Origin of the sequence: Streptomyces cyaneus, from assembly GCF_004028635.1 — a bacterium.
GTDB classification, from domain to species: Bacteria; Actinomycetota; Actinomycetes; order Streptomycetales; family Streptomycetaceae; genus Streptomyces; species Streptomyces cyaneus.
Genome location: NZ_RQJW01000025.1, coordinates 1 through 56,640 on the forward strand (window position 1 = coordinate 1; position 56,640 = coordinate 56,640).

Annotated in this window: 52 protein-coding genes and 4 pseudogenes (1 of these 56 only partly in view); 35 read left to right on the forward strand and 21 right to left on the reverse strand. The window is 70.3% G+C overall.

Annotation, left to right across the window (positions count from 1 at the left end; genetic code table 11):
* The 10 genes from EHO50_RS42500 to EHO50_RS42545 form a co-directional block, all read left to right on the forward strand.
* The coding region (locus EHO50_RS42500; RefSeq protein WP_164905115.1) for an ABC transporter permease at positions 1-488 on the forward strand (488 nt) is incomplete at its 5' end.
* 8 nt (positions 489-496) lie between these two features.
* Positions 497-1,411, forward strand: coding sequence for an ATP-binding cassette domain-containing protein (locus EHO50_RS42505; RefSeq protein ID WP_128437243.1), 915 nt, complete (start codon positions 497-499; stop codon positions 1,409-1,411).
* Positions 1,412-1,508: 97 nt separating this feature from the next.
* On the forward strand, positions 1,509-2,360 hold the full coding sequence (locus tag EHO50_RS42510; protein WP_128437244.1) for a sugar phosphate isomerase/epimerase family protein: 852 nt from the start codon (positions 1,509-1,511) through the stop codon (positions 2,358-2,360).
* A gap of 98 nt (positions 2,361-2,458) precedes the next feature.
* Entirely contained in the window at positions 2,459-3,463 is a 1,005-nt protein-coding gene (gene iolC, locus EHO50_RS42515; RefSeq protein WP_128437245.1) for a 5-dehydro-2-deoxygluconokinase, read from the forward strand.
* A gap of 4 nt (positions 3,464-3,467) precedes the next feature.
* On the forward strand, positions 3,468-4,340 hold the full coding sequence (locus EHO50_RS42520; RefSeq protein ID WP_128437246.1) for a Cgl0159 family (beta/alpha)8-fold protein: 873 nt from the start codon (positions 3,468-3,470) through the stop codon (positions 4,338-4,340).
* A complete protein-coding gene (gene iolB / locus EHO50_RS42525; protein WP_128437247.1) occupies positions 4,337-5,218 on the forward strand; it encodes a 5-deoxy-glucuronate isomerase in 882 nt (293 codons plus the stop codon). Before EHO50_RS42520 ends, iolB begins: the two co-directional genes overlap by 4 nt.
* The gene (gene iolD, locus EHO50_RS42530) at positions 5,215-7,098 is read left to right on the forward strand and encodes a 3D-(3,5/4)-trihydroxycyclohexane-1,2-dione acylhydrolase (decyclizing) (RefSeq protein ID WP_128437248.1); all 1,884 of its coding nucleotides are present in this window, start codon (positions 5,215-5,217) and stop codon (positions 7,096-7,098) included. The genes iolB and iolD overlap by 4 nt, the downstream gene beginning before the upstream one ends.
* A gap of 29 nt (positions 7,099-7,127) precedes the next feature.
* Complete coding sequence (locus EHO50_RS42535; RefSeq protein WP_128437249.1) at positions 7,128-8,624, forward strand: CoA-acylating methylmalonate-semialdehyde dehydrogenase; 1,497 nt, start codon at positions 7,128-7,130, stop codon at positions 8,622-8,624.
* Positions 8,625-8,672: 48 nt separating this feature from the next.
* On the forward strand, positions 8,673-9,869 hold the full coding sequence (locus EHO50_RS42540) for a Gfo/Idh/MocA family protein (protein WP_128437250.1): 1,197 nt from the start codon (positions 8,673-8,675) through the stop codon (positions 9,867-9,869).
* A 27-nt stretch (positions 9,870-9,896) separates the two neighbouring features.
* Positions 9,897-10,895: a sugar phosphate isomerase/epimerase family protein gene (locus EHO50_RS42545; protein WP_128437251.1), complete on the forward strand. Its 999-nt coding sequence runs from the start codon at positions 9,897-9,899 to the stop codon at positions 10,893-10,895.
* 87 nt (positions 10,896-10,982) lie between these two features.
* Here EHO50_RS42545 and EHO50_RS42550 read toward each other — a convergent pair whose 3' ends face one another.
* Positions 10,983-11,453, reverse strand: coding sequence for a hypothetical protein (locus EHO50_RS42550; protein WP_128437252.1), 471 nt, complete (start codon positions 11,451-11,453; stop codon positions 10,983-10,985).
* 221 nt (positions 11,454-11,674) lie between these two features.
* Here EHO50_RS42550 and EHO50_RS42555 point away from each other — a divergent pair, with 221 nt between their 5' ends.
* Together EHO50_RS42555 and EHO50_RS42560 are read left to right on the forward strand one after the other, a co-directional pair.
* Positions 11,675-12,169: a hypothetical protein gene (locus tag EHO50_RS42555; protein ID WP_128437253.1), complete on the forward strand. Its 495-nt coding sequence runs from the start codon at positions 11,675-11,677 to the stop codon at positions 12,167-12,169.
* 128 nt (positions 12,170-12,297) lie between these two features.
* Positions 12,298-13,458 (forward strand): hypothetical protein, encoded by a 1,161-nt coding sequence (locus EHO50_RS42560; RefSeq protein ID WP_164905116.1) that lies wholly within the window; start codon positions 12,298-12,300, stop codon positions 13,456-13,458.
* Between the two features lie 27 nt (positions 13,459-13,485).
* On the opposite strand, the gene EHO50_RS42565 is transcribed toward EHO50_RS42560, so the two are convergent.
* Entirely contained in the window at positions 13,486-15,042 is a 1,557-nt protein-coding gene (locus EHO50_RS42565; RefSeq protein ID WP_128437254.1) for a serine/threonine-protein kinase, read from the reverse strand.
* Positions 15,039-15,833, reverse strand: coding sequence for a serine/threonine protein kinase (locus EHO50_RS42570; RefSeq protein WP_128437255.1), 795 nt, complete (start codon positions 15,831-15,833; stop codon positions 15,039-15,041). The genes EHO50_RS42565 and EHO50_RS42570 overlap by 4 nt, the downstream gene beginning before the upstream one ends.
* A gap of 678 nt (positions 15,834-16,511) precedes the next feature.
* On the opposite strand from EHO50_RS42570, the gene EHO50_RS42575 reads away from it, so the two are divergent.
* From EHO50_RS42575 to EHO50_RS42585, 3 genes are all read left to right on the forward strand, one after another.
* Entirely contained in the window at positions 16,512-16,934 is a 423-nt protein-coding gene (locus EHO50_RS42575) for a hypothetical protein (RefSeq protein WP_128437256.1), read from the forward strand.
* A 152-nt stretch (positions 16,935-17,086) separates the two neighbouring features.
* Complete coding sequence (locus EHO50_RS42580; RefSeq protein WP_246101832.1) at positions 17,087-17,362, forward strand: hypothetical protein; 276 nt, start codon at positions 17,087-17,089, stop codon at positions 17,360-17,362.
* Between the two features lie 122 nt (positions 17,363-17,484).
* On the forward strand, positions 17,485-18,546 hold the full coding sequence (locus EHO50_RS42585; protein WP_128437258.1) for an AraC family transcriptional regulator: 1,062 nt from the start codon (positions 17,485-17,487) through the stop codon (positions 18,544-18,546).
* Positions 18,547-18,607: 61 nt separating this feature from the next.
* Here the strand turns inward: EHO50_RS42585 and EHO50_RS42590 are convergent, their stop codons facing one another.
* Genes EHO50_RS42590 through EHO50_RS42600 form a run of 3 tightly spaced genes read right to left on the reverse strand, consistent with a single transcriptional unit; the run spans position 18,608 to position 22,256 of the window.
* Positions 18,608-20,038, reverse strand: coding sequence for an aldehyde dehydrogenase family protein (locus EHO50_RS42590; protein WP_128437259.1), 1,431 nt, complete (start codon positions 20,036-20,038; stop codon positions 18,608-18,610).
* Entirely contained in the window at positions 20,035-20,913 is an 879-nt protein-coding gene (locus EHO50_RS42595; protein WP_128437260.1) for an SDR family NAD(P)-dependent oxidoreductase, read from the reverse strand. Before EHO50_RS42595 ends, EHO50_RS42590 begins: the two co-directional genes overlap by 4 nt.
* The gene (locus EHO50_RS42600) at positions 20,910-22,256 is read right to left on the reverse strand and encodes a flavin-containing monooxygenase (RefSeq protein ID WP_181449801.1); all 1,347 of its coding nucleotides are present in this window, start codon (positions 22,254-22,256) and stop codon (positions 20,910-20,912) included. Before EHO50_RS42600 ends, EHO50_RS42595 begins: the two co-directional genes overlap by 4 nt.
* Before the next feature lie 381 nt (positions 22,257-22,637).
* Between EHO50_RS42600 and EHO50_RS42605 the strand changes: the two genes are divergently transcribed.
* From EHO50_RS42605 to EHO50_RS42640, 9 genes and pseudogenes are all read left to right on the forward strand, one after another.
* Positions 22,638-23,549: an NAD-dependent protein deacetylase gene (locus tag EHO50_RS42605; protein WP_128437261.1), complete on the forward strand. Its 912-nt coding sequence runs from the start codon at positions 22,638-22,640 to the stop codon at positions 23,547-23,549.
* A gap of 167 nt (positions 23,550-23,716) precedes the next feature.
* Positions 23,717-23,943, forward strand: a pseudogene (locus EHO50_RS45510) (helix-turn-helix domain-containing protein); the annotation flags it as partial.
* Positions 23,944-23,964: 21 nt separating this feature from the next.
* Positions 23,965-24,708 (forward strand): annotated as a pseudogene (locus EHO50_RS45515) (aldo/keto reductase); the annotation flags it as partial.
* 223 nt (positions 24,709-24,931) lie between these two features.
* Complete coding sequence (locus EHO50_RS42615) at positions 24,932-25,558, forward strand: flavodoxin (RefSeq protein ID WP_128437263.1); 627 nt, start codon at positions 24,932-24,934, stop codon at positions 25,556-25,558.
* 309 nt (positions 25,559-25,867) lie between these two features.
* Positions 25,868-26,269 (forward strand): annotated as a pseudogene (locus EHO50_RS45520) ((2Fe-2S)-binding protein); the annotation flags it as partial.
* Positions 26,220-26,807 (forward strand): annotated as a pseudogene (locus tag EHO50_RS42625) (aminoglycoside phosphotransferase family protein); the annotation flags it as partial. The pseudogenes EHO50_RS45520 and EHO50_RS42625, both read left to right, overlap by 50 nt.
* 273 nt (positions 26,808-27,080) lie before the next feature.
* Entirely contained in the window at positions 27,081-28,151 is a 1,071-nt protein-coding gene (locus tag EHO50_RS42630) for an aromatic ring-hydroxylating dioxygenase subunit alpha (RefSeq protein ID WP_128437265.1), read from the forward strand.
* Positions 28,148-28,351, forward strand: a complete 204-nt coding sequence (locus EHO50_RS42635; protein ID WP_128437266.1) for a hypothetical protein — start codon at positions 28,148-28,150, stop codon at positions 28,349-28,351. The genes EHO50_RS42630 and EHO50_RS42635 overlap by 4 nt, the downstream gene beginning before the upstream one ends.
* A complete protein-coding gene (locus tag EHO50_RS42640; RefSeq protein ID WP_128437267.1) occupies positions 28,348-29,286 on the forward strand; it encodes a PDR/VanB family oxidoreductase in 939 nt (312 codons plus the stop codon). The genes EHO50_RS42635 and EHO50_RS42640 overlap by 4 nt, the downstream gene beginning before the upstream one ends.
* Here EHO50_RS42640 and EHO50_RS42645 read toward each other — a convergent pair.
* Positions 29,201-30,052, reverse strand: a complete 852-nt coding sequence (locus EHO50_RS42645; RefSeq protein WP_128437268.1) for an IclR family transcriptional regulator domain-containing protein — start codon at positions 30,050-30,052, stop codon at positions 29,201-29,203. The genes EHO50_RS42640 and EHO50_RS42645 overlap by 86 nt on opposite strands.
* Before the next feature lie 180 nt (positions 30,053-30,232).
* Between EHO50_RS42645 and EHO50_RS42650 the strand changes: the two genes are divergently transcribed.
* From EHO50_RS42650 to EHO50_RS42665, 4 genes are read left to right on the forward strand one after another with little or no spacing between them, the layout of a single operon-like run.
* On the forward strand, positions 30,233-31,201 hold the full coding sequence (locus EHO50_RS42650; RefSeq protein ID WP_128437269.1) for an ABC transporter substrate-binding protein: 969 nt from the start codon (positions 30,233-30,235) through the stop codon (positions 31,199-31,201).
* A gap of 28 nt (positions 31,202-31,229) precedes the next feature.
* Positions 31,230-32,003: an ABC transporter permease gene (locus EHO50_RS42655; protein WP_128437270.1), complete on the forward strand. Its 774-nt coding sequence runs from the start codon at positions 31,230-31,232 to the stop codon at positions 32,001-32,003.
* Complete coding sequence (locus EHO50_RS42660) at positions 32,003-32,779, forward strand: ABC transporter permease (protein ID WP_128437293.1); 777 nt, start codon at positions 32,003-32,005, stop codon at positions 32,777-32,779. The genes EHO50_RS42655 and EHO50_RS42660 overlap by 1 nt, the downstream gene beginning before the upstream one ends.
* 24 nt (positions 32,780-32,803) lie before the next feature.
* A complete protein-coding gene (locus tag EHO50_RS42665; RefSeq protein WP_128437271.1) occupies positions 32,804-33,604 on the forward strand; it encodes an ABC transporter ATP-binding protein in 801 nt (266 codons plus the stop codon).
* Positions 33,605-33,712: 108 nt separating this feature from the next.
* Here EHO50_RS42665 and EHO50_RS42670 read toward each other — a convergent pair whose 3' ends face one another.
* The 7 genes from EHO50_RS42670 to EHO50_RS42700 form a co-directional block, all read right to left on the reverse strand.
* On the reverse strand, positions 33,713-34,408 hold the full coding sequence (locus EHO50_RS42670; protein ID WP_128437272.1) for a GntR family transcriptional regulator: 696 nt from the start codon (positions 34,406-34,408) through the stop codon (positions 33,713-33,715).
* Positions 34,409-34,462: 54 nt separating this feature from the next.
* Complete coding sequence (locus EHO50_RS42675; protein ID WP_128437273.1) at positions 34,463-35,464, reverse strand: proline racemase family protein; 1,002 nt, start codon at positions 35,462-35,464, stop codon at positions 34,463-34,465.
* 46 nt (positions 35,465-35,510) lie between these two features.
* Positions 35,511-36,413, reverse strand: coding sequence for a dihydrodipicolinate synthase family protein (locus EHO50_RS42680; protein ID WP_128437274.1), 903 nt, complete (start codon positions 36,411-36,413; stop codon positions 35,511-35,513).
* The gene (locus EHO50_RS42685) at positions 36,410-37,801 is read right to left on the reverse strand and encodes an FAD-dependent oxidoreductase (protein WP_128437275.1); all 1,392 of its coding nucleotides are present in this window, start codon (positions 37,799-37,801) and stop codon (positions 36,410-36,412) included. The genes EHO50_RS42680 and EHO50_RS42685 overlap by 4 nt, the downstream gene beginning before the upstream one ends.
* Complete coding sequence (locus EHO50_RS42690; RefSeq protein WP_128437276.1) at positions 37,794-38,096, reverse strand: (2Fe-2S)-binding protein; 303 nt, start codon at positions 38,094-38,096, stop codon at positions 37,794-37,796. Before EHO50_RS42690 ends, EHO50_RS42685 begins: the two co-directional genes overlap by 8 nt.
* Complete coding sequence (locus tag EHO50_RS42695) at positions 38,093-39,244, reverse strand: NAD(P)/FAD-dependent oxidoreductase (RefSeq protein WP_128437277.1); 1,152 nt, start codon at positions 39,242-39,244, stop codon at positions 38,093-38,095. Before EHO50_RS42695 ends, EHO50_RS42690 begins: the two co-directional genes overlap by 4 nt.
* 121 nt (positions 39,245-39,365) lie before the next feature.
* Positions 39,366-40,028 carry an MmyB family transcriptional regulator gene (locus EHO50_RS42700; RefSeq protein ID WP_164905117.1) on the reverse strand — a complete coding sequence of 221 codons (663 nt, stop codon included), beginning with the start codon at positions 40,026-40,028 and terminating at the stop codon, positions 39,366-39,368.
* 223 nt (positions 40,029-40,251) lie between these two features.
* Between EHO50_RS42700 and EHO50_RS42705 the strand changes: the two genes are divergently transcribed.
* Both EHO50_RS42705 and EHO50_RS42710 read left to right on the forward strand, forming a co-directional pair.
* A complete protein-coding gene (locus tag EHO50_RS42705) occupies positions 40,252-40,902 on the forward strand; it encodes a helix-turn-helix domain-containing protein (RefSeq protein WP_128437279.1) in 651 nt (216 codons plus the stop codon).
* A gap of 52 nt (positions 40,903-40,954) precedes the next feature.
* Positions 40,955-41,479 (forward strand): toxin-antitoxin system, toxin component, encoded by a 525-nt coding sequence (locus tag EHO50_RS42710; protein WP_128437294.1) that lies wholly within the window; start codon positions 40,955-40,957, stop codon positions 41,477-41,479.
* A gap of 57 nt (positions 41,480-41,536) precedes the next feature.
* Here the strand turns inward: EHO50_RS42710 and EHO50_RS42715 are convergent, their stop codons facing one another.
* Positions 41,537-42,580, reverse strand: a complete 1,044-nt coding sequence (locus EHO50_RS42715; protein ID WP_128437280.1) for an alpha/beta fold hydrolase — start codon at positions 42,578-42,580, stop codon at positions 41,537-41,539.
* A 232-nt stretch (positions 42,581-42,812) separates the two neighbouring features.
* On the opposite strand from EHO50_RS42715, the gene EHO50_RS42720 reads away from it, so the two are divergent.
* A complete protein-coding gene (locus EHO50_RS42720; protein WP_128437281.1) occupies positions 42,813-43,043 on the forward strand; it encodes a hypothetical protein in 231 nt (76 codons plus the stop codon).
* Between the two features lie 49 nt (positions 43,044-43,092).
* Here the strand turns inward: EHO50_RS42720 and EHO50_RS42725 are convergent, their stop codons facing one another.
* A complete protein-coding gene (locus EHO50_RS42725) occupies positions 43,093-43,773 on the reverse strand; it encodes a 4'-phosphopantetheinyl transferase family protein (RefSeq protein WP_128437282.1) in 681 nt (226 codons plus the stop codon).
* Entirely contained in the window at positions 43,770-44,630 is an 861-nt protein-coding gene (locus tag EHO50_RS42730) for a metallophosphoesterase family protein (protein WP_128437283.1), read from the reverse strand. The genes EHO50_RS42725 and EHO50_RS42730 overlap by 4 nt, the downstream gene beginning before the upstream one ends.
* Before the next feature lie 342 nt (positions 44,631-44,972).
* On the opposite strand from EHO50_RS42730, the gene EHO50_RS42735 reads away from it, so the two are divergent.
* Both EHO50_RS42735 and EHO50_RS42740 read left to right on the forward strand, forming a co-directional pair.
* Positions 44,973-46,106 (forward strand): ATP-grasp domain-containing protein, encoded by a 1,134-nt coding sequence (locus EHO50_RS42735; RefSeq protein ID WP_128437284.1) that lies wholly within the window; start codon positions 44,973-44,975, stop codon positions 46,104-46,106.
* Between the two features lie 138 nt (positions 46,107-46,244).
* Positions 46,245-47,930 (forward strand): carbohydrate binding domain-containing protein, encoded by a 1,686-nt coding sequence (locus tag EHO50_RS42740; protein WP_128437285.1) that lies wholly within the window; start codon positions 46,245-46,247, stop codon positions 47,928-47,930.
* Between the two features lie 202 nt (positions 47,931-48,132).
* On the opposite strand, the gene EHO50_RS42745 is transcribed toward EHO50_RS42740, so the two are convergent.
* The 4 genes from EHO50_RS42745 to EHO50_RS42760 form a co-directional block, all read right to left on the reverse strand.
* Entirely contained in the window at positions 48,133-49,383 is a 1,251-nt protein-coding gene (locus tag EHO50_RS42745; RefSeq protein WP_181449802.1) for an alpha-L-fucosidase, read from the reverse strand.
* 4 nt (positions 49,384-49,387) lie between these two features.
* Positions 49,388-52,444: an alpha-mannosidase gene (locus tag EHO50_RS42750; protein WP_128437286.1), complete on the reverse strand. Its 3,057-nt coding sequence runs from the start codon at positions 52,442-52,444 to the stop codon at positions 49,388-49,390.
* A 70-nt stretch (positions 52,445-52,514) separates the two neighbouring features.
* The gene (locus EHO50_RS42755) at positions 52,515-53,855 is read right to left on the reverse strand and encodes a 6-phospho-beta-glucosidase (RefSeq protein WP_128437287.1); all 1,341 of its coding nucleotides are present in this window, start codon (positions 53,853-53,855) and stop codon (positions 52,515-52,517) included.
* Positions 53,856-54,045: 190 nt separating this feature from the next.
* Positions 54,046-54,810 carry a DeoR/GlpR family DNA-binding transcription regulator gene (locus tag EHO50_RS42760; RefSeq protein ID WP_128437288.1) on the reverse strand — a complete coding sequence of 255 codons (765 nt, stop codon included), beginning with the start codon at positions 54,808-54,810 and terminating at the stop codon, positions 54,046-54,048.
* Positions 54,811-54,961: 151 nt separating this feature from the next.
* Here EHO50_RS42760 and EHO50_RS42765 point away from each other — a divergent pair, with 151 nt between their 5' ends.
* Both EHO50_RS42765 and EHO50_RS42770 read left to right on the forward strand, forming a co-directional pair.
* Positions 54,962-56,014 (forward strand): carbohydrate kinase family protein, encoded by a 1,053-nt coding sequence (locus EHO50_RS42765; protein ID WP_128437289.1) that lies wholly within the window; start codon positions 54,962-54,964, stop codon positions 56,012-56,014.
* A gap of 47 nt (positions 56,015-56,061) precedes the next feature.
* Positions 56,062-56,640 carry the 5' portion of an ABC transporter substrate-binding protein gene (locus tag EHO50_RS42770; RefSeq protein WP_128437290.1) on the forward strand. It continues 702 nt past the right edge of the window, so 579 of the gene's 1,281 nt are visible here — the first part of the coding sequence; the start codon lies at positions 56,062-56,064; the stop codon falls past the right edge of the window.

The following is a 56,640-nucleotide window of genomic DNA, read 5'->3' on the forward strand; positions in this document are numbered from 1 at the left end:
ACGTCGGCGGTGTGCAGGTGAAGGTCACCGTGGTGTGGTGGCTGGTCTTCGCGGCGCTGGCGACCTGGGTGCTGCTGCGCACGAAGTACGGCAACTGGATCTTCGCGGTCGGCGGCAACAAGGAGTCCTCCCGGGCCGTAGGCGTCCCGGTGACCTTCACCAAGATCTCGCTGTTCATGCTGGTCGGGTTCGGTGCCTGGTTCGTCGGCATGCACCAGCTGTTCGCCTTCAACACCGTGCAGTCCGGTGAGGGCGTCGGCCAGGAACTCATCTACATCGCCGCGGCCGTCATCGGCGGCTGTCTGCTGACCGGTGGTGCCGGTTCGGCGATCGGGCCGGTCTTCGGTGCCTTCATGTTCGGCATGGTGCAGCAGGGCATCGTCTACGCCGGCTGGAACCCGGACTGGTTCAAGGCCTTCCTCGGCGTGATGCTCCTCGGCGCCACCCTCATCAATCTGTGGGTCAGCCGCACGGCGACCCGGAGGTGACCGACCCCATGACAACCACTCACGAAACCGGCTCGCACGGCACTGTCCTCCAGGACGAGGCGCCCAAGGACGGCGCCCCCGTCGTCGCACTTCGCAACGCCGGCAAGTCCTACGGCAACATCCGCGCCCTGCACGGCGTCGACCTGAAGGTGTTCCCCAGCCAGGTCACCTGTGTCCTCGGCGACAACGGCGCGGGCAAGTCCACCCTCATCAAAATCATCTCGGGACTGCACCAGCACACCGAGGGCGAGTTCCTCGTCGACGGCGAACCGGTGCGGTTCTCCACCCCGCGTGAAGCCCTCGACAAGGGCATCGCCACCGTCTACCAGGACCTCGCCGTGGTCCCCCTCATGCCGGTCTGGCGCAACTTCTTCCTCGGCTCCGAGATGACCAAGGGCCCCTGGCCGCTGCGCCGTCTCGACATCGAGAAGATGAAGAAGACCGCCGACGAAGAACTGCGCAACATGGGCATCGTCCTCGACGACCTCGAACAGCCCATCGGCACCCTCTCCGGCGGCCAGCGCCAGTGCGTGGCCATCGCCCGCGCCGTCTACTTCGGCGCCCGCGTCCTGATCCTGGACGAGCCCACCGCCGCCCTCGGCGTCAAACAGTCCGGCGTGGTGCTGAAGTACATCGCCGCCGCCCGCGAGAAGGGCCTCGGCGTCATCTTCATCACCCACAACCCCCACCACGCCTACATGGTCGGCGACCACTTCAGCGTCCTGCGCCTGGGCACCATGGAGCTCAACGCCTCCCGTGACGAGGTCAGCCTCGAAGAGCTCACCAACCACATGGCCGGCGGCACCGAACTGGCCGCACTCAAGCACGAGTTGAGCCAGGTACGCGGCGTCGACGTCGAGGAACTCCCCGAAGAGAAAGACCTCACCGCACCCGTGGTGACGGCCCCCGAGGGCTCCGGCTGACAACGCCGCACGCTCCAGCCACCATCACCCACCACCACCCGCCACCACCCGCCACCACCCGCTCGACCCTCTCCTACTGACCCGAAGGCATTCCCTCATGAAGATCGCCCTCGACCCGTACATGATCCGCAACGTGCCATTGCTCGAACTCCCGGCCACCGTGGCCGAGTTGGGCTACGAGTGGATCGAGCTCTCCCCCCGAGAGGACTTCATCCCCTTCTTCCGGCACCCGCGTGTCGACGACGCCATCGTACGGAAGTTCCGCAAGGCACTGGACTCGGCGGGTGTCGGCATCTCCTCCCTGCTGCCGCTGTTCCGCTGGTCCGGCCCGGACGAGGACGCCCGCCAAGCCGCCGTACGCTACTGGAAGCGCTCCATCCAGATCTGCGCGGACCTCGGCGTGGACAGCATGATCTCCGAGTTCAACGGCCGCCCCGAGGAATCGGACCGCAGCGAGGCCCAGTTCTGGCGCTCGATGGACGAACTGCTTCCCCTCTTCGAACGCGAGGGCATCACGCTCACGCTGGAGCCTCACCCGGACGACTTCATCGAGAACGGCTACGACGCGATCAACCTGATCCGGGGCATCAACCACCCGAACGTCAGCTTCCTCTACTGCGCGCCGCACACCTTCCACATCGGCAACGACGCCCCCGGCATCATCGAGTACGCCGGCGACCTGCTCACGCACGTCCACCTGGCGGACGCCTTCGACCACACCGCGTCGTCCGGCAACCGGTACATCCTCAATCCGCCCGGCACACCGGCTCGGATCCACCAGCACCTCGACATGGGCCAGGGCGAGGTCGACTTCGACGAGCTCTTCCGCGAACTGCGCGCGAACGGCTTCGACGGGACCCTGACCGCCTGTGTCTTTGCATGGGAGGAACGGGCCAAGGAGTCGTCCCTGTTCATGCGCAAGAGGATCGCCGAATATCTGGCGATCTGAGCCAGACAATCTATTGACATGACATTTAAGCGCAAGGCATCGTGCTAGCGAGCTTTTAAAGCGCTTTAAGCCATGAAGTCACGAAGGGAACCAGCCTGATGCCGTTCGAAGTGCTGACCATCGGCCGCGTGGGAGTGGATGTGTATCCGCTCCAGACGGGCGTGGGACTGACGGAGGTCACCTCGTTCGGCAAGTACCTGGGCGGCAGCCCGACGAACGTCGCCGTCGCCGCCGCCCGGTACGGGCACTCCGCCGCCGTGATCACCAAGACGGGCCGCGACCCGTTCGGGGGGTTCGTCCGTTCCGCCCTGGAGGGGTACGGCGTCGACTCCCGTTTCGTCGGTACGTCGGACATCGCGCCGACCCCGGTGACGTTCTGCGAGATCTTCCCGCCGGATGACTTCCCGCTGTATTTCTACCGGCTGCCGAAGGCTCCGGATCTGGACATTCAGGCGGACGAGGTGGATCTGGACGCGGTGCGGGACGCGGCGATCTTCTGGTTCACGGGCACGGGCCTGAGCGAGGATCCGAGCCGTTCGGCCACCCTGGCCGCGCTCGCCCACCGGGCCGAGGCGGGCGCGACGGTCTTCGACCTGGACTGGCGGCCGATGTTCTGGAGCGACCCGGCCGAGGCCCGCGCGTACTACGCCGAGGCGCTGCGGCACACGACGGTCGCGGTCGGCAACCTCGACGAGTGCGAGGTCGCGACCGGTGAGCGCGAGCCGTATGCCGCGGCGAAGGCGCTGCTCGCGGCCGGGGTCGAGCTGGCCGTGGTGAAGCAGGGCCCCAAGGGCGTGCTGGCCATGGACCGGGACGGTACGGCCGCCGAGATCCCGCCGGTCCCGGTGGACGTGGTCAACGGACTCGGTGCCGGTGACGCCTTCGGCGGCGCGCTCTGCCACGGGCTGCTGGCCGGCTGGGACACCCACCGCACGGTGTCCTTCGCCAACGCCGCCGGCGCCATCGTCGCGGGCCGCCTGTCCTGCTCCGACGCGATGCCGACCGAGACCGAGGTCGACGCCAAGCTCCGCGAGGCGAGCCGCTCCCCCATCGAAGCTCCCGCCGAAGCCGCCACCGAATCCTCCACTGAACGAAAGGCGTGACGCCGTGCTGTCCGACAACGTGAGCCGGATCGTGGACGCCCGGGTCAACGACCCCGGCGCCATCGCGGCAGCGGCCGCACGCCGCATCAAGGCCACCTCGCTCACCGGCGAGCACGGCAAGGCGATGATCATCGCCGCCGACCATCCGGCGCGCGGCGCCAACGGCGTCGGCGGCGACCCGAACGCCATGGCCGACCGCGCCCGGCTACTGGACCGCCTGTGCATCGCCCTGGAGCGGCCGGGCGTGACCGGCGTACTGGCCACCGCCGACATCCTCGAGGACCTGCTGCTGCTCGGCGTCCTGGACGGCAAGAGCGTCTTCGGCTCGATGAATCGGGCGGGTCTTGCGGGTTCGGTGTTCGAGATCGACGACCGGTTCACCGGCTGCGACGCCGAGACCCTCGCCGCGATGGGCTTCGACGGCGGCAAGATGCTCACGCGTATCGCCCTGGGCGACCCCGCGACCCCGTCCGCCCTGGCGAACACCGCCCGCGCCGTGGACGAGCTCAACGACCGTCGACTCATCGCGATGGTCGAGCCGTTCATCTCCGTGTGGCAGGACGGGAAGATCCACAACGACCTGTCCACCGACGCCGTCGTCAAGTCCATCACCATCGCCTCGGGGCTCGGCCGCCGTACCGCCTACACCTGGCTGAAGCTGCCGGTCGTCGACGACATGGAGCGCGTCCTCGCCTCCTCCACGCTGCCGGCGCTGCTGCTGGGCGGCGAGGTCAAGGACGCCGACGCCGCCTTCGCCTCCTGGGGCAGGGCCCTCAAGCAGCCCACCGCACGCGGCCTGGTCGTCGGCCGCTCCCTGCTCTACCCCTCGGACGGCGACGTCGCCGGTGCCGTGGACCGGGCGGTGAGCCTGCTGTGAGCGAGACGGGCAAGTTCTACCTGCCGAAGGGCAGTTCGGCCGAGGGCCCCTACGACGTCCTGGTCACGCCCGAGTCGGCGGGCTGGGGATACTCCGGGCTCAGGATCCTGACCCTGCAGCCCGGTGAGGCACACGCCCTGTCCACCGGGAACTGCGAGTTCCTGGTCCTGCCGCTGACGGGCTCGTGCACCGTCACCACGGACGGCAAGGCCTTCGAACTCACCGGGCGGACAGGCGTGTTCGCCTCAGTCACCGACTTCGCCTACCTCCCCCGCGAGTCGGATGCCCTGATCAGCAGCGCGGCCGGCGGCCGGTTCGCGCTGCCCTCCGCCCGTACCGAGCGGGGAGGTCAACCGGCTCGGTACGGGCGCAAGGAGGACGTCCCCGTCGAGCTGCGCGGGGCGGGGGTCTGTTCCCGGCAGGTGAACAACTACTGCCTGCCGGGGGCGTTCGAGGCCGAGCAGCTGCTGGTGTGCGAAGTGCTCACGCCGGGTGGCAACTGGTCGTCGTATCCCCCGCACAAGCACGACGAGGCCCGGCCCGGCGAGGAGTCGGAGCTGGAGGAGATCTACTACTTCGAGGTCTCGGGCAGTGAGAACGGCTTCGGCTACCAGCGCGTGTACGGCACCGAGGACCGGCCCATCGACGTGCTCGCCGAGATCCGCTCCGGCGACGCCGTCCTGATCCCGCACGGCTGGCACGGCCCGTCCATCGCCGCGCCCGGTTACGACCTCTACTACCTGAACGTCATGGCGGGCCCCGGCCAGGACCGTGCCTGGCTGATCTGTGACGACCCCGCCTACGGCTGGGTGCGGGCCACCTGGAACGCACAGGACGTCGACGACCGGCTGCCCTTCGAAGGAATCGACGAGCGATGAACACTGTCCGACTGACCACCGCCCAGGCCCTGGTGCGCTTCCTGGCGAACCAGTACAGCGAGCGTGACGGCCAGGAGCAGCGGCTGATCCCCGGCGTGTGGGGCATCTTCGGGCACGGCAACGTGGCCGGGATCGGGCAGGCCCTGCTGCAGGCGGCGGTGACCGAAGAGGCCGATCTGCCTTACTACTTGGCCCGCAACGAGCAGGGCATGGTGCATGCCTCGGTGGCGTACGCCAAGATGCGGGACCGGCTGGCGACCTTCGCCTGCACCGCGTCCACGGGGCCCGGCTCGACGAACATGATCACGGGTGCGGCGCTGGCGACGACCAACCGGCTGCCGGTGCTGCTGCTGCCCAGCGACATGTTCGCCACCCGGGCCGCCGACCCGGTGCTGCAGCAGCTGGAGGACACCCGGGGCGGGGACGTCACCGTCAACGACACCTTCCGCGCCGTATCGAAGTACTTCGACCGGATCTCACGTCCCGAGCAGTTGATTCCGGCGGCGCCGGCCGCGATGCGGGTGCTGACCGATCCGGTGGAGACCGGTGCTGTCACGCTCGCGTTGCCGCAGGACGTGCAGGCGGAGGCGTACGACTGGCCCGTCTCCTTCTTCCGGCGCCGGGTGTGGCACGTGGGCCGGCCCGTGCCGGAACAGGCCGCTGTCGAGCGGGCCGCCGCGCTGCTCCGTAACGCGAGGAAGCCGCTGATCGTGGCCGGTGGCGGTGTCGTCTACTCCGGTGCCGAGACCGCGCTGCGCGCTTTCGCCGAGGCCACCGGCATCCCCGTCGCCGACACCCACGCCGGCAAGGGCGCGGTCCCGTGGGACCACCCGTACGCGGTCGGTGGCATCGGCTCCACCGGTGCGTATGCCGCCAACGAGCTGGCGAAGGACGCCGACGTGGTGCTCGGGATCGGCACGCGGTACTCCGACTTCACCACCGCCAGCCACACCGTCTTCGGCAATCCCGACGTCACCTTCGTCAATCTCAACGTGGCCCGCCTGGATGCCGTCAAGCACTCCGCCGAGCCCCTGGTCGCGGATGCCCGGCTCGGCATCCAGGCCCTCGCGGGGGCACTGACGGACTGGGAGGTCGAGCCCGAGTACCGCTCGCGCAGCCGTCAACTGATCGCTCGTACCCGGAAGATCGAGGAGGAGTGCTTCGCGCCGGACCGCAACACCGGTGACCTCCCGGCCCAGACCCAGATCCTCGGCGCGCTCAACGACGTCCTCGACGACCGCGCCGTGGTCATCAACGCTGCCGGGTCGATGCCCGGTGACCTGCAGCAGCTGTGGCGGGCGCGGGATCCGAAGGCCTACCACGTCGAGTACGCCTACTCCTGCATGGGCTACGAGGTCGCCGCCGGCGTCGGCGCGAAGATGGCTGATCCTTCGCGGGAGGTCGTCGTCCTGGTCGGTGACGGCTCGTATCTGATGATGGCTCAGGAGATCGTGACCATGGTCTCCGAAGGCCTGAAGGTCGTCATCGTCCTGGTCCAGAACCACGGCTTCGCCTCCATCGGCGCGCTGTCGGAGTCACTCGGCTCACAGCGCTTCGGCACCAAGTACCGCTACCGGAACGGCGATTCGGGCCGACTCGACGGCGACGTCCTGCCCGTCGACCTGGCCGCCAACGCCTCCTCCCTCGGCGCGGACGTCCTGCATGCCGCCACGGTGGAGGAGTTCCGCAGCGCGATGGAGAAGGCCAAGGCCGCGACCCGCACCACCGTCGTGCACGTCGAGACGGACCTCTACGGGCCGAACCCGCCCGGCCACGGCTGGTGGGACGTCCCGGTCAGCCAGACCTCCGACCTCGACTCCACCCGCACCGCCTACGAGACGTACGCAGCCCACAAGCGGGCCCAGCGCCACTACCTGTAAGTCCCGTCCCCGCAAAGGAAACCCGCACCGTGAAGACCATCCAGCACTGGATCAACGGCAGCCCCGCCCCGGGCTCCGCCGCCGACACCCAGCCGGTGTTCAACCCGGCCACTGGTGCCGAGCAGGCCCAGGTGGTCCTGGGCGGCGCCACCGACGTGGACACCGCCGTCGCCGCCGCCACGCAGGCCTTCGACACCTGGTCGGAGTCGTCCCTCACCCAGCGGACCCAGGTGATGTTCGCCTTCCGCCAGCTCCTCGTCGAGCACGAGGAGGAGCTGGGCCGGATCATCTCCGCGGAGCACGGCAAGACCATCGACGACGCGCGCGGCGAGATCGTGCGCGGCCGGGAGGTCGTGGAGTTCGCCTGCGGCCTCGGCGACGTGCTGAAGGGGTCCTTCTCCGACCAGGTCTCGCGTGGTGTGGACGTGCACAACTTCCGCCGGCCGTTGGGCGTCGTCGCCGGCATCACGCCGTTCAACTTCCCGGCGATGGTGCCCCTGTGGATGCACCCGATCGCCATCGCGACCGGCAACACCTTCCTCCTCAAGCCGAGCGAACGCGACCCGTCGGCGGCGAACTTCGTGGCCGAGCTGTACAAGAAGGCCGGCCTTCCCGACGGCGTCTTCAACGTCGTCCACGGCGGCAAGGACGCGGTCGACGCCATCCTCACCCACCCGGGTGTCCGGGCCGTCTCCTTCGTCGGCTCCACGCCGATCGCCAAGTACGTCCACGAGACGGCCACCGCGCACGGCAAGCGCGTCCAGGCCCTCGGCGGCGCCAAGAACCACGCCGTCGTCCTGCCCGACGCCGATCTGGAGTTCGCCGCGGATCACATCACGGCGGGTGCGTACGGCTCCGCCGGTGAGCGCTGCATGGCCGTGTCGGTGGCCGTGGCCGTCGGTGACGCCGCCGACGCCCTGGTCGAGGTGCTTCAGCGCAAGGCCCGCGAGGTGAAGGTCGGCCCCGGCGACGCCCCCGGCACCGAGATGGGGCCCCTGGTCACCAAGGCCGCGCAGGAACGCGTCGAGAACGCCGTCGGCGGCGCGGCAGCGCAGGGCGCCACCGTCGTCGTCGACGGCCGCGGACTCAAGGTCGCCGGCCACGAGGAAGGCTTCTTCACCGGCCCCTCCCTCCTCGACCACGTCACCACCGAGATGGACGCCTACAAGGAGGAGCTGTTCGGCCCGGTCCTCGCGATCGTCCGTGCCGCCTCCCTCGACCAGGCCATCGACCTCATCAACGCCAACCCCTACGGCAACGGCACCGCCCTGTTCACCGCCTCCGGTGAAGCCGCCCGCCGCTTTCAGCGCAAGGTCGACGTCGGCATGATCGGGGTCAATGTCCCGGTGCCTGTACCGATGTCGTACTACTCCTTCGGCGGCTGGAAGGACTCCCTCATCGGCGACTCCCCGATCCACGGCCCCGAGGGCATCCGCTTCTACACCCGGCCGAAGGTCGTCACGTCGCGCTGGCCGCAGCCCAAGCAGCAGGTCGACGCCGGGTTCAACTTCCCCACCTCCAGCTGAGGTTCGGCAGTTCGCCGCGTAGTCACTCTTCTTTCGAAAGGCACCGCCATGACAACTTCCGCCAAACCACTCTCCGTCGCGGTGATCGGAGCCGGCATGGCCGGCCGCAGCCACGCCGCCGGTTATCGCAACGTCAACACGGTCTTCGGCGCCGGGCTGCCGCCGGTCCGCCTGGCCGCGATCGCCGACGCCAATGTCGAGCTGGGCGAGGACGCCGCCCGTCGCTACGGCTTCGAGGAGGCGCTCCCGAGCTGGGAGGCCGTCGTCGAGGACCCGACGATCGACGCCGTCAGCATCGTCGTGGGCAACGCCCTGCACCGGCCGATCGCGGAGGCGCTGGTCGCCGCGGGCAAGCACGTGCTGTGCGAGAAGCCCCTGGCCGGCTCGATGGATGACGCCCGTGCGATGGCCGAGTTGGAGCGCACGGCCGAGGTCGTGACCGCCGTCGGGTACACCTTTCGCCGCTCCCCCGGCATCGCCGCGATCCGTCAGCACGTCCAGCGCGGCGAGCTGGGTGATTTGACCCTGTTCAGCGGCCGGTACTGGTGCGACTACGCGACCGACCCGAACGGCCCGCTGAGCTGGCGGTTCAAGGGCGGTCCCGGTTCCGGCGCGCTCGGCGACGTCGGCTCGCACGTCATCGACGCCGCCGAGTACGTGGCCGGCCCGATCACCTCGGTCTCCGGTGCCTCGCTGTCGACGCAGATCCCCAAGCGGCCGCTGCCGCTGGGCGCGGTCGTCGGGCACAACGCGGCTCCCGTCTCCGACGAGTTCGGTGAGGTCGAGAACGAGGACACCGCGTCCTTCACCGCCCGCTTCGAGTCCGGTCTCGTCGGCACCTTCTCCGTGACGCGCACCGGCTTCGGCCTGCCCAACGGGCTCTCCTTCGACGTCCTGGGCGTCGGCGGCCGGGCCGCGTTCGACCAGCACCGGCCCGCCGAGTACCTCTTCGACGACGCCCAGCCCGAGGCCTGTACTCGCGGCGCCCGCCAGATCATCGTCGGCCCGCATGCGCCGTACTTCGCCGGCGGTGTCCCGATGGAGGCGCCGGGAGTGGGCGCCGCCAACGGAGACAACTTCACCTACCAGGCCCGTGCCTTCCTCGACCAGGTCGCCGGTGTCGCCGAGCCGCTGCCGGCCTGCGCCACGTTCGCCGACGCACTGCGGACCATGGAGATCATCCAGGCCGTCGTCGAGTCCTCCCTGGGCGGCGGCGCCGCCGTCGCGGTCCCGCCCGTCGCCTGACCCCCCGCACAGAAAGACTGAAGACCCATGGCCCTCAAGCTCGGCGCCTACACCGCCTGTCTGCACGACCGCACCCTCACCGAGGCCCTCGACATCCTTCAGGCGAACGGCCTGATCTCGGTCGAGGTCAACACCGGCGGCTTCATCCCCTCCCCGCACTGCCCCGTCGACCTGCTGCTCTCCTCGGCCACCGCCCGCGAGGAGTACCTGGCGACCTTCGCCGACCGCGGCATGGAGCTGACCGGCCTCAACTGCAACGGCAACCCCCTCAACCCGCTCCCCGGCGTGGGCCCCAAGCACGCCGACGACCTGCGCCGCACCATCCGCCTTGCCGGCCTGCTCGGCATCAAGCACGTCGTCACCATGTCCGGCACCCCGGGCTCCGACCCCGACGCCAAGTACCCCTCCTGGGTCGTCAACCCCTGGGACGGCGTCTACATGGACGTCCTGGACTACCAGTGGGGCGTGGCCGTCGAGTTCTGGAAGGAGATCGACGCCCTGGCACGGGAGAACGACGTCCGGGTCGCCGTCGAGATGCACCCGCACAACGTCGTCTTCTCGCCGGTGACCTTGAAGCGGCTGGTCGACGAGGGCGGCCTGACCAATGTGGGCGCCGAGATGGACCCGTCCCACCTGATGTGGCAGGGCATGGACGTCATCGCGTCCATCAAGTGGCTGGGCCCGCTGGTGTTCCACGCCGCCGCGAAGGACGCCACCCTCTGCCCCGGCGCCGACATCCGCGGCGTCCTGGACACGTCCTTCGCCCGCGTGCCGGCCGACGCGGCCGGCAAGGTGCCCACCGGCTACGGCTTCTGGTGCAACGCCTGGCCCGAGAACCCGGCCTGGAAGTTCGTCGCCGTCGGCCTCGGCAACGACGTCCCCTTCTGGACCGAGTTCCTGCGCGCCCTCGCCGACATCGACCCCGACATGGCGGTCAACATCGAGCACGAGGACGCCGCCTACTCCCAGACCGAGGGCCTCGCCCTGGCCGCCAAGAACCTCCACAGCGCGGCGACGGCGCTCTGACCCGTCCCCCTCAGTGGCCCCGTTCCCGCCGGTCGGGAACGGGGCTCGTCCGCGTGCGGGAAGCCTTGACCGCGTCTGCGGTTCTCGTCACCAGATTCCGCTCTGGACGTACGGGTTGACGGCCCTGAAATTGCTGTCGTAGCTGGCCCTGAACACGTAGTTCGCGTCGGACTGGGTGAGCCACCCGGACGTGTGCGCGTAGCCGGTGCCGTCCGAGAGGTAGGTGCCGTCGGCGAAGGACCAGGTCCTGCCGCCGTCCGTGCTGATGTCCAGCCAGATCCAGCCACGCGGGTCCCAGCCGGAGCCGACGAGCCGCCCCCAGCCGTACTGGTAGCCGTTGTAGTAGCCCGAGCGGAGCTCGATGCCGATGGTTCCGCGCTGGTTCGGGGCGTGGGTCACGCGATTGGTGGTGGCCATCACCTGGTCGGTGTTGATCGTTCCGGGTGCCGCGTGCGCGGGTGTGGCGAACGCCGCGACACCCAACGCGCCCAGCGATCCCGCCACCGCCGCCGACCCGGCCGACCTCAGCAGCATCCTGCGGTCCATGGAGCGACTCATAAGTCCCCCTCGTCTCAGAATTAAAGGCGTTGATCTACAAACAGCGACGTGGCCAGACCCTAGCCGGGGAGCGGGCGTTGAACTCCTGACACATGTCAGGGCAACCCCTGTACGGAATGCATGGCTCGGGCTCCCCCTGACATCCGTCAGGACTGTGCCTGCCCGCGCTCTCCTAGCCTTTCGTGGACGATGCCCCCGTCATCCCAGCCGCGAGGAGCACCATGCATCTGCGCAACCGAACGGTCGGCACGCTCGCTGTGGCCGCCTCGCTGATCGGTCTCGTCGGACTCGCACCGCCGGCATCTGCCTCGGAGACATCGCAGGGCAAATACTGCACCGTGGTGGTGGAACGCGTGAAGCCCGGCGAAAAGGCCTCCCGGGTGAAGAGCCGGACCTGTTCCGACGGCAAGTCCACCGCGACGAGAAGAAGCGCCGGGACTCTGCTCATGACCTGGTACCAGCACGCCCGGTTCGGCGGCGACATGACCCATGTGTACGGGGACTACGGCCCATGCGACGGGTCGGGCTACCTTCTCGACACCGGCCTGTCGCGCTACATGATCTCGTCATTCGAGACGTACAACAACTGCGACGGGCAGCAGGCCGTCCTCAACGACGGCCGGACCACCTTCTACTACTACGGCTCCGCCACGCCGTATGTGGGCGACCGGGCGAACGACGACATCGCCTACTTCAAGGTCTGGGACGCCCTTTAGGGCCAATGCCGTCTCTATCTGGGTCGTCAACAACCATTCCCCCCCCCGCAGGAAGGCCCGTACACCGGCCTCACACCGATCGACTCGATCGACTCGGTCAACTCGACCAATCTCAGGGAGCACTACCTGTGAAGCTCCGTCTTCTCGCTGCCGCCGCCGCGCTGCTGCTGATCGGCGGCGCGGCCGGCTCCGCCGCCGCCGACACCTCGGCCGGGCAGCCCGTGCAGCCCGGTGCCGCGTCCGTCGAGGTGCCCGCCGGCGTCAGCGCCGGGGTCGCCGTCTTCGACCGGCAGACCGGTACCTTCACCGAGCAGCTCAACTCGAGCACACGCTTCCGCTCCGCCTCGGTCGTCAAGCTGCTGCTGGCGCTGGACTATCTGTGGAACCGGGGCCCCGACTACACCGTGCCCGCAACCGACCGGGCATGGCTGGAGCCGATGCTGCGCAGCAGCAACGACGACGCGGCCAACAACTACTGGTCGGACAACGGCGGTACGGCGATCATCACCCGCATGGTGAGCCGTCTCGGCCTCAAGGACACGGCACCACCGCCCACCGGGTACGAGGGCTACTGGGGCTACACCGCGCTCTCCGCCCGCGACACGGTGACGATCTACCGCTACCTCCTGGACTCGGCGCCCGCCCCCCTGCGCGACTTCGTGATGGGGAACCTGCGCCAGTCCACCCGCTGCGCCTCGGACAAATTCGACCAGCACTTCGGCGTCGCCGGGGCGTTCGAGAAACCGTGGGCGGTGAAGCAGGGCTGGGCGGGATCCTCGTACGAGAAGGGCACCTGCGGCCCGCCGCGCACCGCTACCGCGACGGACATGGCGAGCCCGGCGGGCCCGGCTCCGGCCGCCGCCGCGGACGTGGACCTGACCCGGCCGGCGCTGCACAGCACGGGCACCGTCGGCGCCGGTGACCGCTCCATCGTGGCCGTGTTCACGCTGCATCCCGTCGGCACGTCGTACGGGAAGGCGTACACGAACATCGGCCGGCTGACCCGCTCCCTGAACGTCCCCGGAGCCGTGCGGCCCACGGGATGGTGGTACGGCACGTGGAGCGACCATGTGAACGTCCGCCCCAACCCCAGCACGGGCAACTCACCCATCACCCAACTCCCCGCAGGCGTCGAGGTGTTGGTGGGCTGCCAGGCCAGGGGCGAGGAGGTCGACGTACCGCCCTACACCAACGAATGGTGGGCCTACCTCCCCCAGTACAACGGCTGGATCTCCAACATCTACATCAACTCGCCCGACAACAAGATGCCGGACGTCAAGGACTGCTGAACAGCCTTGAGCGACAGCTCCGCCACCTCACCGCTCGTAGGCGGCGAGGTAGCGGAGCACTTTGTCGACGTGGGGCCGCACCCGTTCGGGGACGCCGCCCTCCGTGATGACCGTGCGGTCGCTCGTGCGGTAGCCGGCCGCCATCAGCGCGGGAAGATCCTCCGCGGGCATGTCGGCCTTCTTGAACTGCTGGTCGAGCCAGCACACGTACAGCGACATCGTGGAGATCGCGTCCGGTGGCGACCGGTAGTCCTTGTCCCCGTCGCCGTCGCCGTCGACCGCCCAGGCCCGGAACACCGACGGCGTCCACATGGCGATGCCGTACTCCTCGCTCGCCGGGCGGGCCGCGTTCACGTCGAACCCGCTCTCCGCCTTGAGCATGGCGGCGAGAAACGCGGGCGTGACCTCCGCGTCGGTGCAGCGGTGGGCGGCCTTCACGATGACCGGCCGCAGTGCTTCGGGTACGTCGGAGTCCTCCGGGATCTCCCCGGCGGCCGGGCTGTGCGCGCCGGTGACGACGGCTGGTGTGCCGCGCCTCTGGTCGTCCTCGTCGTCCGCTCCGCCTCCGCCGCCCCCGCCTCCCCCGAGCAGCGCGACCCCGGCGATGGCGGCGGCCGACACCGCGGCGAGCGCCACGGCGGCGACCGGCAGCAGCCGGCGTCGGCCACGCGGGCTTGCCAGTTGCTCGATCCGGGCGGAGAGGCTCGCGGCGGTGTGGCGCAGGCGGCCCGCGTGGTCGGGTGCCAGACAGTCGCCGATGAGTCGGCGCCAGTTCTCGTCGAGTCCGGCGTCCAGACGCAGGGGCGCGGTGCCGCGGGCGTAGGCCTGCGCGGCGAGCGAGCGGGCGCGCGCGGTGGCGCCGGGGAACGGGTGCAGGCCGCCGGTGAGCACCTGGTGGGCCAGGACGCCGAAGGCCCAGATGTCGGCGGTCGGCCGCACCAATGTCCCGTCCGCCCCGGTGCGCTGGGACCACCACTCGGGCGGTACGTGGTCGAGCGTGCCGAGCGGCGGCACGTAGGCGTGGGTGCCCTCGAGTTCGGTGGCCAGGCCGAAGTCGGCGAGCCAGACCGCTCCGTCCGGGCCCAGCAGCACGTTGGCGGGTTTGAGGTCGCCGTGCACCCAACCGGCGCCGTGCATATGGGCGAGCCCGGCGGCGACGCCGCGCAGGACCTGCACGGCGTCCGGGATCGGGCCGCCCGTCCCGGCGGCGTCCAGCACCTGACGCAGACTGGCCTCGGCACGGTCCATGACGAGCGCGATCGCCCCGTCCAGCGCGGGCAGATCCGGCGCGTCCACGGTGCATACGGCATGCGTCCGTACGAGGTGCGGGTGGTCCGCTTCGGCACTGAACCGCACCTCGCGCGCGACCAGTTCACCGAGTGCGGCACGCTGACCGGGCGCCAGGGCACCGGTAGGCAGCACCTTCACCGCCGCGATCGTGCCGTCCGCGACCGCGCGGGCCTCGTACACGGTCCCCCAGCCGCCCGACCCGATGACGGAGTCCAACTCCCAGCCGTCGATCCGGAAGCCCGCCGGCAGCCGCGGCATCTCGAGGGCGCCCTCCTCGGCGCCTGACGTGCTCACGCGCCGCTCGTCTGCGGGACGGTCCCTCTGCGGGACGGCAGCAGGGCGAGATGCTCCTCGCGCACCAGGCCGAAGCGCAGGGCGAGGGACGCCAGTCGGGCGCGTTTGGCACCCGTGCGAGCGTTGCCGTCCGCTCCGGGCTCGTCGCCGACGTCCAGACGCAGCTTGGCGAAGGCCAGATAGTCGATGTGGTAGTTCACCGCGGAGCGGGTCAGACCGCGACAGCTCTCCAGCGGGCGGAGCCTCTCCGCGATGTCCCCGGCGCCCGGCAGCGTGCCGTCCGAGGGGTCGCGCAGCCGCGGTTCGCACAGGGCCACCAGCACCAGGAAGTACTTCGCCGTCGCATCGAGCGCGTAGGGATGCACGGTCAACTCCCCTGCGCCGGGCGAGGACCGCTCGTCCAGATAGGCGTGCTGCGGGGCGAACACCTTGAAGTCGACGGTCCCGGACAGCGCGGGCAGGACGACTCGGGAGAACTCGAAGGGCACCGGCGCTCCGAGCCGACCGGGCGCGACGGTGATGTACTCGCCGGCACCCTCCAGGTTCTCGACCGCGTACGCGGTGTCACGGCTGAAGTTCGACAGCCGCCAGTAGTCCTCGGCCGCCTCCAGCCGCCCCGCCCGCCGGGAGATCCCTGGATCGGGCAGAACGATGGAGACGTCCCGGCCGCCGGGCACTCCGCGTCCGAAGTCGGCCACGTCGCCCGGTCCCATATGCAGCAACTCGGGCCCGCCTGCGTCGACTTCGCCCGGCCGTGACGGGCCGGGCGGCTGCACAATGATCGTTTCCATACCGACTTTCCCCCGATGTGGTCACCTGGATCGCAGAGGCGATTCCGGTTGCCGCCGGCCCGGCGTCTCCGCACGGGTGAGGCGTGTCTCCTGGTCACAGTCGCCGCTCCGCAACCTCGCCCGTCCCAGCCGTGAAGGCGTCGATGGATCGTTCGCCACGAGGTGCCGGCTTGTGGTCAAAAGCCGCACAGGTGACATCGTTATCCTTGCCCGGCACCGCATGCGGGCCGATTCCAGGGGTGAGAGCGCGAAGCACGTCCACTAGGACGATCGGCCGATCATCGCGGTTCCCGGCGCGTGAGCCACTCTCGCACCATCATCGCGGATGACGGCTGAGACCAACACGGCCGCGTCTGCGCGGCGTTGGTGTCGCCGCGAGCCGCGTAGAGCAAGTTCCACCTGAGCGCCGAAGAGCGCTACAGCAAGCGCATACCGTCGAGCGGGCGATCGACAGGCTCAAGCGGTGGCTCTGTCGTTTTGGACTCGGCGCGGGTCCCTGACATCTGTCAGGGACCGTTGGGTCCGGCGGCCCTCTAAGTTGCGGTGCGCACCACCTCTCCGAGTCCGCAACAGCCCGACTCGCAGAGGGTCTCTCCTCACGCAGCCCCGTCGGCGCCACGACCGGCATCCGCCCGTCCTCACTCCCACCGCTCGACACCCGCAGGAGTAACCGAACCCATGCGCACCAAGCGATCCCTTCTCGGCGTGATCGGCACCATGACCCTGGTGCTGGGCCTCGTCTGCGCCTCCGGCTCGGCCCAGGCGGCGTCCTCCACCACGTCCGCCGTCTCTCCGACGATCTCACCAGCCGCCCCCTCGCAACTGGTGCCCTCCGGCGACCACATCACCTGTGACACGGGGAACTTCTGCGCCGGCGTCTGGGACCCCACGGTCAACCAGTGGCGGGTCTTCTTCCTGTACCACTGCAACCGCTACTACCTGTCGAACTGGCACGGCACGGGCGAAGTCATGAACAGCCAGACCGACAACGCCCAGGCGACGCTCTACGGTCAGAACGGCAACGTGATCCAGACCTTCCCGGTCAGCACCGACGCACCCGACGTGGACTGGGAGCCGGTCTGGTCGATCCGCAACTGCTGACCCGCTCGCGTCACTACAAGGAGGTACTTGCGATTTTCGGCAAATGGGCGAGGATGGCTGTCTCGGCCGTCGCGGTAGCGGGGTCACTCATAGCCGTTACCGCCGGGCCCGCGTCTGCGACTCGCAACGATTACGGGTGCCCGTACGGAGCCGTGTGCATCTACAACACCGCCAACCCGAACTCGGGTATCCAAAACGGCGGCATCTACTGGGCCTATGGCCCGCACAACCTCAGCAACCAGTTCGGCGACCACTACGTGATGAACAACCAGTACGACGACGCCTGGGTGGAGCTCTGCACCGGCTACAACGGCACCGGCAGAGGCACGTCCATCATCTCTGCGGGGTGGGGGTTCGTCGAAAATCTGAGCCCGATCAATTCCATTGTGTTGGGCACCGGCAACAACTACCCCTGCTCCCCTCCGTGATCCGCAAGTAGCCTGCGCAGGTCGAGCAGGTGTGTTCGGGTGCGGGCCGGGTCTGGATCACGGCCCGCACCAGGGATCCTTCTACTGTGTGCGCAGCGAGCAAAGCCCGGTCACGAGGAACCATGTCCGACAGCCCCGCCCCGGCGCGGTCGCCGGGGACCAGCCGCAGCACTTCGGCGACCATCCCGCCGAACATCCTGCGCTGCCTCACCCCGGTCACCGACGGGTACGGAGTCGATCTCCGGCCCGAGCTGGCCCGGGTCGGGCTGGACGAGGCGATGATGCGCTCGGCGGCGCTGCGAGTTTCCTACCGCCAGGGCAGTGCCGTCATCCGCCGTGCGCTGGAGCTCACCGGTGACGCTCACCTGGGCCTGCGGGTGGGTGCCGCACAGCATCTGACCTCCTGGGGTCTCCTGGGGTTCGCCCAGATGGCCGCCGAGACGCTGCGGGAGGCCATCGAGACGGGCGTGCGCTTCCAGAACCTGTCCGGGGCGATGGTGGTCTGGTCGGCGGGGCAGGAGGAAGCCGGCTATGTACTGCGGGCCGAACTGCCCGATCCCGCCCTCGATCCGGCGGTCGCTGTCTTCCTGGCCGAGGAGGCGTTCGCCAGCGTCGTCACCCTCACGCGGCTGAGTTCCGGGGCGGAATTCGCCCCGCAGAGCGTCGAGTTCGCCTTCCCCGCCCCACGCGACATCGGGCCGTTCACCGACCTGTTCCGCTGCCCGGTCCGGTTCGGCGCCACGGGGAACCGCTTGGTGTTCCCCACGGTATGGGCCGGGCGGCCGATGCCCGGCCGAGACCGGGTCACCTACACCGCCGTCGTGGAGCTCCTGGAGGAGCAGGTGGCGTCGAGGCGCGATCAGCAGGATCTGCTGGAGGTGTTGGAGATTTCGATCGCGCAGAGCCTGCCCGACGTGCCGTCCTTCGTCGAGCAGGCCCGACGGCACGCTTCCAGCGAGCGCACGCTGCGCCGTCGGCTGGCCGAGTGCGGCACGACGTACGAGGCGGTCGTCGACGGGGTGCGCCGCGAGCGGGTCGAGCAGCTGATGCGCCGACCCGAGCCGACCCTGCGGGACATCGCCCGGCAGGCGGGTTTCTCCGACGTGCGAGCACTGCGGCGAGCGGTGCACCGCTGGCACGGGGTGACCCCGGCCCAGCTGCGCGGGGAGGCCGGGGAGCAGTAGCGGGAGTGCCCACGCGTCACCGGGCCGTAGGGCCACCGAGACCGGCCACCGGGCCGCCGCGTCAGCGCGTACGGATCCAGACGGTCTTCTCTCTGGTCCACTGCGCGAAGGCGTCGGTGGACTTCTCCGCGCCGCCGAACCCCGACTGCTTCCACCCGCCGAAGGGGGTGGTGATGTCGCCTTCGCTGTACGCGTTGACGGAGACCACCCCGGCTTCGATGCCCCGCGCGAGCCGGAGCGCTGCGTCGAGGTCGCGGGTCCACACCGAGGCGGCGAGCCCGTACTCGGTGGCGTTCGCCAACCGCACCGCCTCGTCCTGAGAGGCGAAAGTCTGGACGGTGACGACAGGGCCGAACAGCTCCTTCGTGAGCACGTCGCTGCCCGCCGGGGCCCGGCTGATCACGGTGGGCGGGTAGTAGGCACCGCGCGGCGGAAGACCGTGCGGCAGCCCGCCGGTGTGGATCTGGGCTCCGGCGGAGCGGGCGGCGTCCACCGCCGACGCGACCCGGTCGAAGGCGGCACGGCTGATGAGCGGCCCCATCTGGGTGCGTGAGTCGGCGGGATCGCCGATGGTGAGGCTTTTCGCGGCGGCCGTGAACCGGTCCAGCACCTCCTCGGCGATGCTGTGGTGGACCAGGACGCGGGAGCCGGCGGTGCAGTTCTGCCCCATGGTCAGGAACGCGGCCTCGATCATGTTGTCGAGCAGTTCGTCGCCGTAGTCGAGCGCGTCCGCCATCAGGACCTGGGGGCTCTTGCCGCCCATCTCCAAGGAGACCCGCTTGAAGTTGGTCTCCGCCGCGTCGGCCAGGACGCGGCGTCCGGTGGCGGTGGATCCGGTGAACGACAGTGCGCGCACGAGCGGGTTGCGGGCGAGCGCCGTACCGGTGACGGTGCCGTGGCCGGGAAGCACGGTGAGCACGCCGTCCGGCAGACCTGCCTCGGCCGCCAGTCCGGCCAGGTGCAGGGTGGAGCGCGGGGTGGCCTCGGCGGGCTTGAGCAGCAGGGAGTTGCCCGCGGCGAGCGCAGGGCCGACCTTCCAGGCGGCCATGGCCAGCGGGTAGTTCCAGGGCAGGATCGCGGCGGCCACCCCGACCGGTTCCCGGCTCACCAGGCCCAGGCTCTCGTGACCGGTGGGGGCGATGCGGCCGAAGACCTTGTCGGCCGCCTCCGCGAACCAGCGGATCGACTCGATCGCCCCGGGCACATCGCCGGTACGGCACTCGGTGATCGGTTTGCCCGCGTCCTCGCAGTCCAGCCGGGCGAGGAGCTCGGCGTCGCGCTCCATGAGGTCGGCCAGGCGTAGCAGGACAGCGGCTCGCTCACGCGGGGACCGGCCGGGCCAGACGCCGCTGACGAAGACCTTGTGCGCCCGCTCCGCGGCGAGCGCGACGTCCTGCTCGCTCGCCGCCGGTACGGTCGTGATCAGCTCACCTGTCGCGGGATTGACGACGTCGAGCGTCCCGTGGGCATCCGTGACGTCCGTCCCGCTCATGCTTCCTCCACCAGTTCCCACCGGCCGCCGCCGCCCCGGCGGGCCAGTCCCCTGCGGCGCAGGTCCTCCAGATAGCGGGCCATGCCCCGCTCACCCCGCTTGCGGAACAGCGGGAAGAGCCTGGGCAGCAGGTTCGGCGCCAGCATCGCGCACCGCACCAGCCGGGACTCGCCGGGCCTGACGTAGGCCTCCAGGCGGGGCTTGTCCAGCAGGCTCACGACCGCCCTGACGACATCGGACGGCTGCTGCGGCGTGTCCTGGAACTGCAGGGAGTTCCCGCCCTCGACGGCCTCCTGACGGAGCATCCGCGTGTCGGTCGCCGACGGCAGTACTGAGCCGGCCTGGATGCCCTTGTCCCGCAGGTCAAGGCCGATGGCGAGCATCGCGCCCCGCAGCCCGAACTTCGAGGCGGTGTAGACGGGGGTCTCGCCCAGCGGGAAGATCCCGCCGAGGGACACGGTCGTGATCACTCGGGGATCACCGGAGCTCCGCAGCAGCGGGACGGCGAGCCGGGTCGTGACCAGCGGGGCGACCAGGTTGACGTCGATCTCCCGCTCGATGCTCTCGACGCTGCGCACGTCGAAGCGCTCCGCGCTGGTCATGCCCACGTTGTTCACCAGGACGTCGATACGGCCGTGGGTGGCGGCGATGCCGTCGAGCATCTGCTCCACCGCGGCGCGGTCCAGCAGGTCGCAGCCCAGCCCGGCATGCCCGCTCCCGGGCAGATCGGCAGCGGTCCGATTGGCCCGCAGCTCGTCGATGTCGACCACGAGGAGGCGGGCACCGCCCGCGGCGAAGCGGTGGCACAGGGCGCTGCCGATGCCTCCGGCGCCGCCGGTCACCAGGATGACCTTGTCACGGAAGTCGTACGTCATGACGCGACCGCCTCCTGTCGCACGGACGTCGCCCGAGGCGGCAGGCCCGCGGTACGCCAGCCCATCCCCTGGGCGACCTTGCCGAGGTACTTCACGATGGCGTCGCTGTGGACGTAGCCGGTGTGGCGGGGCGAGTCGACGAACCGCAGTCCGCCGGACAGGTCCGGCCGGTCGCTGCGGATCATGCGGGCGAACCGCTCGGCGGTCGGCAGCCCGGCCCTCGCGTCCCGGATGAAGGAGGCGATCAACTGGGCCTGGCTGTCGAAGAGTTGGTAGGCCCCGGAGTTGGTCTCCACGAAGCCGACGCCGAACAGGCCGTCGTGCTCGCGGGAGAAGGAGGACAGGTAGAGGTCGGGGTGCTGCTCGTCGCCGAAGTACTTCTGCGCGACGGGGACTTTGTGGACGTATCCCGTGGCCAGCAGGATCAGGTCGAAGTCGTCGCTGGTGCCGTCGGTGAAGTGCACCGTCCGGCCCTCGGCGCGTGCGATGCCGGGCCTGGCCGTGATGTCGCCGTGCTGGAGGTGGTGGATCAGCAGCGAGTTGATGGCCGGGTGGGTCTCGAACAGCTTGTGGTCGGGCTTTTGCAGACCGAGCCTGCGAGGGTCACCGTTGAGCAGCCGCAGCAGGCCGCCGAACAGCTTCTGCTGCAGCCACATCGGCAGGTGGGGTCCGCCCGCGGCGATGGTGTCCACGGGCCGGCCGAACAGGTGCTTGGGTATGAACCAGTATCCGCGGCGCATGCTGATCGCCGCGTGGTCGGCGGACCGCGCCGCATCGCAGGCGATGTCCAGCCCGGAGTTCCCCGCACCCACCACCAGCACCCGCCTGCCCCGCAGTTCAGCGCTGTTGCGGTAGGTGACCGTGTGGCGGACCTCGCCGGTGAAGTCTCCGGGGAGGTCGGGGACGTTGGGGTGCCACTGCGCGCCCGTACACACGACGACCTGCCGGTGTGTGCCGGCCCGCCCGTCGGCCCGCGTGACCGTCCAGGTGCCGTCCGGGTTCTTCTCCACGCTGCGGACCTCTGTGCCGAACTCGATCCGGTCCCTGAGTCCGTACGCCTCGGCGAACGACGTCAGATAGGACAGGATCTGCCGGTGCGGCGGGTAGTCGGCGAAGTGATCCGGCATCGGACAGCCGCCGAAGCCGGAGAGGGTCCTGCTGGAGATGAAGTGGGCCGACTCGTACATCGGGCTGCCCGGGTTGTCGATGTCCCACAGTCCGCCCGGTCCGGTGTGCCGCTCGATGTGCGTGTACGGCAGGTCCCGCTCGGCCAGCGCCCTCGCGACGGCCAGCCCTGCGGGGCCCGCACCGATCACACAGGTGTCGTAGTGGTTCTCACTCACCAGTCCGCCTCCATTCCCGATGTCTCACGTGTTGTGGGGAACCTATGCACCGGGCGGGCGGCGGGAACTGACCCATGCGGCCACAGAGGGGACCGCAGCGGCCAGAGGCAGGCCGCTGCCGCCGGGCCGCCGCGATCAGGACTTGTCCGTCGTACAACCCGGACTGAAGTGCTCACTCGGCCTCGGCGGCGGAGGAGGGCGCGAGCCCGCGCTCGGCCCTGCTCCGGCGCCTTCGCCAGGAACCAGTGGTACGTGCGCTAGCCGTTCTGTCCACGCGGATGTGCCTCCGACCGACCCCGGCCGGAGACACATCCGCATCCGAGCCACCGGCGCCATCGACAGCGGAAACGGGGGTGGCAGCCGGTTCCGTACCCTGGCGGCATGCGCATGCGCCCCACTGTGAGCTGGACCCCGACCGCGGATCTGCCGCCGGGCACCACGGATCTGGAGCCGGTCGCCGGTCTGTTGAGCACTGGTGGTGTGCTGGTTCTCAGCGGGGCGGGCATCTCCACGGAGTCGGGCATCCCCGACTACCGCGGCGAGGGCGGGAGCCTGAGCCGGCACACTCCGATGACCTACCAGGACTTCACCGCCAGTGGCCAGGCCCGGCGCCGGTACTGGGCGCGCAGCCACCTCGGCTGGCGCACCTTCGGCCGCGCCCGCCCCAACGCCGGACACCGGGCCGTGGCCGCGTTCGCGCGGCACGGCCTGCTCTCGGGCGTGATCACCCAGAACGTCGACGGCCTGCACCAGGCCGCCGGCACCGAGGGCGTCGTGGAACTGCACGGCAGCCTGGCTCGGGTCGTCTGTCTTTCCTGCGGCGCCTTCAGCCCGCGCCGCGAACTCGCCCGGCGGCTGGAGGAGGCCAATGCGGGCTTCGAGCCGGTGGCCGCCGGAATCAACCCGGACGGCGACGCCGACCTCACCGACGCACAGGTCGGGGACTTCCGCGTGCTGCCCTGCACGGTCTGCGGCGGCATCCTCAAACCGGACGTGGTGTTCTTCGGCGAAACCGTTCCGCCGCCGCGGGTCGAGCACTGCCGCGAACTGGTCCGCGAGGCTGCCTCGCTGCTGGTCCTGGGTTCCTCGCTGACGGTGATGTCCGGGCTCCGGTTCGTCCGCCAGGCAGCCCAGGCCGGGAAGCCGGTGCTGATCGTCAATCGGGACCAGACCCGCGGCGACCGGCACGCCCTCACCCGGGTCGCGCTCCCGCTGGGAACGGCTCTCACCACCGTGGCCGGCCGACTGGGCATCCCCGTCGACGATGAGGCGACGGCCCGGGCGAACGAGTGACGGTCGCTGGGCGTCACCGACCGGCAGTTGTGTCCCGACACCGGCAATGGCCTCTCTTACACGCATCGCCTGCCAGATCGCGCCGTGCCAGGGAACGGTGTTCAGGGGCATGACACGGCCCCCTACACGCCTACAGGCCAGTCACCTCCATCCGCACACTCGAAGGCATGACACGTGAGCAGCCCGCCAGCGGGGGCACCGAGCTGGGCAGCTTCCTGCGCGCCCACCGGGTCCGGACCACCCCGGCCGAGGCCGGCCTCACGGTCGGCCCGGGACTGCGCCGCACGCCCGGTCTGCGCCGTGAGGAACTGGCCACCCTCGCCGGCATCAGCATCGACTACTACGCCCGCCTGGAACGCGGCAAGGAACCCGGCCCGGCCCGGCCGTCGTCGACGACAAGGACGGCATCGCCCTCATCCGCGCCGCCGTCGACCAGGGCGTCACCTTCTTCGACACCGCCCAGGTCTACGGCCCGTTCACCAACGAGGAACTGGTCGGGCAGGCCCTGGCACCCGTACGCGACGACGTCGTCATCGCCACCAAGTTCGGCTTCTCCTACGACGGCTCCCGGTCCACCGGCCTGGACAGCCGCCCCGAGCACATCCGGGCCACGGTGGAGGACTCCCTGCGCCGGCTGGGCGTGGACAGCATCGACCTGCTCTACCAGCACCGTGTCGACCCCGACGTGCCGATCGAGGAGGTCGCCGGTGCGGTGAAGGGACTCATCGAGGCGGGCAAGGTCAAGCACTTCGGCCTGTCCGAGGCCGGGGTGGACGTCATCCGCCGCGCCCACGCCGTACAGCCGGTCACGGCCCTGCAGAGCGAGTACTCCCTGTGGTGGCGCGAGCCCGAGGAGCGGATCCTGCCCACGCTGCTCGAACTCGGCATCGGCTTCGTCCCCTTCAGCCCGCTGGGCAAGGGTTTCCTGACCGGCGCGATCTCCAGCACCACGTCCTTCGGCGACTCCGACCTGCGAGGCAGCCTGCCGCGGTTCACCGAGGAGGCCCGCGCGGCCAACCAGGCCCTCGTCGACCTGTTGTCGGCCGTCGCCGCCCGCAACGGCACCACCAACGCCCAGATCGCGCTGGCCTGGCTGCTCGCCCAGCACCCCTGGATCGTGCCGATCCCCGGCACCACGAAGATCCACCGTCTGCGGGAGAACACGGGCGCGGTGGACATCGAGCTCGCCCCCGAGGACCTGGCGGAGATCACCGAGGCGGCCGCCGGATCGACGTCAGCGGCGACCGCTACCCGGAGCACATGCAGCGATGGATCAACCGCTGAACCCGCCCGCGGGGCAACGCGGCACCCGGCAAGGCAAACCCGCCGCGCCGGGACGCCGCGCGCTCCTTCGCGGCGTACTCCTGGGAGGAGCGACCGTCATGACCGGTGTCCAGATCACCGGCTGTTCCCCGTCGCGGTCGAGCGACACGGCGCCGGGGGACGACGAGCGCCCCGCCACCACGGCCTCGCCCGGGAGTCGGAGTCGGGTCCTGCTGGCCTACTTCTCCCGGCCGGGCGAGAACTACTCCCACGGCGGGCGTACGAACCTCAAGACCGGCAACACCGAAGTCCTCGCCCGCATGATCGGCGGGCACATCGAGTGCGACGTGCACCGTATCGAAGCCGTCGACCCCTACTCCGACGACTACGACGCGACGGTCGCCCGCAACGTCCGCGAACAGGACGCCGACGCACGGCCCGCCATCGCCAACCCCCTGGCCTCGATCGACGGTTACGACGTGGTGCTGCCGGCCAGTCCCATCTGGAACGTCCGGGCGCCCATGATCATGTCGACCTTCGCCGACAGGTACGACTTCCGCGGCAAGACGGTCCATCCGGTCACGACGCATGCGATGAGCGGGCTGGGTAGCACCGAGCGCGACTACGCGGCCTCCTGCCCGGGCGCGACCATCGGTGAAGGGCTCGCGGTGCGCGGCGAGGAAGTCCGGAAAGCCGATGCCGAAGTCCGGTCGTGGCTGCGGCGCATCGGCGTCCTCCAGAACTGACCCCGCTTCTCGAACGGGACAGTCTGACAGTCCCGTGCCATGTGCGACAGGTGGGAGAGGGGCCCTGTCACACCCTGGCTGGTCAATACCTGGCAAAACCCGCCCTGCCACACGTCCGGTCGGCCCACCAGGCTGAGGGCGGAAGCCGAAATGCCGTGCGGGGCAACGGTGAACTCCGTCGTGGGCTCACGCCGATCAGCAAGTCCCCCAACTCCCCTGAGTCGAGAGAGTGAGCATGTCTACCGAAACCCCCGAGTAGCCACGTCTCCCCCCACCCGGGCCGCGTCCGCACCGTGGCGCCGTGCCTTCATCGCAACGACCTCCGCGGCGGGCGGTCTGATCGCGGGTCCCTCGCTTGTCGGCGCCGAGGAGGTCGCTGCCGCCGAGGCGGCGCCGGGCAGCCGCGTCTCGTTGACCGTCAACGGCGAGCGGCACACCGTCACGGTCGACAACCGCACCTCGCTGCTGGATCTGCTGCGCGAGCACCTCGGTCTGACCGGTTCCAAGAAGGGCTGTAACGCGGGGGCCTGCGGGGCGTGCACGGTTCTGGTCGACGGTCGGCGGGTCAACTCCTGTCTGACGCCGGCGGTGCGGCTGGAGGGCGCCGAGGTCACCACCATCGAGGGTTTGGCCAAGGGTGATCAACTGCATCCCCTGCAACAGGCGTTCATCGACCAGGACGCCTTCCAGTGCGGCTACTGCACGCCCGGCCATGACCGCCTTGGCCGGACTTATGGCCCGGCTGCACTCCGTCCCGGCGCCCGAGGGCCTGCGCAGCCTCGGTGACGTCGCGCGCGACATGCTGGCGTCCGTGCCGGCGGCCGTCGCCGCCCTGCCGGCCCCCGAGGACCAGCGGCGGCTGCACGGCTGGGCGTCGGCACTCACCGAGCTGGCCGACGAGCCCGGCGACCGGATGCTGCACTGGGACCTGCACTACGACAACGTGCTCGCCGCCGAGCGCGAGCCGTGGCTGGCCATCGACCCCGAACCCCTCGTCGGCGATCCGGGCTTCGACCTGTGGCCGGCGCTCGACACCGGCTGGGAGAAACTCCACCCCACCGGGGACGCTCCCCGGGCGGTGCGGCGCCGCTTCGACCTGCTGACCGAGGCGCTCGGCCTGGACCGCCGGCGCGCGGCCGGCTGGACCCTGGCCCGGCTGCTGCAGAACACGCTGTGGGACATCGAGGACGGGCGGACCACCATCGAGCCCTCCCAGACCGCCGTGGCCGAGGCACTGCCCCGCCATTGAACACGTCACCGCCGAGCGGAGAGGTGACCTGAGTCATGAGCACTCCCACTCCCGTGACCGGCGAGCTCACCCCGGTCTCCTGACTCTTCGCAATTCATCAAAGCTGCAGCGACATAAGTCGTAGGCGCCCACTCGGGTCGAACTCGGCTGATCCAGATCAACCCTCTGAACAGGCCTCTTACATCGGCCCTTCCGTGAGGCGGAAGCAGTATTGCGCCCCCGTGACGCCCTTCCGGACGATGTCGCCATCACAGAGAGACGGGAGCCGCAACGATGCCGCACACGACCGCCTTCGCCAGGAACCAGTGGTACGTCGCCGCCTACAGCCATGAGGTCGGGCGCGAGTTGCTCGGTCGGACGATCCTTGGGGAGACCCTCGTCCTCTATCGCACGGAAGAGGACGGGACTCCGGTGGTCCTGCACGACCGCTGTGTGCACCGCCGCTACCCGCTGTCCGAGGCCCCGACCCGGCTCGACGGCGACCGGATCGTGTGTGGGTACCACGGGTTCACGTACGACACGACCGGTGCGTGTGTGTACGTGCCGGGGCAGAAACGCATCCCGCGTACGGCGCGCGTGGCTTCCTACCCCGTGGTCGAGCAGGACTCGCTGATCTGGGTGTGGATAGGTGACCCGGCGCTCGCCGACCCGCAGAGCATCCCGCGGGCCAAGCACCTCGACTCCCCCGGCTGGGTCACCGTGCGCGGCATGGAGCCCATCGACTGCGACTACGGCCTCCTCGTCGACAACCTGCTCGACCTGTCCCACGAGACCTACCTCCACGGCGGCTACATCGGCACCCCCGAGGTCGCCGAGACGCCGATCACCACCGAGGTCGACGAGGGCGCCGGCATCGTACGGGTCAGCCGGCACATGGACGACGCCGAGTGCCCGCCGTTCTACGCCAAGTCGACCGGCATCGAGGGCCGGATCACCCGGTGGCAGGACATCGAGTACCACGCCCCGTGCCTGTATCTGCTGCACAGCCGTATCGCCCCGGTCGGCGTGCTGCCCGAGGCGGACGGCAGCGACCCGAACGGCTTCCACACCGAGATCACGTACGCCATCACACCGTCCGGCGACGGCAAGGTGTACGACTTCTGGATGGTCTCGCGGGACTGGGCGACCGACGACGAGGAGGTCACCGAGTTCCTGCGCGGCAACAACCACACCGTCGTCATGCAGGACGTCACCGCCCTCAACCTGCTGCAGCAGACCCTCGGCACCGAGCGCACCGGCTACCAGGAGCTGAGCATCAACATCGACACCGGTGGCCTGGCCGCCCGCCGTATCCTCGCCCGGCTGGTCGAGGAGGGCGACAAGCCCGTGGAGAAGGTCCTGTGAGCGGCAGCCCCACCGGGGAGATCTACCGCATCGACTGGCTGCCGGGCACCGACGTCCTGCACGGCACCTGTCACTGCGGACGCGAGCACACCTCGCAGGACCCGATCGAGATGTGGGAGTGGATGCTCGCCCATCCACAGGGACACCAGCCGGAGGGTCACCACCCCCAGGGACACGAGCCGCAAGGAAACAGCTCATGACCGTGTACGAAGCCGAACTCGTCGTCGACCGAAGGGAGTTCGCGGCCGACGGCGTGCTCGCCCTCACCCTGCGCCACCCACTGGGCGACGAGCTCCCGGCGTGGGAGCCGGGCGCGCACCTCGATGTCGTGCTCGGTCCGGAGCTGGAGCGGCAGTACTCGCTGTGCGGCGATCCGGCGGACCGGAACGCCTGGCGGATCGCGGTGCTGCGGGAGCCGGACGGGCGGGGTGGATCCGCCCATGTGCACGAGCAGTTGGGGCAGGGCGACAAGGTTCGGGTGCGCGGGCCGCGCAACCACTTCGCCCTGCGGCCCGCGCCCCGCTACCGCTTCATCGCGGGCGGCATCGGCATCACCCCGATCCTGCCCATGCTGGCGGCGGCCGAGGCGGCGGGTGCCGAGTGGACGCTGCTGTACGGCGGGCGGACCCGTCGATCCATGGCGTTCACCGAGGAGTTGAGCCGTTACGGCGGCGGCCGCGTCACCGTCGCGCCCCAGGACGAGACCGGCCTTCTGGACCTCGCCTCGGTGCTCGACGACGTCCCCGAGGGCACGCTCGTCTACTGCTGCGGGCCCGGGCCCCTGCTGGACGCGGTGGAGGCGCGGTGCCCGGCCGGGCTGCTGCACACGGAGCGGTTCGCGCCGAAGGAGCAGGAGGACGGCGAGAACACGGAGTTCGAGGTCGAGCTGGCGCAGAGCGGCAAGACGGTCACCGTGTCCCCGGACGTCTCCGTGCTCGACGCCGTGCGTGCCGCCGGTGTCGAGGTGCTGTTCTCCTGCACCGAGGGCACCTGCGGGACCTGTGAGACCGACGTCCTCGACGGCACCCCGGAACATCGGGACTCGGTGCTCACGGCGGAGGAGCAGGAGAGCGGCGAGACGATGATGATCTGTGTGTCCCGGTGCCGTGGGAAGCGGCTCGTGCTGGACCTGTGATCCTCAGGTCGGCCTCGATCCGGGCCACCGCCGCGAGCAGATGCGGCAGCAGGTCCGCACGGATGGAGTCCACCGAGGTGCGGCCGGCGTGCACCGCGATGTTCACGCCGGCCACCACCTCGCCGTCCCGCTCCCGTACCGGTGCGGCGACCGACCGGAGCCCCTCCTCCAACTCCTGGTCGACGATGGCGTATCCCTGTCGGCGGACGCGCCGCAGTTCGGCCCGCAGGTCGTCCGGCGAGGTGATCGTGCGAGCGGTCAGGGGCTTCAACTCCGCTCGGGCGAGCCGGAGTTCGACGCCGTCCTCCGGCAGATGCGCGAGGATCACCCGGCCCACCGACGTCACATACGCCGGGAAGCGGGTACCGACCGTGATGGACGCGGTCATGATGCGTCGGGTCGGGACCCGGGCGACGTACACGATGTCGTCGCCGTCCAGGACGCACAGCGACGACGACTCCCGTACCTGCGCCACGAGTTGCTCGAGATGCGGCTCGGCGATCTGCGGCAGGGTGACGCTGGAGAGGTACGAGTAGCCCAGCTCCAGCACCCGCGGCGTGAGGCGGAAGAGGCGCCCGTCCTGGTGGACGTAGCCGAGGTCGGCGAGGGTCAGCAGCAGTCGGCGGGCGGCGGCGCGGGTCAGGTCGCAGGTGTGGGCGACCTCGCTGAGTGTGCGGGCGGGGTGCTCGGCGTCGAAGGAGCGGATCACGGCGAGGCCGCGCTCGAAGGACCTCACGAAGTGTGGTGCGCGGTCTCCCGGAAGCATCGCCACCTCCAATCGTGTCAACAATGGTGTCGGCGAAGCCATTTGACCCGGCTTTGACCCGGCTTCGACCCGGCTCCGTTGAGACTTCTACCTTCCCGCAGGGCATTCCCGCGCACTACTGTGCGCCTTGCGCACAACCTGTCGGAACACCGCTGCACCGTTGTCTGTACAGGAGGAGCCATGCGTCGTCTGTCGGCCGGTCTCACCGCCGGCGTCCTGCTGCTCGCCGCGACGGCCTGTGGCTCGTCCGACGGCGGTCCGTCGGACGCGGGCACGTCGTCCGGCGGTGTCACCACCGTCAAGCTCGGAATCATCCCGATCGTGGATGTCGCGCCGCTGTATCTCGGCCAGAAGAAGGGCTTCTTCGAGAAGCACGGCCTGAAACTGGAGTTCACCGCCGCTCAGGGCGGTGCGGCGATCGTGCCCGGCGTGGTCAGCGGGCAGTTCCAGTTCGGCTTCAGCAATGTGACGTCCCTGATGGTCGCCCAGACCAACAGCGTCCCCGTGAAAGCCGTCGCCAACGGCATCGCCTCGACCGGCGTGCGGGGCAAGGACTTCAACGGCCTGATGGTCAAGAAGGACAGCACCGTCAAGTCGCCGAAGCAGCTGGAGGGCAAGAAGGTCGCCATCAACACCCTGAAGAACATCAACGAGACCGCGGTCCGCCAGGCGGTGCGCAAGGCCGGCGGCGACCCCGACAAGGTGACGCTCGTCGAGATGCCCTTCGACCAGATGCCGGCCGCCCTCGACAACGGCCAGATCGACGCCGCGTGCGTGGTCGAGCCGGCGACCGCCACCATCCGCAGCCAGGGCGGCCGGGAGATCGCCTCGCCCTTGGTCGACGTCGCGCCGGAAGTCACCGTCGCCATGTACTTCACCTCGGCGCAGTACGCGCAGCAACACCCGGACGTGGTCAAGAAGTTCCAGGACGCCACCGCCGAGTCCCTCGCGTACGCCGAGGCCCACCCGGACGAGGCCCGGCAGATCGTCACGACGTACACCAAGATCCCGGCGTCGGTGCTGGAGCAGGTGATCCTGCCGAAGTGGCCGAGCGAGCCGAACCGCGCCTCCATCGAGGCCCTCATGAAGCTCGGCGAGGAGGACGGCCTGTTCAAGAAGACGCCCGACCTGGACGCGCTGCTGCCGTGAGAGACGGACGCATGAGGGACATGAACGCATGAGGGGCGAGAACGTCGCACTCGGTGCGGCCGGGCTCGCGGCCTTCCTCGCCCTGGGCGAGGCGGTGCCGCGGCTCGGCCTGGTCAAGGAGGCGTACTTCCCGCCGACGAGCCGTATCGCCGAAGCGCTCGCGGACGAGGTCACCGACCCCGCCTTCTGGAGCGCACTCGGCGACACCCTCACCGGCTGGGCACTGGGCCTGGCCATCGCGGTCTGCGCCGGTGTCGTCGCGGGCGTGGTCGTCTCCGTCGTGCCGTACCTGCGCGAGGCGACGGCCTCGACGATCGAGTTCCTGCGCCCCATCCCGTCGGTGGCGCTGATCCCGCTGGCCGTGCTGCTCTACGGCACCGAACTGAAGTCGGTGCTCCTGCTGGTGGTGTACGCCTCCTTCTGGCAGGTACTGATCCAGACCCTGTACGGCGTCCAGGACGTCGACCCGATCGCCGAGGAGACGGCACGCAGTTACGGCCTCGGCACCTGGGCGCGCGTGCGCCACGTGCTGTGGCCGACGGCCCTGCCGTACGTCATGACCGGTGTGCGGCTCGCCGCCGCGGTGGCGCTGATCCTCGCGATCACCGCCGAACTCGTCATCGGAGCACCGGGCTTGGGCCGGCAGATCGCGGTGGCGCAGACCTCGCAGGCGGTGCCGGAGATGTACGCGCTCATCGTCGTCGCGGGCCTGCTGGGACTGCTCATCAACGTCGGGGCGCGAACGGTGGAGCGGCGGGCGCTGGCCTGGCACCAGTCGGTGCGCGGAGAGGTGGCGGTGTGATCGGGCGCTTGCTGACGCGACTGTTCTTCGTCGTCGCGCTGCCCGTGGTGCTGGTCGCCGTGTGGTGGGCGGCGTCGGACGGCAGCACGGATCCCTTCTGGCCGCCGCTGCGGACGATCCTCGACACTTTCCCGGACGTCTGGACGGCCGACCGGCTGCGCACGGACGTCGTACCGAGCATCCTGCGCCTCCTGGGCGGCTATGCGTCGGCTGCCGTGGTGGGCGTCGCGCTCGGCACGGTCATCGGCTCCTACCGCAGGGTGCGCGCGGTGTGCGAACCGGTCCTGGAGTTCCTGCGGGCCGTGCCGCCGCCCGTGCTGGTCCCGGTCATCATGCTGTTCGCGGGCATCGGCGACACCATGAAGATCGTCGTGATCGCGAGCGGCTGCGTCTGGCCGATCCTGCTCAACACCGTGGAGGGCGTGCGCGCCGTCGACTCGGTGATGCTGGAGACGGCCCGCTCCTACGGCGTCACGGGAATCGCCCGCCTGCGCCATCTGGTGCTGCGCTCGGCGAGCCCGCAGATCGTCGCCGGGCTGCGCCAGGCACTCTCGATCGGCATCATCCTCATGGTCATCAGCGAGATGTTCACCGCCAACAACGGCATCGGCTACACCGTCGTCCAGTTCCAACGCAGCTTCGCGGTCCCCGACATGTGGACCGGCATCCTCGTCCTCGGCCTGCTCGGCTTCCTGCTCTCCGTCGTCTTCCGACTGGTCGAGCGCCGGGTGCTCGGCTGGTACCACGGTCTGCGCGCGACCACCCGGCGGCCTTGAGTGAACATCGTGAAGGGGCGGTCCATGCTCGACGTACGCGGCCTGAAGAAGGTCTACGAGGGGTCCGGGCGCCGCGTGGAGGCGGTACGCGACCTCACCTTCACCGTCGACGCGGGTGAACTGGTCTGTCTCGTCGGCCCGTCGGGCTGCGGCAAGACGACGCTGCTGAGATGCATGGGCGGTCTGCTCACGCCGACGAGCGGCGAAGTCCTGCTGGAGGGGCGGAAGGTGAGCGGCCCGCCGCCCGGGATGGCGTTCGTCTTCCAGGAGTACGGGCGCAGTCTGTTCCCGTGGATGCGGGTCGGCGAGAACGTCGAACTCCCTTTGAAACAAAAGGACCTGAGCAAGGCGCGACGCCGGGAGCTGGTGCGGGACGCGCTGGAGTCGGTGGGGCTGGCGGACGCTGTCACGGCGTACCCCTGGCAGTTGTCCGGCGGTATGCAGCAGCGGGTCGCCATCGCCCGGGCGCTGGCGTACGAGCCCCGTGTGCTGCTGATGGACGAGCCGTTCGCGGCGGTGGACGCGCAGACCCGGGCCGATCTGGAGGACCTGGTGCGGGGGCTGTGGCGGGAGCGCGGCATCACGATCCTGTTCGTCACCCATGACATCGACGAGGCGGTCTATCTCGGCGAGCGGGTCATCGTGCTGTCCGCCTCACCCACCGTCGTACAGGAACAGCTGAAGGTCGATCTGCCCGCCGGGCGCGACCAGTTGCACACCCGCGTGGATCCGCGCTTCGCCGAGCTGCGTACCCATGTGTACGAGCAGATCCAGGCGGCGAAGCGGGGGGTTGGGCAGCCGGGTCCTAAGAGCTCGGTCGAATAGGCCGTCTGGAGGCTGCAGGTCGTGGGGGCTTGTCGCGCCCACGCGGCGGAGCCGCATATCGATACAGCCCCGCGCCCCTTTGGGGCGCTGCCCTTAGGGGCGTGGACATCAACCGGCAGCCCACAAACCGCGGACGTGGCCCAGGTGCCGGGTCATGACCTCTCGTACCGCCCTCTCATCGCGTGCGATCAAGGCGTCGAGGAGTTCCAGGTGCTCCTCGGCGGAGGCCAGCAGACGGCCGGCCTGGACGAGCGCGGTCAGCCCGTAGAGGCGGGAGCGTTTGCGGAGGTCGCCGACGACCTCGACGAGGTGGGCGTTGCCGGCGAGGGCGAGCAGCCCGAGGTGGAAGCGGGTGTCGGCCTCGACGTACGCGATGAGGTCGCCTGAGACGGCGGCCTGGACGATCTCCCGGGCGGCGGGGCGCAGCGCCTCCAGGGAGACCTTGTCGGCGGTCCCGGCCAGCTCCACCACCGTCGGGATCTCGATGAGCGCACGAATGTGCTTGTACTCGTCGAGCTGTTTCTCGGAGACCGCGGTGACCCGGAAGCCCTTGTTGGGGACGGTGTCGACCAGGCCCTCCTTGACCAGGTCCAGCATGGCCTCGCGCACCGGGGTCGCCGAGACTCCGAAGCGGCCGGCGAGCGCCGGCGCGGAGTACACCTCGCCGGGGAGCAGTTCCCCGGCGATCAGCGCGGCCCGCAGGGCGTCGGCGACCCGCTCCCGGTAGCTGCTCTTCTTGCCGCCCAGGCTGGGCAGCGCGGGGGCGGCTGCGGCGGACGGGGCGCCGGTGCGCTGGGCGGCCATGGGTCTCCTAGCTGTGCAATGTCACGCGTTACGGTGCCTCATTATCCTCAATGCTCAGAGCACGAACCCGGCCGGGAACGGATCCGACGGATCGAGCAGGTACTGCGCGGTGCCGGTGATCCACGCGCGGCCGGTGAAGCTGGGCAGGACGGCGGGGCGCCCCGCGACCTCGGTGGTGCCCAGCAGGCGGCCGGTGAACTGTGTCCCGATGAAGGACTCGTTCACGAACTCGGTGTGCAGCGGCAGTTCACCGCGGGCGTGCAGCTGCGCCATCCGCGCACTGGTGCCCGTGCCGCAGGGCGAGCGGTCGAACCAGCCGGGGTGGATCGCCATGGCGTGCCGGGAACGGCGGGCCGTGGCGCCGGGTGCGACCAGGTGGACGTGGTGGCAGCCGCGGATGGACGGGTCCTCGGGGTGCACGGGCTCGTCCTCGGCGTTGATCGCCGCCATGAGGGAGAGCCCCGCCGTGAGGATGTCGTCCTTGTGGGAGCGGTCGAAGGGCAGCCCGAACTGGTCCAGCGGCAGGATGGCGTAGAAGTTGCCGCCGTATGCCATGTCGTATGTCACCGTGCGCCCGTCGGCGAGTGTGATCTTGCGGTCGAGGGCGACGCAGAAGGACGGCACGTTCTGCAGGGTGACCGCCTTCGCGGCGCCGTCCTCCACCGCGACCTCGGCGACGACGAGGCCCGCCGGGGTGTCGAGCCTGATCGTGGTGACCGGCTCGACGACCTCGACCATGCCGGTCTCGACAAGCACGGTCGCCACGCCGATCGTGCCGTGTCCGCACATCGGCAGATAGCCGGAGACCTCGATGTAGATCACGCCCCAGTCGCAGTCGGGGCGGGTGGGCGGCTGGAGGACGGCGCCGCTCATCGCCGAGTGGCCGCGCGGCTCGTTCATCAGGAGCTGCTTGATGTCGTCGCGGTGCTCACGGAAGTACAGGCGCCGCTCGTTCATCGTCGCGCCGGGGATCGTGCCGATGCCGCCGGTGATGACGCGGGTGGGCATGCCCTCGGTGTGCGAGTCGACGGCGTGCAGGACGAGTTTGCTGCGCACGGTCCAGCCTCCTTTGCGATCAGCTTTGCGATCAGCGCGAATGCGGTTACGCGAGCCCTGCGGCGACGGCCTGCTCGGTGGCGGCGCGGATCGTGGCCTCCTGCTCCGGCAGCAGCGGCACCCGCGGTGGACGACAGCGTCCCCCGTGGCGGCCGACGATGTCCATGGACAGCTTGATCGCCTGCACGAACTCGACCTTGGAGTCCCAGCGCAGCAGCGGGTGCAACTGCTCGTAGAGCTTCTTGGCGGTGCCCAGGTCGCCGCCGACGGCCGCGTGGTACAGCTCGACGGTGGACCGCGGCAGCGCGTTCGGGTAACCGGCGACCCAGCCCTTCGCGCCGGCGATCGCGAGCTCCAGCAGTACGTCGTCGGCACCGATCAACAGGTCGAGTTCCGGGGCGAGTTCGGCTAGCTGGTAGGCGCGGCGGACATCGCCGGAGAACTCCTTGACCGCGTGGATGTACCCCTCGCCGTGCAGCTTCGCGAGCAGTTCGGGGACGAGGTCGACCTTGGTGTCGATGGGGTTGTTGTACGCCACGATCGGGATGCCCGCCTCGGCGACCTCCGCATAGTGCAACAGCACCGAGCGTTCGTCGGCACGGTAGGCGTTGGGCGGCAGCAGCATCACGGACTCACAGCCGGCGTCGCGCGCCTGCTCGGCCCAGCGGCGGGACTCGGCCGAGCCGTAGGCGGCCACTCCGGGCATCACCCGCGAGCCGCCGATCGCGGCCACGGCGGTCTCCACGACCTTCGCCCGCTCCTCGGGGGTGAGTACCTGGTACTCACCGAGGGAGCCGTTCGGCACGACACCGTCACAGCCGTTGTCGACGAGCCAGGCGCAGTGCTCGGCGTACTTGTCGTGGTCGACGCGGAGATCGTCGTCGAGGGGGAGCGCGGTGGCGACGAGGACGCCGCGCCAGGGGCGGTGGTCGGTCGTTCGGTCGGTCATGAGGTTCCTTTCTCCGTGGCCATGTCGTGCTGCCGAGCGAGCACACCGAGCGGTACAGGTCGCGCGAACGGCCGCCGGGACGGGGTGAGTTCACATCCGGCGAGCCCGGCGACCGCAGGCCCGCACACACGTCCCTGGCACCAGCCCATTCCGGCCCGGGTCAGCAGCTTCACGGTGCGGACGTCGCCCGCCCCGAGCTCGTCCACGGCCTCGCGGACGGCCCCGGCGGTGACCTCCTCGCAACGGCAGACGAGGGTGTCGTCGGTGACCTGGTCGCTCCAGTGCGCGGGCGGCGGATACGCCGCGTCGAGGGCGGCGGCGGACTTCCGAAGTCTCGTACGGGCCTTGGCAGCCGACGCCCACTGTGCCGGATCGGGTTCGCTGCCCCTGAGGCGTGCGGCGATCGAGCGTCCGGCGATGTGCCCTTCGGCCAGGGCGAGGGCCGCGCCACCGATGCCGGTGGACTCGCCCGCCGCCCAGACGCCGGGCACATCCGTGCGCTGCTCGTCGTCGACGGCCACCGTCAGCCCGTCCAGGCGGCAGCCGAGGGTCTCGGCGAGGTCGGTGTGCGGGAGCATCCCGTGTCCGACGGCGAGGGTGTCGCACGGAAGGTACCGCTCGGTGCCGGGGCGGACGCGGCCGCGAGTGTCGAGCGCGGCGACGGTGACGCCGGTGAGCCGGTCGTCGCCGTGGGCGCGGACGACCGTGTGCCGGGAGAGGAGGCGGACGCGGTGCCGCAGGAGGCGGGCCGCGTATCCCGCGCCCTCGGGAAGCTTGCCGACCAGGGCCCGACCGTGCCGTACAAGGTCCTTGGGGCCTGCCGCCTCGACGAGTGCCGCGACCTCGACGCCGGCTGCCGCGAGCCCGGTCGCCACGGGCAGCAGCAACGGCCCGGTCCCGGCGACGACCGCCGTGCGCCCCGGCACCACGAGCCCGCCCTTCAGCATCGCCTGCGCACCACCGGCGGTGACGACACCGGGAAGGGTCCAGCCGGGGAAAGGGAGCACCCGCTCGTAGCCGCCGGTGGCGAGGAGTACGGCGTCGGCACGCACGGCAACCGACTCGCGCTGCTCGGGGCCGAGCAGGGCGTGCACGGTAAAACCGTCGGAGTCCCGTTCCACGGACCAGACATGATGCTCCGTCAGGAATTGAACGGCGAACCGGGCACCGCTCCCGGCCAGGCCGTCCCTCAGCCGTTCCCAGGTTCGCCACTGGTGGTGCAGGGCCTGCGGGCGGCGTGAGCGCAGGCCGGAAGCGGGCTGACGGTAGAACTGCCCGCCCGCTTCCGTCGCCGAGTCGACGATCGCGACCCGCACGCCCCGTGCGGCGGCCGCCAGCGCCGCGGCGAGTCCCGCCGGACCCGCGCCGATCACCGCGAGGTCAGTCATCGTGGCCCGTCCCCTCCTGTGTGCGGATGGCGTCGCCCGGGTGCAATGGCACCAGGCAAGCCCGCTGGTTCGGACGGTCGTTGACGGTGACCAGGCAGTCGAAGCAGACGCCGATGCCGCAGAAGACGCCGCGTGGCCGGCCCTCGCCCCGGGTGGTGCGCCAGGAGGTGACCCCGGCCGCCCAGAGCGCGGCGGCCACCGTCTGGCCGGGCAGTGCCTCGATCTCGCGGCCGTCCAGGGTGACCGGGAAGGCTGGGCCCGGGTGGGCGTCGGCAAGCTTCAGAGGGGTTCTCATACGGCCTCCTCGGCGAAGCGGTCGGGGCGGAACGGTGTCGGGTCCAGGTCCGGGGTCTTCGCGGTCAGCGCCCGGGCGATCAAGTGGCCGGTTCCGGTGGCGAGTCCGATGCCGGCGCCCTCGTGACCGCAGGCGTGGTACAGGCCGGGTACGCGGGGGTCGGGGCCGATGGCGGGCAGGTGGTCGGGCAGGTACGGGCGGAAGCCCAGGTAGGCACGCATCGCGTGCACGTCCGCCAGGAACGGGAACAGCCGTGTCGCGCCCGCCGCGAGCGCCCGTACGACGGGCAGGGAGAAGGTCCGGTCGAAGCCGACGCGTTCGCGGCTCGCGCCGATCAGGATCGGGCCCGCCGCCGTGCCCTCGACGACCGGCGAGGTCTGCAGCGCCGCCGAGTCGCTGGCCACGTCGGCCACATAGTCGGCGGCGTACACCTTGTGGCGGACCAGGCGCGGCAGCGGCTCGGTGACGAGGACGAAGCCGCGCCGCGGGAGGACGGGGAGACGGACGCCCGCGAGTGCGGCGAGCTCTCCGCCCCAGGTGCCGGCCGCGTTGACGATGGCCGGGGTGTGGATGTCGCCCTTGTCCGTGCGGACGCCGCGCACCGCGCCGTCCGGCGTGCGCAGGACGTCGGTCACCGTCCGGCCGGTGAACAGGCGGGTGCCCGAGGCGCGGGCGAGGTGGGCGGCGGCCAGGGCGGGCATGACCTGGCAGTCCTGGGGGTAGTGGACGCCGCCCGGCAGGCCCGGCGCCAGGTGGGCTTCGAGGTCGTACAGGGCGTCATCCGCGACCGGCTCCGCGACGACCCCCGCGGCGCGCTGCTCTTCGGCGAACCGCTCCAGCGCCGCGAGCCCATCCGGGGACGAGGCCACGACGACACCGCCCTTCGCCTCGTACTCGACGGCCGCCCCGAACTCCCGGGCCAGTTCGCCCCACAGGCGGCCGGAGAGCAGCGCGAGGTCGAGCTCGGGGCCCGGCTCCTTGTCGGAGACGAGGATGTTGCCCTCGCCGGCGCCGGTCGTGCCGCCGGCCACCGGGCCACGGTCTACGAGGATGACGTCGAGGCCCGCCCGGGCCGTGTACAGGGCGCAGGCCGCGCCCACCATCCCGGCTCCGACGACCACGACGTCGCAGGTCAGTCGCTCGGTCACGGCAGTACTATGTCACACACCACAGTCGGAGGGAACAGTCCCACGCCACCTCCTCCTCACAGGAACCGGCGTCCACCCTGACGGGGCGCCGTCGGCGACCTGAACGCCGACGGTGCCCCGTTCAGTCCTCGGGGGTGGGCACCACGCGTAGATGGGCCGCGGTACGGCGGGCCCCGCGCACCCTGGATCGGTCGCGGCGCACCTCGCGCAACACCAGCGTCAGCCGGGTGTAGCCCAACTCCTGAAGGGTCCTGGGCGTCTCGTCGACGACCCGGCATTCGGTCGCGCCCCAGCGCGGGTCGGGATGCAGCAACGGGCGTACGGCGCCGTCATGGGCGACGGCCCGCTCGCCGACCGCGCGGATCCAGTGCGGCAGGCCCTGCCGGTAGGCGGCCTCCATGATCGGGTCCTGGGCGATCTCCCGGCGGATGGCCTGCAGGCCGTGGTCGTGGCCGTGTCGCTCCACGGCGGCCGCGAAGTGGGCCAGCATCGGCAGGCACCAGTTGGACTCGTGCTCGCCGAGTACCGTGCTCGCATCCGGGTGGAAGAGCACGAACCTGAGGAAGTTCTCGTCGGGCATGGCGGTGGGATGCGGGCCCACACCGCGGAAAAGTGACGCGAAAGCGGTGTTCGCCAGAACGACGTCCCAGCGGTGGTCGAGGATGACGGACGGGAAGGGCACGGCCTCCAGGAGGGTGGCGTAGTCCTGTAGATACGCCTGGGCCTCGGGACTCTCGGGGGCGGGCCGCGGTACGGACCGCTGCCCACCTGCCTGATATGCCATCGGGAGGTCACCCCTCTTGCCTATGCGGCCTTCACGCGGCGCCTTGATCCTGCTGCCCCGGTCAGAGGCGTGTCAACTATCGTGGCATTCCATGCCTGTTGACGGCTGAAATTGGCCACAGTTGTGGCGAGACCTGGATGTGAGTTCGAACCAACCGGTAATGTCCGTCGAGTTCACGGCAACCGTTTGTGAGAAGCCTGTGAGAGACGTAGGAGTTCTGTCGGTGACGGATGCCTTCGAGGGTTCGGGCGCCACGCCGACGGCCGCACTGCCGGCCGTCGTCGCTCGTGTCACCGCGCTCGCCGACCGGCTCGGCGTGCCGCACGCGGAGGTCTTCGCCACCGGCCGCCTGTCCGTCGCCTCCGGCGTCCCGGAGCCCGTGGTCAAGGCCCTGCTGAGCGGCCGCCCGGCGGGCGAGCCGGACGTACAGGCCCGGTTCCTGCAGCGGCTCGACCTCCTGCGCCGCACCCGGCTCAAGCCTAACGGCCGCAAGTACACCCAGCAGGAGATCGCCGACGGCGCGGGCATGTCACGCCAGCAGGCGGGCGCTCTCATCAACGGCGACCGGCGCCCCACCATGGAACACTGCGACGCCATCCAGCGCTTCTTCCGTGTGCACGCCGGATTCCTCACGGCCGAGGACCCCGAGGCACTCGCGGGCGCCCTCCAGCGCACCGAGCAGGATCTGCTGCAAAAGCTCGCGGAGCGCGAGGCGGCCCAGGCCGCCGAGGATCCGCTGGAGAGACTCCTGCAGGACCACGGCGTGCGCGGCATCGCCTGGCGGGCCGCCCAACTGCCCACCGACCAGCACCGCGACAAGGTCGCGGAGTGGCTGGACATGCTCTTGGAAAGCGTCAAGCGGCCCGAGTCGTGATCCGGAGGGGAAAACGGGGAAGAACGGGAGAACTGTGGGCATCGGTAGGGAAATGCGCCGCCTGTGCGGCGAGTTGGTCGCGGAGCTGACGCTTCCCGTGCCCGCGGCGCCCGAGAAGCTGTACGGCGCCCTGTGCGACGCGATGAGCAGACGCCGCGGCCGACCCGTCCACTTCCGTACGGCCGCCTTCCCGCCCGGCACGGCCAGCGGGCTGTGGCTCGACATGACCGACCAGGATCTCGTCGTGATCGAGGAGCGCACCGCCCCCGACCACCAGTTGGTGATCCTCGGCCACGAGCTGTGGCACATGAAGGCCGGCCACTGCAGCCACAGCATCGAGGGCGCCACCGTGGCGGCCCGTCTCCTCGACGACGAGGCCGACCTGCGATCGACGGTCCTGAAGGTCGCCGCCCGCAGCCACTTCGACCAGGCGGAGGAGATGGAGGCCGAGACCTTCGGTCTGCTGCTGGCCAGCAAGTGCCGTGCGTGGCTGGCGGTTTCGTCGGTGCGGGGGCAGCGGGACCATCTGGCGGGGCGGATCGAGGCGTCGCTGGGGTACCTCGGGCCACAGGGCTGATCGAGGGCACGTCGGGCCGAGTACAGCCCCGGGTAGCACCTCTGGTAGCCCCTCGGGTCACGTCGCGCTGCGTTCGCTCGCCTCCCGCAGATCCCGTTCCACCGCGCGTGCACGGGCCGTGTCCGGCTGCCCCGCCGCCGTGCCGGGCCGCCCCGCCCGCAGCAGCTCGCGCCAGCTCTCGCGGCTCCAGTCGGCGGGCTCCGTGTCGCTGGTGAACTCCTCGACCAGGGCGACGAAGCGCGCCGGGTCGGTGTGGAACGGGAAGTGGCCCGCCCCTTCGAAGATCTCCAGCCGACTGCCGGGCATCGCCTCGTGCGCGCCGTAGGCGTGCCGCACCGGCACGACACTGTCCCGGTCGCCCCACAGCAGCATGGTCGGCATGCCCTCGGTGAGATAGCAGCGGTCCAGCATGGTGACCACCTGCCCGCGCCAGTCGACAACCGCCCGCAGGGTACGGATGAAGGCGTTGCGCGAGGTCTCGTCGGGCAGGGCGTCGACAAGGGTGAGCAGTTCCGGCGCGTCCTGGCCGAGGTCGGTGTCCAGGAGCCTCATCAGGCGCACCGCCAGCCCGACTTGGAGCCGCATGCCCGGCAGCCGCAGCGTCGACAGCATCAGATGGGCGCCCGGCAGCGACACCAGCCGCAGCACCGGGTTGACCTCGCGGCCCACCCCGCCCGCGCTGACCAGGATCAGCCGCTCGGTGCGCTCGGGGAACTGGTAGGCGAACTGCATCGCCACTCCCCCGCCCAGCGAGTGCCCGACCAGCGTCGCCGACTCGATGCCGAGCGTGGTGAGCAGATCGCGCACGCCGTTCGCGTACGCGGCCACCGAGTAGTCGGCGCGCGGCTTGTCCGAGGCGCCGTGGCCGAGCAGGTCGGGGGCGATCACGGTGTGCGTGCGGGCGAGGTCGGGGATCAGCTCGGCCCAGGTGTCGGAGGAGTCGCCTATGCCGTGGATCAGTACCAGCGCCGGACCGTCGCCGGCCATCCGGAAGGCGCGCCGGTAGCCGTGCACGACGCGGTGATGCAACTCGAGTTCTCCGTCACCCACCGGACGCAGCCGTACCGCGCGCGCCGGGTGCCGTGGCGGGACGTCGACCATGTACTCGCCTCCGTTCCTGTACGCGTTCCCAGGCCGCGAGAGCGCGGCCGAAAGCCCTTCCTTCCAGCGTAGGACGGCTTTCCCACAAGGGATTTCGGGGAGGTTTCGCCTCCGCTAAGCGGGCGAACCGACGCGTGGACGAACCCGATTGTCAGTGGTGGACGGCAAGCTGGTGATGCGCCCTCATATGCCGGGCGCGACGCGACGACGCCGACTTGGGGAGAGCCGACCGATGCCCACCGCCGTACTGACCGACCGCGAGCGCACCGCCGTCCAGGCCTATCTGCGGCTGTTGCACACCGTACGAGCCGCGTTCGACGGTCCCCCCGGCTCCCGCCGACCACCCGTTGTGCCGCCCTCCGTCCTCGCCGAGGCGGAACAGGCGCTGGCGGACGCGGGACTGAGCGGCAACGAGCAGGAGTTCTTCCGGCTGCTGCAGAACTGGTGTCCCGCGGAGCCCTAGCGGAGCGATGGCGGACCGCTGGGCACCTCTGCGGGGTGCCCTGGGGGCTTCAGGTGTGCGGCACGCTCACCGCGGTCGCCACCAGCCCCCGTCGGACCGTCCACCGGCCCTCGAAGAGGTCGACCCGGCGGTCGCCCACCCACGGGCCCGGCACGAGGAGCCGGGCCCGGAAACCGCCGCTGTGCCGGTCACCGGGGGCGGCGAAGACGTCGATGTCGGCCTCGGTGAAGTCCAGCCACTTTCCGGTGAGGGGGAACCATGCCTTGTAGACGGACTCCTTGGCGCTGAACAGGAGCCGGTCCCAGTGGATGCCGGGGTGACCGTCGGCCAGCCGGCGCAGCCGGATCTCCTCGGCGGGCAGGGCGACGGCGGACAGGACACCCTCCGGGAGCGTCCCGTGGGGTTCGGCGTCGATGCCGAGGGAGGCCAGGTCGGTGGCGCGGACCAGCGCGGCGGCGCTGTAGCCGTCGCAGTGGGTCATGCTGCCGACCAGACCGGCCGGCCAGGTAGGGGCGCCGCGTTCACCGGGCAGGATCGGCTGCGGTGGCACGCCGAGCTTGTCCATGGCGCGGCGCGCGCAGGAGCGGACGACGGCGAACTCCCGGCGGCGCTTGCCGACCGCCTGGGCGACGACCGCCTCCTCCTCGGGGTACAGGACCGTGTTCGGGGGCTCCTCGTCGCCGTACGCCTCGACGGTGACGACCGCGTCCGGCAGCAGTTCCTCGATCAACGGGCCCCGTCCTCCCCGGGCAGGATCCGGCGCAGCCGTCCCGGCGGCTCCGGTCGCTTGCGCCACTCGCGGGGGTATCCCACGGACACCTCCTCGAAGCGGACGCCCTCGTGCCAGGTGGTCCTCGGGATGTGCAGATGGCCGTAGACCATGGTCTCGACGCGGAACCTGCGGTGCCAGTCCGCGGTCAGCCGGGTGCCGCACCACATGGCGAACTCGGGGTACCACAGGACGTCCATCGGGTGCCGGTCCAGCGGGTAGTGGTTGACGAGGACGGTGGGCAGGTCCGCGGGCAGTGCGGCGAGCCGACGCTCCGTCTCGGCGACCCGGGCCTCGCACCAGGCCTCGCGGGACGGGTACGGATCGGGGTGCAGCAGGTACTCGTCGTTGCACACGATCCCGGTTCCGTGCGCGTACTTCAGCCCCTCCTCCTTGGTCGTGCAGCCGGAGGGCAGGAAGGAGTAGTCGTACAGCAGGAACAGCGGCGCCACGGCCACCGGGCCACCGGGGCCGTCCCAGACGGGGTACGGGTCCTCCGGGGTCGTCACGCCGAGTTCCCGGCACACGTCGACGAGGTGCTCGTAGCGGGCCACGCCGCGCAGGGTGACGGAGTCCTTCGGGTGGGTCCACAGTTCGTGGTTGCCCGGCGCCCAGACGACCTTGCGGAAGCGGCCGGCGAGAGTCTCGAGGGCCCAGCGGATGTCGGCCACGGTCTCCGCCACGTCGCCGGCGACGAGCAGCCAGTCGTCGTCGGAGTCGGGGCGCATCTTCTCGACGAGGGCGCGGTTCTCCTCGTAGCCGATGTGCAGGTCACTGATGGCCAGCAGCTGTCCGGCACCGCCGGCCGTCGACGTCACCCTCGCCCCTTTCGATCACCCGAGTTCGATCACACGAATGACACCACGAGAACACAGAGTGCCATCCCTGTACAAGGCGGGATCTCGTCTGCGCGGCGGGATCTCGTCGGTCGTCCGACAGGGCGGTACGACTGCGGCCGGGGCCGGGCCGGGGTGGTCAGGAATGATCCGCAATTCCGTAACACGTACGTTGCACGCGGCACCCTTTGAAAGCCGTATGATCGCCCCAACACCACCGCCATGAACGTCCCTTCGCACGGGGCGGTTTGGTGTACCTCCAACCACCCTGCCCGGGCACGGGCCTGCTTTGCCCTGCCCGCGAACCCGAAAGGACGGCCCTGCATGGTCTCTCGCGTACGCGTCTGGCTCAACCGCACGTACGCGGAGAACGTGTTCTTCATGGATCAGCTGCGGAGAAATCCCAGCGATCGGGCCGTCGAGATCCATGCGACGCACGGGGACGCCGACTCGCCCGTACTGGCCGCCGCCGACACCGCCGAGCTGGAGCCGGAGGGCCTGTCCCCGGCCGGATACGTCGAGTACGCCCTGGACCAGTGCCGACGCCGCGGCATCGACGTGTTCGTGCCCCGGATGCACCAGTCGGCGATCGTGGCGCACCGCGCGGAGTTCGAGGCGGCCGGTACGGCGCTGCTGGCTCCGCCGCCGGAGGCCGTGGCGGTCTTCCAGGACAAGGTGATCGCGTACGAGGCCGTGCAGGCGATCGGGGTGCCGGTGCCGCCCTGGTGGCGGGTGCGCACCGCCGACGAACTCGTCGCCGCCGTCGAGGAGTTGGAGGCCGGGGGTTACAAGGCCTGCTTCAAGCCGGCGTCCGGTGCGGGCGGGGTGGGCTTCCGTGTCATCACGCGCGCCCCCTTCTCGCTCATGCACCTCAGCGGGTTCCCGACTCCGTATGTGCAGCTGGATCTCGTGGTGGACGCCCTGCGCCGGGCCGACGATCAGGTGGACTGGCTGGTCATGCCTCGGCTGGAGCAGCCGGAGGTGTCGGTGGACTGCCTCACCGGTCCCGACAACCGGGTCCGGCTGGCCATCGGCCGGGTCAAGAACGGTCGCCGTCGTGGGTTCACGTTGCAGGAGCAGTGGCTGGAGCCGGCGCGGCTGATCGCGGAGGGGTTCGGACTGCACTATCTGTCCAACATCCAGTTCCGGATGTTCGGGGAGACGCCGGTGCTGATGGATGTGAACACGCGGCCGGCCGGTGGGTTGCATCAGCTGTCGCTGTGCGGGGTCAATGTGCCTTGGCTGGCTGTCCAGTTGGCGCTCGGCGAGGATCCGGGTGAGGTGGCTCCGCCGTTCCTCGGGCAGGACTACACGGTGGTCTCCGGGCCGCGGCCGCTGCGGCCGGTGTCCATTCCGCAGCAGCGGTCGGAGGTCGAGGGGCCGTTGCTGCCGGCGATGCCCGCGCCGGCGCCGGTCGACTCGGTCGGGAGTGGTGCGGCCCAGGCCCTGCCTCTCTAGTTCTTCCGGTATGGACCAATCCCGGCGTCAGCCTTGACAGCGGGATTGGTCCATACCAACTTGGTTGGCGTACTCCTCTGCACCTCGTGTCTGTACCTCGTGCACTCCCGAACACCCCACACTTCCCAGGGAGATCGCGTGCGCAACCAACCCCTCAGACGTCTCAGACGTCGACTGCTCGCCCTGCTCGGCTCCGCCGCCCTCGCGGTCACCGGAGCCGTCGTCCTTCCCGGTACGGCCCATGCGGCCAACGTCCTGTCCAACGCCGGCTTCGAGTCGGGCGGGCTCTCCCCGTGGTCCTGCACCGGCAATCTCGGCTCGGTCGTCTCCTCCCCCGTGCACGGTGGGTCCAAGGCCCTTGCGGGGGCGGTGAGTTCGAGTGACATCGCCCAGTGCAGCCAGACCGTCGCGGTCCAGCCGAACACGGTGTACACGCTCAGCGGCTGGGTGCGCGGGTCCTACGTCTACCTCGGGGTGAACGGCGGGGCCTCCACCTGGACGTCGTCGCCGTCGGCGTACAGTCGGCTGTCACTGTCCTTCACGACCGGGGCCTCCCAGACCAGCGCCACCGTCTACGTCCACGGCTGGTACGCGCAGGGCACCTACTACGCCGACGACATCAGCCTCGACGGACCAGGTGGCGGCGGCTCCGACAGTCAGGCACCGACCGTGCCGGGCAGTCTGCGGTCCACCGGCAAGACGTCGTCGAGCGTGTCGCTGGCGTGGAACGCCTCGACGGACAACGTCGGGGTGACGGCCTACGACATCTACCGGGGTTCGAGCCAGGTGCTCAGCGTCTCCGGTACGAGTGCCACGGTCAGCGGTCTGTCGCCGAGCACGAGTCACACCTTCACGGTGAAGGCGCGGGACGCGGCCGGGAACGTGTCGGCGGCCTCCAACGCCGTGACCGTCACGACGGACGCGGGTGGCGGTGGCGGTACCGGCTTCAAGCAGGCGGCGCCCTACCTCTACCTCGGCTGGGGCGACCCGCCGAGCGCGACCTCGGTGATGAGCGCGACCGGCATCAAGTGGTTCACGATGGCGTTCATCCTGTCCTCCGGCGGCTGCAACCCGGCCTGGGACGGACAGCGCCCGCTGACCGGCGGCAACGACCAGAGCGTCATCAACTCCATCCGCTCGGCGGGCGGTGACATCGTGCCGTCGATCGGCGGCTGGAGCGGCAACAAGCTCGGTCCGAACTGCTCGTCGGCTCAGGCGCTGGCGGGTGCGTACCAGAAGGTGATCGACGCCTACGGGCTGAAGGCCATCGACGTCGACATCGAGAACACCGACGAGTTCGAGAACGCGACCGTGCAGGACCGGATCCTGAACGCCCTGAAGATCGTCAAGGCGAACAACCCCGGGCTGCGGACCGTCCTCACCTTCGGCACCTCGACGACCGGGCCGACGTACTGGGGCAACCGGCTGATCGAGCAGGCCAAGGCGCTGAACGCGGACATCGACGTCTTCACGATCATGCCGTTCGACTTCGGCGGCGGCGCCGACATGTACGGCAACACCGTGAACGCGACGGAGGGGCTGAAGAACAAGCTGAAGTCCACCTTCGGGTGGGACGACGCCACCGCCTACGCCCACATCGGCATCTCCGGCATGAACGGCCTGTCCGACCAGCAGGAGCTCACCTCACCCGCGATCTGGACCCAGATCCGCGACTGGGCGAACTCGCACCACATCGCCCGCCTCGCCTTCTGGTCGGTCAACCGCGACCGGCCGTGCCCGGGCGGCGGCGTGACGAGCAACTGCTCCGGGATCAGCCAGAGCAACTCGCAGTTCACGTCCATCACGGCCGGGTTCACCGGCTGAGGCAGAACTTTTTTCTCAGGAGGTGTATCAGGGCGCCGACAGCGCGCTCATAAGAGTGAAAGGCAACGGGGGAACCACGGGGGATCACGGGGAACCACGGGGGAACGCACCACAACGGGGGAAGCACGGGGGCTTCGGGTCGGCCGGCGCTGTCACGGGGGCAGCGGCCGGCCGGCCCGAAGGTGCGTCTCAGGGGCAGGGGTCAGAAGCGGCCCGAACCGCGGTACAGCTCCAGCTCCCCGTCCAGTTCGACGGCGAGCACCGTGGCGTGCGGGTCGAGGTCCGCCTCGGTGGGCGGCTCGATCCAGAGCACCCCGGGTGTCTCATGCAGGCCGCCGGTGATCCTATGGGCCAGTTCCCTGCCGCTGCCGAGCACCGTGACCCGGCGTACCGAACCGAGCAGCCCGCGTACGTTGATCTCGGCGCGCGGGGCGTCGAAGAGGATCAGGTACAGGGTGCGGCGGTCCTCGGAGAGGGTGCTCGGGCCGTAATGGTGGCCGCCCGGGAGACCGCGCACCGTGCCGTACACCGCCTCCGCGTGCTTCGCGATCCAGTCGCCGAGGCCCTCCAGGCGCTCGACCTGCTCCGCCGGGATCGTGCCGTCCTCGCGCGGCCCGACGCTGAGCAGCAGATTGCCACCGCCGCCGATCGTCTCGGTGAAGTAGCGGATCAGCTGGTCGACCGACTTGTGGTTGTGGTCGTGGTGCTGGTGGCCCCAGGAGTCGTTGATCGTCAGGCACAGCTCCCAGGGACCCTCGGGCGGGACGACCGGGGCGCCCTGTTCGGGTGTCGCGTAGTCGCCCTCGCTGAGCATGCGGGCGTTGAAGACGACGTCCGGCACCTCGGAGCGGATCAGCGCGGCCAGTTCGGGGATGCGCCACTGCTCCTCACTGCGGTCCCACTCGCCGTCGAACCACATGAGGTCCGGCTGGAAGCGGGTGGTGAGTTCGCGGATCTGGCCGTCCCGGTAGGCGAGGAAGCGTTCCCAGGCGTCCAGGTCCTCGTCCTCGGCCGCGACCTCGGAGTACCGGTTGTCCTCCAGCTCCGGCGGGCGGCCGGGCTTGCGCGTGGAGGCGTAGTCGGGGTGGCTCCAGTCCGAGTGCGAGTAGTAGAGGCCGACCTTGAGGCCCTGTTCCCGCAGGGCGTCCGCGTAACCGCCGATCAGGTCGCGGCCCACGTTCAGGTCGCCGTGGGCGGTGTCCCACAGGGCGACGCCGTCGTGGTGGCGGCTGGTCAGTACGGCGTACTTGGCGCCGGCCCGCGCGAAGAGCTTCGCCCAGTCGCGCGGGTCGTAGCGGGATGCCGTGAAGCGGTCGAACTGGGACATGTACTGGTCGTAGGGGACGATGTCGTCGTAGAACGACCAGGACTCCTGGACGCCGTCGACGGCGTAGATGCCCCAGTGGATGAAGATCCCCAACTTGGCGTCGGTGAACCAGGGTTGCATCGGCACCGGGTCAGCTCCCCTCGCCGCGCTTCAGGCGGAGCGTGAGGACCTGGAAGGGGCGCAGGGTCACGTTCACCCCGCCGTCGCCAGTGAGGTCCGCGTCCTCCTGCAGTGGGCGCTCCAGCAGGTCGGTCACCTGGGCGCCGGCGAGCGGGAAGCCGGTGCGCAGGACGCCGGTCGCGCGGCCGCCGCTGGACTCGTAGAGGCGTACGACGACGTCGCCGGACCGGTCGTCGGCCAGCTTGACCGCTTCGACGGTCACACCGTTCCCGGCCACGGAGACGACCGGCTCGGGCGCGCCCGCCGCATCCGCCACCCGCAGGGGGAGGTTGAGGGCGTAGCCCTCGGCGACGGCGTCCTCGATGCTCGCGCCGGGCAGCAGGGAGTAGGTGAAGCGGTGCTTGCCCTGGTCGGCCTCGGGGTCCGGGATGCGCGGCGCGCGGACCAGGCTGAGGCTGACCCTGGTCGTCGTACCGCCGTCCTCGCGGACCGTGCGGGAGACGTCGTGGCCGTACGTCGAATCGTTGATGACCGCGACGCCGTAGCCGGGCTCGGCGATGTGCACCCAGCGGTGGCCGGAGACCTCGAAGCGGGCCGCCTCCCAGCTGGTGTTGGTGTGGGTGGGGCGCTGGATGTGGCCGAACTGGATCTCGGCGGAGGAGTGCGGGGCCCGGATGTCCACCGGGAAGCCCGCCTTGAGGATCTTCTCGGCCTCGTGCCAGTCGATCTCGGTCTCGAAGTCGATGCGGGGGCTGTCGGCGCGCAGGGTGATGGTCTGGGTGATCTTCGAGCCCTTGCCGAAAGCACGCTCGACACGGATCGCACCGACGAGCGGGCTCGCCTCGACGACCGTGACGGACTCGGCGTCCAGCAGGTCGGTGAAGCGGTTCTTGTAGTGCTTGTCGATGTCCCAGGCGTCCCAGTAGTTCGGGAGGTCGGTGTGCAGGCGCAGGAGGTTGCCCTTGTCGGCGAGGACCTCACGGCCGGCCCGCAGATCCCGTACGGAGGCCAGCGTGCCGTCCTCGGCCACCTCCACACGGACCAGGCCGTTGTCGAGGACGCGGCCCTCCGCGTGCACCGGCTGCGAGGGCTCGGCGATGGCGAGGGGCGCACTGCCACTGGCGGGCACCTTCACATACGCCGGTGCGCCCTCGGACGTACGCACCACCTCGGCGCGCTCGTACGGACTGGTGTTGAAGACGCGGGTGTCACCACCCCCCAGTGCGGCGACCGCCTGAGCCGTCAGCGCCTCCAACTCCTCGGCCACACGCGCGTATTCGGCCTCCGCCTCGCGGTGCACCCAGGCAATGGACGACCCCGGCAGGATGTCGTGGAACTGGTGCAGCAGAACCGTCTTCCACAGCCGGTCCAGCTTCTCGTACGGGTAGGAGTAGCCCGGCGTGTGCAGCGCGGCCGTCGTCGCCCACAGCTCGGCCTCGCGCAGCAGGTGTTCGGAGCGGCGGTTGCCCTGCTTGGTGCGGGCCTGGGAGGTGTAGGTGGCGCGGTGCAGCTCCAGGTAGAGCTCGCCGACCCAGACCGGGGCGTCCGGGTACTCCTCGCGGGCCTTGGCGAAGAACTCGTCCGGGTGCTCGACGACGACCTTCGGCGAGCCCTCCAGGTCCGCCAGCCGGCGCGCCCGCTCCATGATCTCGCGGGTGGGGCCGCCACCGCCGTCGCCCCAGCCGAAGGGTGCCAGCGAGCGGGTGCCGCCGCCCTTCTCGGAGTAGTTGCGGACCGCGCGGTCCATCTCCTCGCCGCTGAAGCGGGCGTTGTAGGTGTCGACGGGCGGGAAGTGGGTGAAGATGCGGGTGCCGTCGATGCCCTCCCACCAGAAGGTGTGGTGGGGGAACTTGTTGGTCTGGTTCCAGGAGATCTTCTGGGTCAGGAACCAGTCGTTGCCGGCGAGCTTGGCGAGCTGCGGGTAGGCGGCGGTGTAGCCGAAGGAGTCCGGGAGCCAGACGCCCTTGGTCTCGACGCCGAAGTGCTCGATGAAGAACCGCTTGCCGTGGACGAGCTGGCGGGCGATCGCCTCGCCGCCGGGCAGGTTGCCGTCGGCCTCCACCCACATGCCGCCGACCGGCGCCCACTGGCCCTTCTTCACCGACTCCTGGATGCGGGCCCAGACGTGCGGGTAGTTGTCGCGCACCCACTCGTACTGCTGGGCCTGCGAGCAGGCGAAGATGAAGTCCTCGTACTCGTCGGCCAGCGACGTGACGTTGGAGAAGGTGCGGGACGTCTTGCGCTTCGTCTCCCGGATCGGCCACAGCCAGGCCGAGTCGATGTGGGCGTGGCCGACACCGGAGATCGTGTGCGCGCTGGCGTGCGCGGGGCGGGCCAGGACGGGCGCGAGCAGCTCGCGGACGGCCGCGGCGCTGCCGGAGACGTCGTCCAGGTCGAGGGCGTCCATGGCCCGGTCGAGGGCATGCATGATCTCGTGGCGGCGCGGCTCGTGCTCGCCGAGGTGGACCATGAGCTCGCGCAGCACCTGGATGTCCAGGTCGAGGTGCCAGACCTCCTCGTCGAGGACCGCGATGTCGGCGCGCTGGAAGGTGTAGAGGGGCTTGTCGCCCGCCGTGAGGACGTCGCCGAGCTGGGTCGTCTTCGAGAAGTTGTCGGCCAGGATGTCCGGGTTGGAGGCGGCCTCGACCAGGTAGTCGATCTCCTCACCGCCGGAGACCGGGTTGCCGATCGGCACGTACTGGTTGAGCGGGTTGACCGCCTTCAGGGGCCGGCCGTCGGGCAGGTGGACCAGGGCCTCGGCCTGGTTGCCGGGCCAGTCGCCCACGAAGCCGAGGTCGATGACCGCCTCGACGCGTCGTCCGGCCCACTCGGCGGGCACCCGGCCGCGCATCCGGAACCAGGTCGTGCCCCAGGGCGGGCCCCACGGGGTGTCCATCGCGAAGGGCGCGTAGCGGGCGGCCGCGGCCTCCTCGAAGGAGACCGGCTCCCCCGGTGCCTGCCAGGCCTCGACCTCGAAGGGGACGGTGGCCGAGTAGATCGCGGGCTTGATGCGCTGGTTGTGGACGCGCTCGACGCGTTCCTCGATCCGGCGGCGTTCGTCGTGCATCAGGGTCTCCAGGGAGGGAGAGAACGGAGAGGGAAGCGAGGGTGGGTGAAAGCGCTTTCCGAGGCGAGCGCTATTTAAGGTACGCCAGGCCGGGGTGGACCGAGGAGTACCCCTCGACCAGCCTGCGGGCGACGTTGACCGAGTCGACCAGCGGGTGCAGCGCGAACGCCTTCACCGCCGTCGAGCGCGAGCCGGACTCGGCGGCGGCCAGCACCTCCCGCTCGACCGCCTTGACCGAGCAGACGAGGCCGGTGGCGTGGTCGGGCAGCGGCGCGACGGCGACCGGGTGGGCGCCGTTGGCGTCGACCAGGCAGGGCACCTCGATGACGGCCTCGGAGTCGAGCACCGAGAGCGTGCCCTGGTTGCGGACGTTGAGGATCAGGGTCGTGCGCTCGTCGCGGGCGATGGCCCGCATCAGCGCGAGCGCCACCTTCTCGTAGCCGCCGGAGAGGTCGTCGGCGTCGCGCTCGCCGGCGCCGGCGGTCTCCCGGTTCTCGGACATGTAGGTGGCCTCGCGCTCGGCGCGGGTGCGGTCCCAGACCTCCAGGGCGGAGGCGTTCGACTGCTCGACCTCCCGGTAGAAATGCGCCTGCTGGTCGGCGAGGAAGGCGCCGCGGGTCTTCTCGGCCTGCTGGTAGGCGCGGACGGCTTCCCGGTTGAAGTAGTAGTAGTGCAGATATTCGTTCGGGATCGCGCCGAGGGACTGAAGCCAGTCGACGCCGAAGAGCTTGCCCTCCTCGAAGGAGCCGAGCAGATCGGGGTCGGCGAGCAGGCGCGGGAGTTCGTCGCGGCCGGCGACGCGCAGGCCGCGGACCCAGCCGAGGTGGTTGAGGCCGACGTAGTCGATCCACGCCTCGCCGGGGTTCTTCACGCCGAGCACCCGGGCGATACGGCGGCCGAGGCCGACCGGCGAGTCGCAGATGCCGATGACGCGGTCGCCGAGGTGGCGGGACATGGCCTCGGTGACCAGGCCCGCGGGGTTGGTGAAGTTGATGACCCAGGCGTCCGGGGCCAGCCGGGCCACCCGCTGGGCGATGTCGACGGCGACGGGAACGGTCCGCAGGCCGTAGGCGATGCCGCCCGCGCCGACCGTCTCCTGGCCCAGGACGCCCTGGTCGAGCGCGACCCGCTCGTCGTTCGCCCGGCCTTCCAGGCCTCCGACGCGGATCGCCGAGAAGACGAAGTCGGCGCCGCGCAGGGCCTCGTCCAGGTCGGTCGTGGCGGTCACCTCGGGCGCGTCGGGCACCCCGGCCGCCTGCTCGGCGAGGACGCGGGTCACCGCGGAGAGCCGCTGTCCGTCCATGTCGTGCAGCACGACATGGGTGACCCGGCCCTCGGCGCGGTCCGTGAGGAGCGCCCCGTACACGAGCGGCACGCGGAATCCGCCGCCGCCCAGAATCGTCAGCTTCACCGGGTTCCTCCCATCGGGGAGGCTGCGCGCAACGCGGTGCTAGAACCAAGCACGCGCCACCTCCTTGAACCTGCTTCAAGCTCCCGGGCTGGTGCCAACCCGGGGTGTGTGGAGGGTGTGAGACCTCGCTGTTCGCCGAGCGGTGCGGCGGCCCGAGCCGGGAATCCGCCCGCTTCGGCCGGAGGCGGGTTCACGTCTGAACCTTTCCCGCCACGACGACCTCGACGCCCGCCTCCTGGAGGGAGGACCGCGTCGCCGTGTCGACCGGCGCGTTCGTCACCACCACGTCCAGCTCCTCGGGACCGCACACCTTCGCCATGCCGTGCCCGGGGAACTTCGCCGAGTCGGCGAGCAGGACGACCTTGTCGCCGGCCTTGATCATGGCCCGCTTGACCGGCACCTCGACGACCGTGGTGTCCATGACCTGCCCGCCGGGCCGCACCCCGCTGGTGCCGAGGAACAGCCAGTCGGCGTGCAGCTGGCGCAGGTTGTCCTCGGTGAGGAAGCCGACCAGGGAGCGGTACTCGCGGCGGAGCATGCCGCCGAGCAGCACCAGTTCGATGCCCTCGTCGTCGGCGAGCTCCTCGTAGACCACCAGGTTGCTGGTGATCACGGTGAGGCGGCGGCCGTGCAGCTGGCGGGCCAGCCGGAAGGCGGTGGTGCCGATGTCGAGCAGCACCGACTGACCATCTTCGATCATCGCGGCGGCGTGCGCGGCTATGGCGTCCTTCTCGGCCACGCGCATCTCCGCAACCTCGGCGAAGGGCTGGTCGCCCTCCTCCACGACGGCGCCGCCGTGGACCCGCGTGAGGAGGCCGTCCTCCTCGAGTTTGACCAGGTCACGCCGGATCGTGGCGGGGCTCACACCCAGCTGTTCGGAGAGATCGGTCACGGCCGCGGGGCCACCGGCGCGCAGGGCCCGCAGGATGAGTTGGTGTCGTCGTTCCGCTAGCACGGCGTGAACACTACTCGTCATCTTCAATCATCGCCATGCTTATTTCTGCTCAGGTATTGACCAATCTCGCTGAGCGGCGCACGATTCCGGTCACCGAAATGAAGAGTTTTGACGAGCTCTCCGAGCGGGTCCCGAACGAGAGGACGAATCCGTGGACGACGAACGGCCCGATGTGCTGCTGACCGGGCTGCTCTTCTACGACCTCGTTCTCACGGGGCTCGGAAAGCCCCCGACACCGGGCGAGGAGATCTGGACCGGCGGCATGGGCTGCGGCCCCGGCGGCATCGCCAACCTGGCGGTGGCCGCCGCCCGCTTCGGCCTCAGGACCTCGCTGGCCACGGTGTTCGGCGACGACCTCTACGGCGAGCACTGCCGCGACGTGCTGTGCGACCAGGAGGACATCGACCTCTCGCTCTCCCGCACGGCGGACGGCTGGCCCACCCCCGTCACCGTCTCCCTCGCCTACGGCCACGACCGGGCCCTCGTCACCCACGGCCAGGAACCCCCGTACTCACAGGACGCGCTGATGGGCGAACCGCCCGAGGCGCGCACGGCCCTCGTGCACATCGAGGCCGAACCGCGCGAGTGGATCGCCAAGGCCGCCGCGAACGGCACCCAGGTCTACGCCGACGTCGGCTGGGACCCGACCCAGCAGTGGTCCACCGACCTGCTCGACCAGCTCCGCCTGTGTCACGCCTTCCTCCCCAACGAGACCGAGGCGATGGCCTACACCCGCACCGACAGCGCGGTCGCGGCCCTCGGCACGCTCAGCGAGCTGGTGCCGGTGGCCGTGGTGACACGCGGCGGGGACGGGGCCGTGGCCGTCGACCAGATCACCGGCGAGTACGCGGAGGTACCGGCCCTGGACGTCGACGTCCTCGACGCGACAGGCGCCGGTGACGTCTTCGGCGCGAGCTTCGTGGCGGCCTCGCTCGGCGGCTGGCCGCTGGCGGAACGCCTGCGGTTCGCCGTGCTCGCCGCCGGGCTGTCCGTCCAGCATCACGGCGGGGCGCTCGCCGCGCCGGGCTGGTACGGCGTGGACCGTTGGTGGCGCTCGCTGACCGACCCCGACCTCAAGCGGGCGTACGGCTTCCTGGCCGACCGGATCCCGGCGGACGTGGGACCGCCCGTGCAGTACGCCCCTGTCACCCCGCCGGCCCCGCACACGTCCGTCGGCCCACACGCCCGTGAACGGCGGCACTGACCCTCGAACCCCCTCTCCACGTCGTACAGGAACAACAGGAGTGACCCGTGGACCTTTCTCGTAGAGGCTTCCTCCAGGCCGCCGTCTTCACCGCGGCAGCCTCCGGCCTGACCGTCGCCTGCGGTGGCGGCTCGGAATCCGGCGGTACCAAGAACGGCAAGGACCTGACCCTGTGGTACTGGGGCGGCGCCCTCAGCGACAAGGTGGTCGCCGAGGCCAAGACGCACTTCAAGGGCCAGATCAAGCTGACCAGCGCCTCCATCGGCGGCGACTTCAAGCAGAAGCTCACCACGACCCTCGCGGCGGGCGGCTCCTCCGTGCCGGACATCACCGGCATCAAGGGCGAGGACATAGCCTCCTTCCTGCCCAACGCCGACCGCTTCCTCGACCTGAACGACCTGGGCTTCAAGAAGATCTCGTCCCAGTACCTGGAGTGGAAGACCAAGCTCGCCCAGACCAAGGACGGCAAGCAGATCGGGTTCCCGATCGACATCGGTCCCACCGCGCTCTTCTACCGCGCGGACCTGTTCGACAAGGCCGGGCTGCCCACCGACCCGGCCAAGGTCGCAGCCGTAGCCAAGACCTGGGAGGACTACTTCGCGCTCGGCTCCGAGCTGAAGAAGGCG

Excerpts from the sequence above, each read along its gene's own strand:
- EHO50_RS42505 (WP_128437243.1), top strand. The coding sequence starts at position 497 with ATGACAACCACTCACGAAACCGGCTCGCACGGCACTGTCCTCCAGGAC.
- EHO50_RS42510 (WP_128437244.1), top strand. The coding sequence starts at position 1,509 with ATGAAGATCGCCCTCGACCCGTACATGATCCGCAACGTGCCATTGCTC.
- iolC (WP_128437245.1), top strand. The coding sequence starts at position 2,459 with ATGCCGTTCGAAGTGCTGACCATCGGCCGCGTGGGAGTGGATGTGTAT.
- iolD (WP_128437248.1), top strand. The coding sequence starts at position 5,215 with ATGAACACTGTCCGACTGACCACCGCCCAGGCCCTGGTGCGCTTCCTG.
- EHO50_RS42540 (WP_128437250.1), top strand. The coding sequence starts at position 8,673 with ATGACAACTTCCGCCAAACCACTCTCCGTCGCGGTGATCGGAGCCGGC.
- EHO50_RS42545 (WP_128437251.1), top strand. The coding sequence starts at position 9,897 with ATGGCCCTCAAGCTCGGCGCCTACACCGCCTGTCTGCACGACCGCACC.
- EHO50_RS42550 (WP_128437252.1), bottom strand. The coding sequence starts at position 11,453 with ATGAGTCGCTCCATGGACCGCAGGATGCTGCTGAGGTCGGCCGGGTCG.
- EHO50_RS42555 (WP_128437253.1), top strand. The coding sequence starts at position 11,675 with ATGCATCTGCGCAACCGAACGGTCGGCACGCTCGCTGTGGCCGCCTCG.
- EHO50_RS42570 (WP_128437255.1), bottom strand. The coding sequence starts at position 15,833 with ATGGAAACGATCATTGTGCAGCCGCCCGGCCCGTCACGGCCGGGCGAA.
- EHO50_RS42575 (WP_128437256.1), top strand. The coding sequence starts at position 16,512 with ATGCGCACCAAGCGATCCCTTCTCGGCGTGATCGGCACCATGACCCTG.
- EHO50_RS42585 (WP_128437258.1), top strand. The coding sequence starts at position 17,485 with ATGTCCGACAGCCCCGCCCCGGCGCGGTCGCCGGGGACCAGCCGCAGC.
- EHO50_RS42590 (WP_128437259.1), bottom strand. The coding sequence starts at position 20,038 with ATGAGCGGGACGGACGTCACGGATGCCCACGGGACGCTCGACGTCGTC.
- EHO50_RS42595 (WP_128437260.1), bottom strand. The coding sequence starts at position 20,913 with ATGACGTACGACTTCCGTGACAAGGTCATCCTGGTGACCGGCGGCGCC.
- EHO50_RS42605 (WP_128437261.1), top strand. The coding sequence starts at position 22,638 with ATGCGCATGCGCCCCACTGTGAGCTGGACCCCGACCGCGGATCTGCCG.
- EHO50_RS42615 (WP_128437263.1), top strand. The coding sequence starts at position 24,932 with ATGACCGGTGTCCAGATCACCGGCTGTTCCCCGTCGCGGTCGAGCGAC.
- EHO50_RS42630 (WP_128437265.1), top strand. The coding sequence starts at position 27,081 with ATGCCGCACACGACCGCCTTCGCCAGGAACCAGTGGTACGTCGCCGCC.
- EHO50_RS42640 (WP_128437267.1), top strand. The coding sequence starts at position 28,348 with ATGACCGTGTACGAAGCCGAACTCGTCGTCGACCGAAGGGAGTTCGCG.
- EHO50_RS42645 (WP_128437268.1), bottom strand. The coding sequence starts at position 30,052 with ATGCTTCCGGGAGACCGCGCACCACACTTCGTGAGGTCCTTCGAGCGC.
- EHO50_RS42650 (WP_128437269.1), top strand. The coding sequence starts at position 30,233 with ATGCGTCGTCTGTCGGCCGGTCTCACCGCCGGCGTCCTGCTGCTCGCC.
- EHO50_RS42655 (WP_128437270.1), top strand. The coding sequence starts at position 31,230 with ATGAGGGGCGAGAACGTCGCACTCGGTGCGGCCGGGCTCGCGGCCTTC.
- EHO50_RS42665 (WP_128437271.1), top strand. The coding sequence starts at position 32,804 with ATGCTCGACGTACGCGGCCTGAAGAAGGTCTACGAGGGGTCCGGGCGC.
- EHO50_RS42670 (WP_128437272.1), bottom strand. The coding sequence starts at position 34,408 with ATGGCCGCCCAGCGCACCGGCGCCCCGTCCGCCGCAGCCGCCCCCGCG.
- EHO50_RS42680 (WP_128437274.1), bottom strand. The coding sequence starts at position 36,413 with ATGACCGACCGAACGACCGACCACCGCCCCTGGCGCGGCGTCCTCGTC.
- EHO50_RS42685 (WP_128437275.1), bottom strand. The coding sequence starts at position 37,801 with ATGACTGACCTCGCGGTGATCGGCGCGGGTCCGGCGGGACTCGCCGCG.
- EHO50_RS42690 (WP_128437276.1), bottom strand. The coding sequence starts at position 38,096 with ATGAGAACCCCTCTGAAGCTTGCCGACGCCCACCCGGGCCCAGCCTTC.
- EHO50_RS42700 (WP_164905117.1), bottom strand. The coding sequence starts at position 40,028 with ATGGCATATCAGGCAGGTGGGCAGCGGTCCGTACCGCGGCCCGCCCCC.
- EHO50_RS42710 (WP_128437294.1), top strand. The coding sequence starts at position 40,955 with ATGCGCCGCCTGTGCGGCGAGTTGGTCGCGGAGCTGACGCTTCCCGTG.
- EHO50_RS42715 (WP_128437280.1), bottom strand. The coding sequence starts at position 42,580 with ATGGTCGACGTCCCGCCACGGCACCCGGCGCGCGCGGTACGGCTGCGT.
- EHO50_RS42720 (WP_128437281.1), top strand. The coding sequence starts at position 42,813 with ATGCCCACCGCCGTACTGACCGACCGCGAGCGCACCGCCGTCCAGGCC.
- EHO50_RS42735 (WP_128437284.1), top strand. The coding sequence starts at position 44,973 with ATGGTCTCTCGCGTACGCGTCTGGCTCAACCGCACGTACGCGGAGAAC.
- EHO50_RS42750 (WP_128437286.1), bottom strand. The coding sequence starts at position 52,444 with ATGCACGACGAACGCCGCCGGATCGAGGAACGCGTCGAGCGCGTCCAC.